The sequence below is a fragment of the Citrobacter sp. S-77 genome, assembly GCF_963864895.1.
Classification (GTDB): Bacteria; Pseudomonadota; Gammaproteobacteria; order Enterobacterales; family Enterobacteriaceae; genus Citrobacter; species Citrobacter murliniae.
In genome coordinates, this window is record NZ_CAWLWU010000002.1 from 370,605 (window position 1) to 428,275 (window position 57,671).

General features: G+C 50.3%; 51 protein-coding genes and 2 pseudogenes (1 of these 53 only partly in view). 25 read left to right on the forward strand and 28 right to left on the reverse strand.

From position 1 onward, the window contains the following. Positions 1-250, reverse strand: partial view of a hypothetical protein gene (locus AACS05_RS02445; RefSeq protein ID WP_024196156.1) — the 5' portion only. Its footprint begins 824 nt before the window's first position; the window shows 250 of its 1,074 coding nt (coding positions 1-250); it begins with the start codon at positions 248-250; its stop codon lies beyond the left edge, outside the window. Continuing rightward, on the reverse strand, positions 186-1,325 hold the full coding sequence (locus tag AACS05_RS02450; protein WP_045439309.1) for a DNA cytosine methyltransferase: 1,140 nt from the start codon (positions 1,323-1,325) through the stop codon (positions 186-188). Before AACS05_RS02450 ends, AACS05_RS02445 begins: the two co-directional genes overlap by 65 nt. A 224-nt stretch (positions 1,326-1,549) precedes the next feature. Here AACS05_RS02450 and AACS05_RS02455 point away from each other — a divergent pair, with 224 nt between their 5' ends. Further along, complete coding sequence (locus AACS05_RS02455; protein WP_045439313.1) at positions 1,550-2,005, forward strand: very short patch repair endonuclease; 456 nt, start codon at positions 1,550-1,552, stop codon at positions 2,003-2,005. A gap of 182 nt (positions 2,006-2,187) precedes the next feature. Beyond that, positions 2,188-2,535 (forward strand): annotated as a pseudogene (locus tag AACS05_RS02460) (VOC family protein); the annotation flags it as partial. A gap of 207 nt (positions 2,536-2,742) precedes the next feature. Here the strand turns inward: AACS05_RS02460 and AACS05_RS02465 are convergent. Next, positions 2,743-3,615: a phosphorothioated DNA-binding restriction endonuclease gene (locus AACS05_RS02465; RefSeq protein ID WP_081918181.1), complete on the reverse strand. Its 873-nt coding sequence runs from the start codon at positions 3,613-3,615 to the stop codon at positions 2,743-2,745. A gap of 140 nt (positions 3,616-3,755) precedes the next feature. Here AACS05_RS02465 and AACS05_RS02470 point away from each other — a divergent pair. The 4 genes and pseudogenes from AACS05_RS02470 to pdxY all read left to right on the forward strand — a co-directional run bounded on the left by AACS05_RS02470 (position 3,756) and on the right by pdxY (position 8,996). Then, positions 3,756-4,380 (forward strand): annotated as a pseudogene (locus AACS05_RS02470) (HNH endonuclease). A 921-nt stretch (positions 4,381-5,301) separates the two neighbouring features. Further along, on the forward strand, positions 5,302-6,672 hold the full coding sequence (locus AACS05_RS02475; RefSeq protein WP_045439318.1) for a tyrosine phenol-lyase: 1,371 nt from the start codon (positions 5,302-5,304) through the stop codon (positions 6,670-6,672). Positions 6,673-6,861: 189 nt separating this feature from the next. Continuing rightward, a complete protein-coding gene (locus AACS05_RS02480; protein WP_045439321.1) occupies positions 6,862-8,127 on the forward strand; it encodes an aromatic amino acid transporter in 1,266 nt (421 codons plus the stop codon). Positions 8,128-8,138: 11 nt separating this feature from the next. Then, positions 8,139-8,996 carry a pyridoxal kinase PdxY gene (gene pdxY / locus AACS05_RS02485; protein WP_045439325.1) on the forward strand — a complete coding sequence of 286 codons (858 nt, stop codon included), beginning with the start codon at positions 8,139-8,141 and terminating at the stop codon, positions 8,994-8,996. 458 nt (positions 8,997-9,454) lie between these two features. Here pdxY and AACS05_RS02490 read toward each other — a convergent pair whose 3' ends face one another. Next, positions 9,455-11,008, reverse strand: a complete 1,554-nt coding sequence (locus tag AACS05_RS02490) for an L-lactate permease (protein WP_045439327.1) — start codon at positions 11,006-11,008, stop codon at positions 9,455-9,457. Positions 11,009-11,589: 581 nt separating this feature from the next. On the opposite strand from AACS05_RS02490, the gene AACS05_RS02495 reads away from it, so the two are divergent. From AACS05_RS02495 to AACS05_RS02505, 3 genes are read left to right on the forward strand one after another with little or no spacing between them, the layout of a single operon-like run. Beyond that, on the forward strand, positions 11,590-12,309 hold the full coding sequence (locus AACS05_RS02495; protein ID WP_045439330.1) for a (Fe-S)-binding protein: 720 nt from the start codon (positions 11,590-11,592) through the stop codon (positions 12,307-12,309). 10 nt (positions 12,310-12,319) lie between these two features. Continuing rightward, positions 12,320-13,747 carry a LutB/LldF family L-lactate oxidation iron-sulfur protein gene (locus AACS05_RS02500; RefSeq protein WP_045439333.1) on the forward strand — a complete coding sequence of 476 codons (1,428 nt, stop codon included), beginning with the start codon at positions 12,320-12,322 and terminating at the stop codon, positions 13,745-13,747. Further along, the gene (locus tag AACS05_RS02505) at positions 13,740-14,435 is read left to right on the forward strand and encodes a LutC/YkgG family protein (RefSeq protein WP_045439336.1); all 696 of its coding nucleotides are present in this window, start codon (positions 13,740-13,742) and stop codon (positions 14,433-14,435) included. The genes AACS05_RS02500 and AACS05_RS02505 overlap by 8 nt, the downstream gene beginning before the upstream one ends. A 52-nt stretch (positions 14,436-14,487) precedes the next feature. On the opposite strand, the gene gntP is transcribed toward AACS05_RS02505, so the two are convergent. Further along, on the reverse strand, positions 14,488-15,831 hold the full coding sequence (gene gntP, locus AACS05_RS02510) for a gluconate permease GntP (RefSeq protein WP_038636883.1): 1,344 nt from the start codon (positions 15,829-15,831) through the stop codon (positions 14,488-14,490). A 261-nt stretch (positions 15,832-16,092) separates the two neighbouring features. Here gntP and uxuA point away from each other — a divergent pair, with 261 nt between their 5' ends. The 5 genes from uxuA to AACS05_RS02535 all read left to right on the forward strand — a co-directional run bounded on the left by uxuA (position 16,093) and on the right by AACS05_RS02535 (position 21,792). Next, complete coding sequence (gene uxuA, locus AACS05_RS02515; protein ID WP_045439339.1) at positions 16,093-17,277, forward strand: mannonate dehydratase; 1,185 nt, start codon at positions 16,093-16,095, stop codon at positions 17,275-17,277. Positions 17,278-17,360: 83 nt separating this feature from the next. Continuing rightward, complete coding sequence (locus tag AACS05_RS02520) at positions 17,361-18,836, forward strand: fructuronate reductase (protein WP_045439343.1); 1,476 nt, start codon at positions 17,361-17,363, stop codon at positions 18,834-18,836. Positions 18,837-18,967: 131 nt separating this feature from the next. Beyond that, on the forward strand, positions 18,968-19,741 hold the full coding sequence (uxuR, locus tag AACS05_RS02525; protein WP_045439346.1) for a Uxu operon transcriptional regulator: 774 nt from the start codon (positions 18,968-18,970) through the stop codon (positions 19,739-19,741). 651 nt (positions 19,742-20,392) lie between these two features. Next, positions 20,393-20,596, forward strand: coding sequence for a hypothetical protein (locus AACS05_RS02530; protein ID WP_045439348.1), 204 nt, complete (start codon positions 20,393-20,395; stop codon positions 20,594-20,596). A 188-nt stretch (positions 20,597-20,784) separates the two neighbouring features. Next, positions 20,785-21,792: a porin gene (locus AACS05_RS02535; protein ID WP_045439351.1), complete on the forward strand. Its 1,008-nt coding sequence runs from the start codon at positions 20,785-20,787 to the stop codon at positions 21,790-21,792. A gap of 700 nt (positions 21,793-22,492) precedes the next feature. On the opposite strand, the gene AACS05_RS02540 is transcribed toward AACS05_RS02535, so the two are convergent. From AACS05_RS02540 to AACS05_RS02565, 6 genes are all read right to left on the reverse strand, one after another. Beyond that, positions 22,493-22,744 (reverse strand): DUF3343 domain-containing protein, encoded by a 252-nt coding sequence (locus tag AACS05_RS02540; protein WP_045439354.1) that lies wholly within the window; start codon positions 22,742-22,744, stop codon positions 22,493-22,495. After that, positions 22,741-23,508, reverse strand: coding sequence for a putative 2-hydroxyacyl-CoA dehydratase activator YjiL (gene yjiL, locus AACS05_RS02545; RefSeq protein WP_045439357.1), 768 nt, complete (start codon positions 23,506-23,508; stop codon positions 22,741-22,743). Before yjiL ends, AACS05_RS02540 begins: the two co-directional genes overlap by 4 nt. A gap of 9 nt (positions 23,509-23,517) precedes the next feature. Further along, positions 23,518-24,669 carry a double-cubane-cluster-containing anaerobic reductase gene (locus AACS05_RS02550; protein ID WP_045439359.1) on the reverse strand — a complete coding sequence of 384 codons (1,152 nt, stop codon included), beginning with the start codon at positions 24,667-24,669 and terminating at the stop codon, positions 23,518-23,520. A 119-nt stretch (positions 24,670-24,788) separates the two neighbouring features. Further along, complete coding sequence (locus AACS05_RS02555) at positions 24,789-25,028, reverse strand: DUF2164 domain-containing protein (RefSeq protein WP_045439361.1); 240 nt, start codon at positions 25,026-25,028, stop codon at positions 24,789-24,791. A 9-nt stretch (positions 25,029-25,037) separates the two neighbouring features. Continuing rightward, a complete protein-coding gene (locus AACS05_RS02560) occupies positions 25,038-26,318 on the reverse strand; it encodes a DUF445 domain-containing protein (protein ID WP_045439364.1) in 1,281 nt (426 codons plus the stop codon). 73 nt (positions 26,319-26,391) lie between these two features. Then, entirely contained in the window at positions 26,392-27,318 is a 927-nt protein-coding gene (locus tag AACS05_RS02565) for a LysR family transcriptional regulator (RefSeq protein ID WP_045439367.1), read from the reverse strand. Between the two features lie 223 nt (positions 27,319-27,541). Here AACS05_RS02565 and AACS05_RS02570 point away from each other — a divergent pair, with 223 nt between their 5' ends. From AACS05_RS02570 to AACS05_RS02580, 3 genes are all read left to right on the forward strand, one after another. Beyond that, a complete protein-coding gene (locus tag AACS05_RS02570) occupies positions 27,542-28,774 on the forward strand; it encodes a dicarboxylate/amino acid:cation symporter (RefSeq protein ID WP_045439370.1) in 1,233 nt (410 codons plus the stop codon). Positions 28,775-28,805: 31 nt separating this feature from the next. Continuing rightward, positions 28,806-29,996 carry a cystathionine beta-lyase gene (gene metC, locus AACS05_RS02575; protein ID WP_045439378.1) on the forward strand — a complete coding sequence of 397 codons (1,191 nt, stop codon included), beginning with the start codon at positions 28,806-28,808 and terminating at the stop codon, positions 29,994-29,996. A 242-nt stretch (positions 29,997-30,238) separates the two neighbouring features. Further along, positions 30,239-30,799, forward strand: coding sequence for a YagU family protein (locus AACS05_RS02580; RefSeq protein ID WP_045449427.1), 561 nt, complete (start codon positions 30,239-30,241; stop codon positions 30,797-30,799). A 97-nt stretch (positions 30,800-30,896) separates the two neighbouring features. Here the strand turns inward: AACS05_RS02580 and mdtM are convergent, their stop codons facing one another. The 3 genes from mdtM to AACS05_RS02595 form a co-directional block, all read right to left on the reverse strand. Further along, complete coding sequence (mdtM, locus tag AACS05_RS02585) at positions 30,897-32,138, reverse strand: multidrug efflux MFS transporter MdtM (RefSeq protein WP_045439381.1); 1,242 nt, start codon at positions 32,136-32,138, stop codon at positions 30,897-30,899. A 325-nt stretch (positions 32,139-32,463) separates the two neighbouring features. Further along, positions 32,464-33,117: a LysE family translocator gene (locus AACS05_RS02590; protein WP_045439384.1), complete on the reverse strand. Its 654-nt coding sequence runs from the start codon at positions 33,115-33,117 to the stop codon at positions 32,464-32,466. 48 nt (positions 33,118-33,165) lie between these two features. Next, positions 33,166-33,981 (reverse strand): helix-turn-helix transcriptional regulator, encoded by an 816-nt coding sequence (locus AACS05_RS02595; protein WP_045439387.1) that lies wholly within the window; start codon positions 33,979-33,981, stop codon positions 33,166-33,168. Between the two features lie 230 nt (positions 33,982-34,211). On the opposite strand from AACS05_RS02595, the gene AACS05_RS02600 reads away from it, so the two are divergent. After that, positions 34,212-35,150 (forward strand): Rpn family recombination-promoting nuclease/putative transposase, encoded by a 939-nt coding sequence (locus AACS05_RS02600; protein WP_045439390.1) that lies wholly within the window; start codon positions 34,212-34,214, stop codon positions 35,148-35,150. Between the two features lie 58 nt (positions 35,151-35,208). Here AACS05_RS02600 and AACS05_RS02605 read toward each other — a convergent pair whose 3' ends face one another. Beyond that, the gene (locus AACS05_RS02605) at positions 35,209-36,621 is read right to left on the reverse strand and encodes an aminotransferase-like domain-containing protein (RefSeq protein WP_045439393.1); all 1,413 of its coding nucleotides are present in this window, start codon (positions 36,619-36,621) and stop codon (positions 35,209-35,211) included. Between the two features lie 176 nt (positions 36,622-36,797). On the opposite strand from AACS05_RS02605, the gene AACS05_RS02610 reads away from it, so the two are divergent. The 4 genes from AACS05_RS02610 to AACS05_RS02625 all read left to right on the forward strand — a co-directional run bounded on the left by AACS05_RS02610 (position 36,798) and on the right by AACS05_RS02625 (position 39,703). After that, positions 36,798-36,962, forward strand: a complete 165-nt coding sequence (locus AACS05_RS02610) for a DUF1127 domain-containing protein (RefSeq protein ID WP_071828888.1) — start codon at positions 36,798-36,800, stop codon at positions 36,960-36,962. Positions 36,963-37,110: 148 nt separating this feature from the next. Then, on the forward strand, positions 37,111-37,575 hold the full coding sequence (locus AACS05_RS02615) for a MarR family winged helix-turn-helix transcriptional regulator (protein WP_045439395.1): 465 nt from the start codon (positions 37,111-37,113) through the stop codon (positions 37,573-37,575). Positions 37,576-37,581: 6 nt separating this feature from the next. Beyond that, a complete protein-coding gene (locus tag AACS05_RS02620) occupies positions 37,582-38,649 on the forward strand; it encodes an HlyD family secretion protein (RefSeq protein WP_045439397.1) in 1,068 nt (355 codons plus the stop codon). Continuing rightward, positions 38,639-39,703 carry a DUF2955 domain-containing protein gene (locus tag AACS05_RS02625; protein ID WP_045439399.1) on the forward strand — a complete coding sequence of 355 codons (1,065 nt, stop codon included), beginning with the start codon at positions 38,639-38,641 and terminating at the stop codon, positions 39,701-39,703. Before AACS05_RS02620 ends, AACS05_RS02625 begins: the two co-directional genes overlap by 11 nt. A gap of 104 nt (positions 39,704-39,807) precedes the next feature. On the opposite strand, the gene yjiA is transcribed toward AACS05_RS02625, so the two are convergent. The 4 genes from yjiA to AACS05_RS02645 form a co-directional block, all read right to left on the reverse strand. Further along, complete coding sequence (yjiA, locus tag AACS05_RS02630) at positions 39,808-40,764, reverse strand: GTPase (protein ID WP_045439401.1); 957 nt, start codon at positions 40,762-40,764, stop codon at positions 39,808-39,810. Positions 40,765-40,776: 12 nt separating this feature from the next. Beyond that, positions 40,777-40,971 (reverse strand): YbdD/YjiX family protein, encoded by a 195-nt coding sequence (locus AACS05_RS02635; RefSeq protein ID WP_003830038.1) that lies wholly within the window; start codon positions 40,969-40,971, stop codon positions 40,777-40,779. A 50-nt stretch (positions 40,972-41,021) separates the two neighbouring features. Further along, the gene (gene btsT / locus AACS05_RS02640) at positions 41,022-43,172 is read right to left on the reverse strand and encodes a pyruvate/proton symporter BtsT (protein WP_045439404.1); all 2,151 of its coding nucleotides are present in this window, start codon (positions 43,170-43,172) and stop codon (positions 41,022-41,024) included. A gap of 261 nt (positions 43,173-43,433) precedes the next feature. Continuing rightward, positions 43,434-43,961 carry a hypothetical protein gene (locus tag AACS05_RS02645; protein WP_045439407.1) on the reverse strand — a complete coding sequence of 176 codons (528 nt, stop codon included), beginning with the start codon at positions 43,959-43,961 and terminating at the stop codon, positions 43,434-43,436. Positions 43,962-44,213: 252 nt separating this feature from the next. Between AACS05_RS02645 and tsr the strand changes: the two genes are divergently transcribed. Beyond that, positions 44,214-45,878 (forward strand): methyl-accepting chemotaxis protein, encoded by a 1,665-nt coding sequence (gene tsr, locus AACS05_RS02650; protein WP_045449429.1) that lies wholly within the window; start codon positions 44,214-44,216, stop codon positions 45,876-45,878. Positions 45,879-45,918: 40 nt separating this feature from the next. On the opposite strand, the gene AACS05_RS02655 is transcribed toward tsr, so the two are convergent. The 3 genes from AACS05_RS02655 to AACS05_RS02665 all read right to left on the reverse strand — a co-directional run bounded on the left by AACS05_RS02655 (position 45,919) and on the right by AACS05_RS02665 (position 48,990). Next, on the reverse strand, positions 45,919-46,434 hold the full coding sequence (locus AACS05_RS02655) for a GNAT family N-acetyltransferase (protein WP_045439410.1): 516 nt from the start codon (positions 46,432-46,434) through the stop codon (positions 45,919-45,921). 65 nt (positions 46,435-46,499) lie between these two features. After that, complete coding sequence (locus AACS05_RS02660; RefSeq protein WP_045439413.1) at positions 46,500-47,861, reverse strand: MFS transporter; 1,362 nt, start codon at positions 47,859-47,861, stop codon at positions 46,500-46,502. A gap of 214 nt (positions 47,862-48,075) precedes the next feature. Next, positions 48,076-48,990, reverse strand: coding sequence for a GntR family transcriptional regulator (locus AACS05_RS02665; RefSeq protein WP_045439416.1), 915 nt, complete (start codon positions 48,988-48,990; stop codon positions 48,076-48,078). 137 nt (positions 48,991-49,127) lie between these two features. Between AACS05_RS02665 and AACS05_RS02670 the strand changes: the two genes are divergently transcribed. After that, positions 49,128-50,150, forward strand: coding sequence for a zinc-binding alcohol dehydrogenase family protein (locus tag AACS05_RS02670; protein ID WP_045439419.1), 1,023 nt, complete (start codon positions 49,128-49,130; stop codon positions 50,148-50,150). Between the two features lie 13 nt (positions 50,151-50,163). Further along, positions 50,164-51,609 (forward strand): tagaturonate reductase, encoded by a 1,446-nt coding sequence (locus tag AACS05_RS02675; protein ID WP_045439422.1) that lies wholly within the window; start codon positions 50,164-50,166, stop codon positions 51,607-51,609. Between the two features lie 43 nt (positions 51,610-51,652). Here AACS05_RS02675 and opgB read toward each other — a convergent pair whose 3' ends face one another. From opgB to AACS05_RS02705, 6 genes are all read right to left on the reverse strand, one after another. Continuing rightward, positions 51,653-53,944 (reverse strand): phosphatidylglycerol--membrane-oligosaccharide glycerophosphotransferase, encoded by a 2,292-nt coding sequence (gene opgB, locus AACS05_RS02680; RefSeq protein ID WP_045439424.1) that lies wholly within the window; start codon positions 53,942-53,944, stop codon positions 51,653-51,655. A 243-nt stretch (positions 53,945-54,187) separates the two neighbouring features. Further along, entirely contained in the window at positions 54,188-54,676 is a 489-nt protein-coding gene (locus AACS05_RS02685) for a DUF2501 domain-containing protein (protein ID WP_045439427.1), read from the reverse strand. 70 nt (positions 54,677-54,746) lie between these two features. Beyond that, entirely contained in the window at positions 54,747-55,484 is a 738-nt protein-coding gene (gene dnaC, locus AACS05_RS02690; RefSeq protein WP_045439430.1) for a DNA replication protein DnaC, read from the reverse strand. A 2-nt stretch (positions 55,485-55,486) separates the two neighbouring features. Further along, positions 55,487-56,026 carry a primosomal protein DnaT gene (dnaT, locus tag AACS05_RS02695; protein ID WP_045439433.1) on the reverse strand — a complete coding sequence of 180 codons (540 nt, stop codon included), beginning with the start codon at positions 56,024-56,026 and terminating at the stop codon, positions 55,487-55,489. A gap of 125 nt (positions 56,027-56,151) precedes the next feature. Then, positions 56,152-56,625: a threonine/serine exporter gene (locus AACS05_RS02700; protein ID WP_045439436.1), complete on the reverse strand. Its 474-nt coding sequence runs from the start codon at positions 56,623-56,625 to the stop codon at positions 56,152-56,154. Further along, a complete protein-coding gene (locus tag AACS05_RS02705; RefSeq protein ID WP_045439439.1) occupies positions 56,616-57,392 on the reverse strand; it encodes a threonine/serine exporter family protein in 777 nt (258 codons plus the stop codon). The genes AACS05_RS02700 and AACS05_RS02705 overlap by 10 nt, the downstream gene beginning before the upstream one ends. Positions 57,393-57,671: the final 279 nt, after the last annotated feature.

Below are 57,671 nucleotides of genomic sequence, written 5' to 3' on the forward strand. Positions count from 1 at the left end.
TGACAGGTCTGTTTTCTTCGAGCGCATTTGCAAGTCGCCAAAGCATTTGAGTCGAAATACTCTCTGTTTTGGCTGTTGCTTGAGTTTGACCTTTCTTAGGATCAAATCTCTTTATTTCGATAGGACCTTCGGGATGTTGGATACGTACAATCTCAATCTTCCCGCTATTCCTATCGTTTATATAGTTAAACAGCGTATTTTTGGGTAAGCTCGAAATCGCCTGAACCAGATTCGATGCTGTTATCCTCATTACTGTATCCTAAATGTTGCAAAATTGATTGGGCAATACCGAATGCGGCGATATAGGGAACGCCGTTACCGACTGTTTTAAACATATTCGACAAAGTCATATCCCCTGGTAGCTCAAAATCTTTCGGCAAAGACTGGATTGCCAACGCTTCAGCGACCGTAATACGACGAGGTTTGTATGGGTGAAGATGAACTTCATTATTACCATATGCTGCTGTCGGAGAGTATCTCCAGCGATGAAGCCTTTTATATGATTTTTTACTATCATCGCCTTCTTCTACTGACTGGAATCTTGCTAAACCAGCTCGGGCTGTAAATACATGTTTAGCGTTTGGATGATTGCTAACATCGTTTTTCTCGAACCAGTATTCTATAGTAAGTTCTTCTGGAATACCTTGTGGGCATTCAATACTTGAGTCTTCTTCGTATGCGTTTGTTGTTGGCCAAGGGAACTGGAAAGCTTCCTTATTGGGGTATATTTGGCCGCTCCATTCGAAGTTTTTGGCTAAAGACTTATCAAGAAAACCAACTAAAATAATCCTTTCTCGATCTTGAGGCGCACCGTATTCAATTGAATTAATCAATCTTTCATGCAGGATATATCCTACAGAAGCTAGTTCACTCTTAATTTGTTCGAAAAACTCTCTATGCTTCAGAGTTCGGTATAAGCCTTTTACGTTTTCAAAAAGGAAGAAATCAGGCATCATTTCAATTATCAGGTCAATGTAACTTTGTGATAATTTGCCATTTTCACCATCTTTGCCTTTGTTTTTGCCAGCAACAGAAAAGTCAGGGCATGGTGGTCCACCAATGAAGCCAACGAGTCGATTTTCACCTTTAAGCGTTTTCATGCTATGCTTAATCACCGAATGCTCAATAGTTTCAATGCTTTCTGGGGCATAACCAAAGCGCGGTGGTTGTTTGCCAAGTTTTTTTCTTGAGTGTTTATACGCGTCCATGAATGGAGGATGGAATTCATTGACGAAAACCACCTCATACCCGGCATTTTCGAAGCCTAGGTCAAGAAAACCTGATCCTGAAAAGAATGAAAATATAGCGGGTTTCATTGTGGACATTTTATACCTATCAAGTTAGCTTAAATTTTACTAAATATCTCGCTGTACGATCCTACTATTCTACATGATAACTTATTAATTATCAATTTACTTTTTAATATCTTAGCAAATAAGACCTAACACTACTTCAGATTAGATAGTATTCATTGCTATAAAGTTAGGTGTTAATATATTGATTAATAATATAAGCTACTATTATAGATTTGGAAACCGAAGGAGGTTATATGCCTGATATGAGGTTATTTAAATCAAAAAACACCAAGCTTGAGTTAAGAATCAGGAGGCCGTTGTTTGCCAGAGGGTTTCGTTATCGATTGCATAATAGTGGTTTGCCTGGTAGGCCAGATATGTATTTCCCTAAATACAATGCAGTCATTTTTATCCATGGCTGTTTTTGGCATGGGCATGATAACGGCTGCCCTATATCTCACATTCCTAAAAATAATGAATCGTACTGGCAAAATAAAATCAATAAAAATCAAGAAAGAGATGTCAGAAATCAATATGTTCTTGCATCTAAAAAAATCCGCGTTCTGATTATATGGGAGTGTGCAATAAAACTTAAAAGTATTGATTTTGTCGATTTTACTGATTACATCGATGAATGGCTTAGAGGTGGGGCAAATTCAACACAGATGAGCGCAAAGGAACCAATGCCGACTTTTGAGTTTCCGAAATGAATTATTATGACAAGACACCTTGAGTGAGAATATCTAAAATCATTATTTATTAAATATATATAAAATAAAGTCATTGCCAAAAAAATTATTACAACACAAGGCCCACAAAAATTCTCTTTCCATGCGTTATTTTATTAGCTATTAATGTTCGGTTAAATTATTAACCATCAATAGGTATCCCTATGCTTCAATCTCTGAACCACTTAACGCTTGCCGTCAGTAATTTGCAAAGCAGCCTGACCTTCTGGCGCGATTTGCTGGGGTTGAAGCTACATGCTGAGTGGGATACTGGCGCTTACCTTACCTGTGGCGATCTTTGGATTTGCCTTTCTTACGACGTATCACGTAATTACGTGGCACCGCAGGAAAGTGACTATACCCACTATGCATTCAACATCGCGTCAGAGGATTTTGAGCCGTTCTCGTATAAGCTGAAACAGGCGGGAGTGACGATCTGGAAAGATAATAAAAGCGAAGGGCAATCTTTCTATTTTCTTGACCCGGATGGCCACAAACTGGAGCTACATGTGTGAGATTTATCATCTCGACTGGCGCAATGCCGTAAGAAGCCTTACTCTGGAATGCGTTTCAGTCCTGGAAAATAATCACGCAACTTTGTGATCTCCCACGCAGTATTCAGTTTTTTGTCCCATTCTGGGGGCAAATCCCCAATTTAAAACCTCGCAAACCATTAATTTTCAATAAATTAAAAGAAAAGGCGAGTCCGGCCTTCGCACTCACCCCCGAAACACCTCCTTCCTGTGCCACTCCAAAAAACCTTCTTTTGGGTAGTTTTCGCGCACCATCGGTAGTGCTATCGGCTTAGCGTCGAAATCCCAGAACAGTCTGCCCACCATGCCGCTGCCATTCACTGCGGGTGACACCTGAACCCGCATACTTTCATCCAGCCCAATCGAACCTTTATCAAAGGCTTTATGATGAATTGCGCACAGCGCCAGGCCGTTTGAAATCTCGCACGGGCCGCCGTGCTGTTTCCATTTGATATGGGCGGCTTCAAGCGCAACTGAAGTGCTGTCGTGGCGCATATTGAAGCCACAAATGGCGCATTCATAGTTATAAGCACGCAGAACTTGCTGGCGGAACAACGGGTCCCGCTGTTTGCGGATTTGCAGGATATTAAATCGCAGTTCATCTGCGATCTCTTCCTGAATGCTTTCGGTGAAGTGTGCCTCAAGAATTTGTTGCGCCAGGGTGTTGATGAGGTTTTTGCTCTTTTTCAGCAGGGAAAAATGTTGTTCATCAAAGCCTCCGGCAACGTTGTGTGCCACCAATTCTCCGGCAGGGGGCTGTTTGTTGCTACCGGATGTTGAGCATTGCTCGGCATTTTGTAGCTCCCAGAATCCATCTCCCTGTAAGCGCCAGAAGGGCATATCCGGGCGGTACTGCGCGCGCTGTGGTCCAAATCGCTCCAGTAGGCTATGCAACGGGTCGCGAACTTCCGAACCGTAGTCAAACAGGCGGCCGTGGCCCTGCTGATAACCCGCCAGCACATGAAGCAGCAGCAGAGGCTTGTGCGGCGCACGCTGCTCGCCTTTACGCCAGATGGTGATGTCGGCAACTGCCTGTTGCAGGGTTTTACTGGAAATCATTGATTTCATTATCAGGTAAATAATTGCGATGATGCTCGCAAAATATCACCTGATCAAGAGGAGTGAGGCCGATACACTATCGACGTCACTTTATCGCTTGCCGTTATTTCAGAAAGCCTTTGGTTAAAGGAACCTGACCCATGAATGAACTCCCTGACACGCTGCCGCGCGAGTACATTATCAAGGCCATTCACGCCTATGACGCGGGCTTTTCGCACCATTTCAAATTACGAGCTGGAATTTCAGGGGCGTCGCTATCCATCAAAAACCATTGCCGGAATTGCAGCGACGCTTTTGACGGGCAAAGCGTTTACCCCTCAGGATTTCTCCGGCGGTATTAGTTCGAAATGCGTCAGATTATTGACTGAGCAAGGTTTTTATATTGTTCAGGATAAAAATCGTGCTGCGGCGGTGAGTGACACGATCTTCCCTGAAGAACTCGAGGCGCAAACTGAATATATAGAGGGGGCAGCGACTCAGGTGACCGTGAATCGCTATGAGCCCGACCGCAATGCCCGACAGGTGGCGCTTCGCCATCACGGCTGTCAGTGCAAAGTGTGTAGCATCGATATGTCAAAGGTCTACGGCAAGATTGCCGAAGGGTTTATCCATGTTCATCACCTGGTACCCTTATCGGCAATTAAAGAAAACTACCGCTTTGACCCCATCAATGACCTGATCCCCGAGTGTCCAAACTGTCATGCCATGCTGCACCGTCGCATGCCGCCGTATACCCCAGAAGAACTGAAAAATATGCTGTGCTAAAGGCTCAATAAAGGCGCCCGCAGGCGCTTTTACCAGCTCATCCCCTTTTAACGCTTCCCCGCAATCACTCCTATAAACCCCGCACTTGCTTTTTTTATGCACCGACAACTTTTCCACTGCGCGCATTCAGACGTTTCGGGTTTGAGTCCGCAGATGGTCAACACGATGCAACCTTCTATTATCCGCATCTTCGCATCGCCCTAATAAAAACACCTGTAAATTACTTCAGTGAAAAGGATAAAATCCAGGTGAAAATAAGATCTAATAAGAGTCATTAACTCGTTATTAAGAATAAGAGAAAACCCTTCCCATCCCAATAAATATGCGGATATACGGTATTGTTCATCCGATAACTCCATCTCCATTTGCCTGCCCAAGCAGAATCACGTTCCAGAAAACAACACCTGTCTGCATCAGGTATAAAATGAGATCTAAATCACTGAAGTAAATAGCAAACTATGAAACTACAGTGTTTTGTACACTTTGCTTTACACTTTTAGTGATGTGAATCACAATTATAATCCCGTGAAGTGATCCGACTCTCACAAAATGGGGTGTACTCATTCGCCAATACATTATGAGAACAGCCTGGAAAGTTAAGTTTTCAGTATTTCCCCTCTTCGACGACATCTGATGGCAAACTGCAAATCAAAAGGCAAAAAAAAACTTGTTGAATATGAATGGGTAAAAAAAATATATGTGATTTTCATCACTCATATTTACAGCTTTTTAAATTATTGCCAGTGATTAATGTTGACCTGACTATTTCCATAATCAATCAAATCTTGCATAGTGCCTCCACATTATTTCTCCCCCTGAATCAGGAGGCGAATAGTTATATTTCATCAGATTCTGTTGATGAGCCAGGTATGCTTTACTTCACATTAATACGTACATGACCACTGTTACTGGAGAAACAAAATGAATTATCCGGCAGAACCCTTCCGTATTAAAAGCGTTGAAACTGTATCTATGATCCCGCGTGATGAGCGCCTTAAAAAAATGCAGGAAGCGGGTTACAATACATTCCTGTTAAATTCAAAAGATATTTATATTGACCTGCTGACTGACAGTGGCACCAACGCAATGAGCGACAAGCAGTGGGCCGGAATGATGATGGGTGATGAAGCATACGCGGGCAGCGAAAACTTCTATCATCTGGAAAGAACGGTGCAGGAACTTTTTGGCTTTAAACATATTGTTCCTACTCACCAGGGCCGCGGCGCGGAAAACCTGTTATCGCAACTGGCAATTAAGCCGGGGCAGTATGTTGCCGGTAATATGTATTTCACCACCACTCGTTATCACCAGGAAAAAAATGGAGCGGTGTTTGTTGATATCGTTCGTGACGAAGCGCACGATGCCGGTCTTAATATTGCTTTTAAAGGTGATATCGATCTTAAAAAATTACAAAAACTGATTGACGAAAAAGGCGCAGAGAATATTGCCTATATCTGTCTGGCGGTAACGGTTAACCTCGCGGGCGGGCAGCCGGTCTCAATGGCCAATATGCGTGCGGTGCGTGAACTGACTCAGACACATGGCATTAAAGTGTTCTACGACGCAACCCGCTGCGTAGAAAATGCCTACTTTATCAAAGAGCAAGAGCAGGGCTTTGAGAACAAGAGCATCGCAGAAATCGTGCATGAGATGTTCAGCTATGCCGACGGTTGTACCATGAGTGGTAAAAAAGACTGTCTGGTGAACATCGGCGGCTTCCTGTGCATGAACGATGACGAAATGTTCTCTTCTGCCAAAGAGTTAGTCGTGGTTTATGAAGGAATGCCATCCTACGGTGGTCTGGCCGGACGCGACATGGAAGCGATGGCGATTGGCCTGCGTGAAGCCATGCAGTATGAGTATATTGAGCATCGCGTGAAGCAGGTTCGCTACCTGGGTGACAAACTGAAAGCAGCCGGTGTACCGATTGTTGAACCAGTGGGCGGCCATGCGGTATTCCTTGATGCGCGTCGCTTCTGTGAGCATCTGACGCAGGACGAATTCCCGGCACAAAGCCTTGCCGCAAGCATCTATGTAGAGACCGGGGTGCGTAGTATGGAACGCGGTATTATCTCTGCGGGCCGTAATAATGTGACTGGTGAACACCACAGACCGAAACTGGAAACAGTACGCCTGACTATTCCGCGCCGTGTTTATACTTACGCGCATATGGATGTAGTAGCTGACGGCATCATTAAACTTTACCAGCATAAAGAAGATATTCGCGGGCTGAAGTTTATTTATGAGCCGAAGCAGCTTCGCTTCTTTACTGCACGTTTTGATTATATCTAAATCTTTTTCTGGCCCCATCTTTTGATGGGGCTTTTTTGTATTCATTTTTCCATGAACAGGAAGCCTTTGCGGTGCCCGTTACCGTGACAGACATAAAAAAAGCAAACCCTGACTCCAACATTTTTATTATCCGCATGATGTACAAATGACAGCTGTAATTATAACTAATAGTCTACAGGAACATTTATCATGGATATTAACGCCATTGAGCGACAAAGTAGTACCCCCGGACTGATTAGCGGAACCATGTTGGTTATCGCGACCGTAGTGGGTGGTGGGATGTTTTCCCTGCCGATTGCGATGGCAGGCGTATGGTTCCCCGGTGCCTCTGTTATTCTTCTTTTTATTGCCATCATGATGTTATTAACCGGGTTGATGCTGGTAGAAGTTAATCTGCATTATGGCGCTGGTGCCAGTTTCAATACATTTACTCAGGATTTATTAGGCCGCAAGTGGAATATCGTGGTGGGTATCGCTTTTGGCTTTGTACTCTATATTTTGACCTATGCCTATATCTCCGGGTCATCGGCAGTGATGGCGCAAACCGTATTTAAATATAGTGGCGTGCGATTTCCGGCGAATATATCGGTGGTGATCGTCAGTATGTTAGTTGGCGCAATCGCATGGTACAGCTCATTGCTGGTCGGGCGGATCACTACCGTGTTGATTATCGGTAAATTTGTGGCGTTCTTTGCCACTTTCTCCGGACTGGTCGGCCATATCGAAGTGGCGAAGCTCATCGATAGCGTAGCGGTGGCAATACCGGGCTCGCAGTACATTCCTTATATTTTGATGACGCTGCCATTCTGCATTATTTCGTTTGGTTTCCATGGCAACGTGCCGAGCCTGGTTAAGCTGTATGGCACAGGAGGGGTTCGCAATATTACGCGCTCCATCATCATTGGAACGCTATTTGCTCTGCTACTGTATATTTTCTGGCTGGGTGTAACGATGGGCAATATCAGCCGCGCTGAGTTCCCGCCGATTATTGCCAAAGGTGGAAATATTGATGTGTTTGTCGAGGCTATCAGCGGATTGTTTACCAGCCGCTATATGGATCTGATCCTGACATTCTTCGGCAACTTTGCCGTAGCCAGCTCCCTGCTGGCGGCGACGCTCGGCCTGTTTGATTATATCGCGGATCTGTTTCACTTCCCGGATAACGGCGTCGGTCGTCTGAAAACCGCGCTGGTGACCTATTTCCCGCCAGCGGCTGTTTGCTTCTTCTTTCCGAATGGTTTTGTACATGCGATTGGCTACGCCGGTCTGGCCTTCACCATCTGGAGCGTGATCCTGCCACCTTTCCTGGTGAAGGCTGCACGTAAACGTTTTCCGACTGCCAGCTATACCGCGCCCTGCAATAACACGGTGCTCAACCTTGTGATTGTTTGCGGGGGAATTGTTTATCTGACGGTTGTTCTGGACGTATTTGGTCTGCTGCCAACGTTTCGTTAGACGGAGTGAAAATGAAAAACGTGTTGTCTGTTCAGTCGTCAGTCGTTTACGGCTATGCCGGCAATAAAGCCGCGGTGTTGCCAATGCAGCTCTCCGGCATTGATGTCTGGCCGTTTTACACCGTGCAATTTTCTAACCATACCCAGTACGGGATGTGGCAGGGGATGGCAATGCCGCACGGTGAATTGAGTGCGATCATCAGCGGACTGGATGACCTGCAAAAGCTCGCGCAGTGCGATGCCGTGCTGTCTGGTTATCTCGGCGATAAAAGGCATTGCGAAGAGGTGAAGCACGCGGTGACGACCATCCGCCAGCGCAATCCGCAGGCGCTCTATTTTTGCGATCCGGTAATGGGTGACCCGCAAAAAGGCTGCATTGTGGCCCAGGGTGTCGAGTCCTTTTTTGTTGATGACGCCATTCAACTGGCCGACATAATGGGACCGAATCTCTATGAGCTGGGTGTGCTGACGGGCAGACAACTACGCAGCTTTGACGAGGTGGTTGCAGCGGCGCAGCAACTGGTGGCGTGGGGCGTGAAGAAGGTTCTGGTGAAGCATCTCGGTGATTGCTCGTGCGACAAACAGGCGTTTGAAATGTTGCTGGTCACACCGGAACAGACATTACATATAGCCAGACCGCTGTATACCTTTGCCAAAATGCCCGTCGGCGTTGGGGATCTGATATGCAGCGTCATGCTGGCCTCGTTGCTCAACGGTTTTGAGGATAAAGAGGCGCTGGAGCGAACCACCAGTATTGTGGATTCGGTGATGCATCTGACCAAAGAGCGTGGCTCGTATGAACTGCGGCTGATAGAAGCACGTTATCAGATAATGGATCCACAGGTTCGTTATCGGGCGACGGTGCTATAGCGCATCGCGAGCGCCGAAGGGAGGCTCTATGTTTCTGACATTGCTCAGGTTTCAGCATCCGCTGGTCTACCGTTTTGCGTGGCTGCGGATGCGGGTAGTGGTGTTAAGAAAATGCGGGCTGCGCAAGAAGAAAACAGGGAGAAAGACTCAGGCCTGTCGTTGACAGGCCTGCCTGGCTTTACACCCGGAAGTAGCGTGGTGGAATCAACGCAGAGAAGGCGTCGAACTTCTTCACCATCTTTTTCCAGAACAACATAACAACTATCCTCAATTTGAAACATCGGCGCTATTTTAGTCAGCGCCAACAAATCGTAAAGCCAGCCGCTTCGTTCTTATCGCGAAGGCGGTGTAAACCTTTTGGTTCACTGGGCGGTCAGGTTGATGAACAACAAACCGCCAGACCCTCGATGGGGTTGACAAGAGGATAGATTGTGAACAACGCCAGCCTTCAACAGAATTCAGGCCATAAACCAGTAATAAAAGAGGCCGACCTTTAATCCCAGGATCACAATGTAGGCACAGCAGTATTTCATCGTGCCGGACATTATCTGGTTAGCCTGTCCTTCCATTTTGGTCGCGGAAACCGCGATGGCGATGCTTTGCGGCGAAATCATTTTCCCGCCGGTTGCACCGGAAGTATTGGCCGCAGCCAGCCAGTTAGGATCAATATTCAGTTTACTGGCAGCAATGGTTTGCAATTTGCCAAACAGAATATTCGAGTTGGTGTCGCTGCCGGTGACAAATGTTCCCAGTGCGCCAATCACCGGTGCAATAAAGACATAAGAGCTGCCGGTCAGATCGACAATGGACTGGGCAAGTGTGGAGATAATACCGCTGAGATCCATCACCGTTGCCAGCGCGACGATCGCCATAATGGCGACGATGGAGTTCCTGAGCTGGAACACGGTTTTGCCAAAGACTTCCAGCATACCGCGAGCGGATGCCCCCTGAATAAAACCACCAATAATGGTCGCAAAGATGATCAGCATTCCGGGTGTCGTGATCCATTCGATTTTTAGCGCCAGAGATTTACCGTCAGCCAGCGTGAAATGCAGTACTGAAGCCAGTTGAGAAGCCGCCGATTTTACCGCCGGGAATAATGGAGAGCACAGCAGAATAAAGATAAAAATCAACATGTAGATTGAACCGACCCGAAACAGCACTTTTGCTGAGCGCGGAGTCGTTTCACGGGTATGGCTGACCTCAATACGCCACTCGGGATCTGTTTTCCCGTTACGCAATCGACCCGCGATGGCGACGGCGAAAAGACTGACCAGACTGCCGGCAAAAGCGGGTAATTCTGCGCCAAGATGTATCGCGACAAAATATTGTGGGATAAGCGTAGTGATGCCGCATATCAGAGTGATAAGGAATACGCCGCGGAGGGCTTTCAAGCCACCGCCAATAATGCAGACAATGACAAACGGCAGCAGAATATTAAACAGGGCTAACTGCAGAATAATCGTCCCGCCTAAAGTATAAACCGACAGGTTAACCTGTTCAGCGAGGATAGAGACCGGAATACCGACCGCACCGAAAGCCGTCGGTACGGTATTCGCCACGAGAGAGGCAATGGCTGCTTTCAGCGGATTGAATCCCAGTGCGATGAGAATGCCGATAGGGATTGCGACCGCCGTGCCGTAACCTGCCGCAGCTTCAAGAAATCCCCCAAAGCACCACGAAATAAGCAGTACCTGAATTCGCTTATCTTCGCTGATGCTGGCGAGAATATCGCGGAGAATATCCAGCGCTTTTGTCGCCTGCATCACGTTATAACTGAATATGGCCCCGAGGATCACAATCACTATCGGCCATAATCCCTTCAGTGCGCCATAGCCTATCGCGGCTTTCAGATTCTGTACTGGCATCGCCCAGAATATCGCTGATAGCGCGGCGGTGAATACCAGAGAGATCAACACAGAATAATGGATGGGCATTTTCAATTTCAGTATTAAAAATACCATTAGCAGTAAAGGAGATAGTGCCAGGGCAAACATAAAATATTCGTTCATTATTATTCCTGCTTGGTTCATTAAACCTGATTTATATTTATGGCGGAAAGGCTACATTGGCGTATAAATAAAGTATGCAAACTGAATCGCTTCAGTGAATAAAGTAATTATGATTAATAGTTTTGTAACTATTGTAATCTTTTAATTAAAGGCTGCTGCCAGATAAATACACTTAAGAGTAAGGCAAATACCTATAAGTAGTTATTTAATAACCTTTTTAATAATGATAATGACGAGATTAGTCATCACCTGAAACTGTTTTTAAGGTTTTAATAACGCTATGGTTTCCAATATAAAAATGTGAGCAAGGCCGAAAGAAATAAACATGGGTATTGCATATGCTTGTTGATTAGAGGATTATTTGGTTTTGTCATACAAATGAAAATACAGACGTTTGCGATTGTCCTGATATAAGAAGCGGAGAGTCGCCACCAACGGAAAACGATCCGGGCATCACTATGAACTCAGTCATTAGTAAAACCAAAAAAACCGAAAAACTGGGCGTGATACACGGCTGAACCTTTGCTTGATATAGCGATATCAAGCGCAATAAATAGAAATGAAGCAATGGAGTAGTTATTGTGAATGTAAATTTCTTTGTCACCTGTATTGGTGACGCGCTGAAGTCCCGGATGGCACGTGATTCCGTATTGCTGCTGGAAAAACTGGGCTGCCGCGTTAATTTCCCTGAGAAACAAGGGTGCTGCGGCCAGCCAGCCATCAACAGTGGTTATATCAAAGAAGCGATTCCGGGGATGAAAAACCTGATCGCCGCGATGGAAGATAATGATGACCCGATAATCTCTCCGGCAGGCTCTTGTACTTACGCGGTGAAAAGCTATCCGGCGTATCTGGTCGATGAGCCTGAATGGGCGCTGCGTGCGGAAAAGGTTGCTGCGCGCATGCAGGATCTCACCTCCTTTATCGTTAACAAGTTGGGGGTAGTTGATGTGGGGGCCAGTTTGCAAGGGAAGGCGGTTTATCATCCGTCCTGCAGCCTGACTCGCAAGCTGGGCGTGAAGGAAGAACCGCTTACGCTACTGAAAAATGTGCGTGGTCTGGAGCTGTTGACGTTTGCCGATCAGGATACCTGCTGCGGCTTTGGCGGTACCTTCTCGGTCAAAATGGCCGAAATATCGGGCGAGATGGTGAAAGAGAAAGTCGTCCACATGATGGATGCCCGTCCGGAATATTTGATTGGTGCTGATGTCAGTTGTCTGCTGAACATCGGTGGCCGTCTGCAGCGAGAAGGCCAGCCGGTCAAAGTGATGCATATTGCTGAAGTGCTGATGAGCCGCTGAGGAGAAAAGTATGTCGATAAAAACCAGCGATGTAGAGTTCAAGATGCGCATTCGTCAGCAAATCGAAGATCCGATTATGCGCAAAGCGGTGGCCAATGCGCAGGAGCGTATCGGTGCGAATCGCCAAAAAATGGTCGACGAATTAGGGCACTGGGAAGCGTGGCGCGACCGGGCCAGCCAGATCCGTGACCATGTTCTGAGTAATCTCGATGCTTATCTGTATCAACTCTCCGAGAAAGTGACCGAAAATGGCGGCCACGTCTATTTCGCGAAGACCAAAGAAGAGGCCACCCGCTACATTTTGCAGGTCGCGCAGAGTAAAAATGCGCGCAAAGTGGTGAAGTCAAAGTCGATGGTGACTGAAGAAATCGGTATCAACCATGTGTTGCAGGATGCCGGAATCCAGGTGATCGAAACCGATCTGGGTGAATATATTCTCCAGTTGGATCAGGATCCTCCTTCGCATGTGGTGGTTCCGGCTATCCATAAAGATCGGTATCAGATCCGCCGCGTGCTAAACGAACGCCTGGGCTACGACGGCCCGGAAACGCCCGAAGCAATGACTTTATTTATCCGTCAGAAGATCCGCGAAGATTTTCTCAGTGCCGAAATCGGGATCACCGGGTGTAATTTCGCCGTGGCGGAGACCGGCTCTGTTTGCCTTGTCACCAACGAAGGTAATGCGCGGATGTGTACCACATTGCCGAAAACGCACATTGCGGTGATGGGAATGGAGCGTATTGCACCGACGTTTGCTGATATTGATGTGCTCATCACCATGCTGGCGCGTAGTGCTGTTGGCGCACGTCTGACAGGCTACAATACCTGGCTTACCGGTCCGCGTGAGGCGGATAACGTTGACGGGCCGGAAGAGTTTCACCTGGTCATTGTGGATAACGGGCGCTCGCAGGTGCTTGGTTCTGAGTTTCGTGACGTGCTGCGCTGTATACGCTGCGGGGCCTGTATGAACACCTGTCCGGCATATCGCCATATTGGTGGGCACGGGTATGGCTCTATCTATCCAGGTCCTATTGGTGCGGTGATTTCTCCGTTGCTCGGCGGTTATAAGGATTTTAAAGATCTGCCTTACGCCTGTTCATTATGCACGGCTTGCGACAGCGTATGTCCGGTGCATATCCCTCTTTCTAAACTGATTCTGCGTCATCGCAGAGTAATGGCGGAGCAGGGCATTACCCCGAAAGCGGAGCGGCGGGCGATCAAAATGTTTGCGTATGCTAATAGCCATCCAGGGTTGTGGAAAGTCGGGATGATGGCGGGAGCCCATGCGGCGAGCTGGTTTATTAATGGCGGAAAAACACCGCTTAAGGTGGGAGCCATTAACGACTGGATGGAGTCACGCGATCTTCCTGGTGCTGACGGAGAGAGTTTCCGTAGCTGGTTTAGAAAACATCAGGCGGAGGATAAAAAGAATGGATAACCGTACCGCGTTTTTAAACACTATCGCCGGAGCGTTGGGTCGCCAGGTGCGATTTGTACCGGAACCAGATGCGGCACCGGTTAACAACTATGCGAACGAGCGACTGACTGAACTCAACCAGCAGCAGCGTTGTGATGCCTTTATCCAGTTCGCTACTGATGTCATGCTGGCACGCTGCGAACTGACCAGTGAAGCGCAGGCGGCAGACGCGGCATTACGTCTGTGTGAAGAACTTGGTCAGCAATCGGTGGTGCTTAGCGGCGACAGTCGGCTGGCAGTTCTGGGGATCAGCGAGCGCCTGCAACAGGAATGTAACGCCGTGGTCTGGGACCCGGCCCGTGGCGAGGAGAATATTACCCAGGCCGAGCAGGCGAAAGTCGGGGTGGTGTATGCCGAGTATGGCTTAACGGAGTCGGGCGGTGTGGTCCTCTTTTCTGCACCCGAGCGCGGACGCTCATTAAGCCTGCTGCCGGAGTCTTCTATTTTTGTCCTGCGCAAAAGCACCATCCTGCCGCGCGTGGCGCAGCTGGCAGAAATTCTGCATCAGAAAGCGCTGGCCGGTGAGCGTATGCCGTCGTGCATTAACATCATCAGTGGGCCGAGTTCAACGGCGGATATTGAGCTGATTAAGGTGGTTGGGGTGCATGGTCCGGTGAAGGCGGTGTATCTGATTATTGAGGATTGTTGAGATTTTTGTTGATGAACGCTCTGGCACTGAAGGCCAGAGCGGAATGACAATATTATGCAATCATACTGATGATCAATACGATAATCAGGCCGACCACTGAGTTAACCAGCTCCAGTAAACCCCAGGTCTTCAGCGTGTCCTTCACTGACAGGTCAAAGTAACCTTTGAACAGCCAGAATGAGGCATCGTTGATATGGGTCAGGGTGTTGGAGCCCGCCGCCGTTGCCAGTACCAGTAATGCCGGATCGACGCCCACTAACTGACCCGTTGCGGGATCGAGGATCGCTGCGCTGATAATCCCCGCGGCGGTCATTGCTGACACGACGCCCTGGCCGGTTGCCAGACGGATAAGTACGGTGATGAGCCACGCCATGATGTACGGTGAAATGTTGCCGTGTGACATCAGCATGCCAATCGTATCACCGATACCGGTATCGATAATGGTCTGCTTCAGTACGCCGCCCGCACCGATAATCAGGATCACCATCGCGATGCTTTTCACCGCATTTTCAAAGGCGTTCATTACCCACTGCATGTCATGGCCACGCGCGGTACCGAACAGCACAAAGGCGACAATCATAGCGATGAACATCGCAATCGGAGAAGAACCTAAGAAGTTCACCACTTCCCAGGCCTGAGTCCCTTTAACCAGCCAGATATTGGCGATGGTAGTGGAGATCATAATGATCGCCGGGATCAGCGGCACCAGAATCGACACGCCGAATGACGGCAAATTATTCTGGTCAACCGGCACATCAGCTTTCATAAATGAAGGCGTCGGGCGATCAAGATTACCGAGGAACTTCGGCAGGATCAGCCCCGCACAGATCACGCTTGGGATCGTCACCAGAATACCGTAGATATAAACCATGCCCATATCGGCGCCATAGGCGTTGACCAGCGCTACCGGTCCCGGCTGAGGTGGAAACAGCGAGTGCGCGGTGGTCGCGGCGGCAACGGCAGGGATAGCCAGTTTCAGGAACGGGATCTTCGCTTCGGCGGCAATGACGATCACCAGCGGAGCCAGCATAATAAAGGCCACTTCATAGAACATTGCCAGGCCGAAGATCAGGCCAATAATGATCACCGATAGCTGTACATAGCGCAGACCAAGGCGCGCCAGCAGCGTATGAGCAATCTGATGTGCCGCCCCGGAGTCGACCATCAACTTGCCGATAACCGCACCAAACACCACGATAATCGCCAGTTCCCCCAGCGTACTGCCAAAGCCGGACTTCATGGTGTGCAGCAGTTCCATTAAATCCATGCCCGCCAGCATACCGACGGAGAGCGCCGCCAATAGCAAGGCGACCATTGAGTTTATTTTGAATCTTAAATTGAGAACCAGCATCAGACCGATGCCGAATACTACCCACAGAATATTGAGAACGTGCATAAAACGTCTGCCTTCTTTGGTTGAACCATTATGATTTTGGTTGAGATGTTATATAAATTGGTTAACCATTGATGCGATGAATGTCACATTGCGTTACAGATTTGCACTGCTGATGTGGTTTTGGGTTTTGTCATCACTGGCAAACATCGCCATTATTGTGATTTGGTTAACCAATACACCCATTCAGGTTGACATGTCATACCAAAAGGAGGAATTTATGTGCCATATTGTCGAGCCCATTAGGTAAATGAGGAATAGAGCATGGAACAGACATGGCGCTGGTATGGTCCGAACGATCCGGTCACTTTAGCTGATGTACGTCAGGCGGGGGCGACGGGCGTTGTTACTGCTTTGCACCATATCCCGAACGGGGAAGTATGGTCAGTTGATGAGATCCAGAAGCGTAAAGCCATTGTTGAACAGGCGGGTCTGGTGTGGTCAGTCGTGGAGAGCGTGCCAATCCACGAAGATATCAAAACCCGTTCCGGTAACTATCTTCAGTGGATTGCCAATTACCAGCAGTCACTGCGCAATCTGGCACAGTGTGGCATTCGTACTGTGTGCTACAACTTTATGCCTGTTCTCGACTGGACACGTACCGATCTGGAATATGTTCTGCCGGACGGTTCCAAAGCGTTGCGTTTTGATCAGATTGAATTTGCCGCATTTGAGCTGCATATCCTCAAACGTCCAGGCGCAGAAGCCGACTACAGCGCTGAAGAAATCGCCCAGGCGAATCAACGTTTCACGACCATGAGTGATGAAGATAAGGCCCGTCTGACCCGCAATATCATCGCCGGTCTGCCGGGCGCGGAAGAAGGGTATACCCTCGATCAGTTCCGCCAGCACCTTGAGCGTTATAAAGATATTGATAAAGCCGCGCTACGTGAGAATTTCGCCGTCTTCCTGAAGGCGATTATCCCGGTCGCGGAAGAAGTGGGCGTACGCATGGCGGTACATCCGGACGATCCGCCGCGCCCAATCCTCGGCCTGCCGCGTATTGTTTCCACCGTGGAAGATATGCAATGGATGGTCGATACGGTCAGCAGCATGGCCAACGGTTTCACCATGTGTACCGGCTCTTACGGTGTTCGCGCAGACAACGATCTGGTCGATATGATCAAGCAGTTTGGTCCGCGTATTTACTTCACCCATCTTCGGTCGACACTGCGTGAAGACAACCCGAAAACCTTCCATGAAGCGGCGCATCTCAATGGTGATGTCGACATGTACGAAGTAGTGAAGGCAATCGTGGAAGAAGAGCATCGCCGTAAGGCTCAGGGCCAGGAGGATTTGATCCCGATGCGCCCGGATCATGGTCACCAGATGCTCGACGATCTGAAAAAGAAAACCAACCCTGGCTATTCCGCGATTGGGCGCCTGAAAGGGCTGGCGGAAGTCCGTGGCGTTGAAATGGCTATTCAGCGCGCTTTTTTTAGCCGCTAAACCAGACCGGCAGGGCGACGTGCCGTGCCGGCTTTGTTCTTTTCTCTTCCCGTCGGCATTTCCGATGGGTTATGGAGTTCGCGATGACTACGACAATTGCTAACAGCAACCTGCCGGTTGCACGCCCGGCGTGGGATCATTCTCGTCTGCAATCCCGTATTGTTCACCTGGGATGCGGTGCTTTTCACCGTGCGCATCAGGCGTTGTATACGCACCATTTACTGGAACAAACAGACAGCGACTGGGGCATCTGTGAAGTGAACCTGATGCCGGGTAATGACCGTGTGCTGATCGAAAATCTGAAAAAGCAGCAGCTTCTGTATACCGTGGCGGAGAAAGGGGCTGACGACACCGTGCTGAAAGTCATCGGCTCGATGAAAGAAGCGTTACACCCGGATCTTGATGGTTGTGACGGTATTCTGCAGGCTATGGCGCGACCGCAGACGGCGATTGTCTCTCTGACGGTAACCGAAAAAGGCTACTGCACGGATGCTGCCAGCGGTCAGTTAGATCTCAATAATCCACTGATCCAACATGATCTGGCAAACCCGGCGGCACCGAAATCAGCTATTGGCTACATTGTGCAGGCGCTGCATCTGCGCCGTGAGCAGGGACTGGCGGCCTTTACCGTGATGTCCTGCGACAACGTTCGTGAAAACGGTCATGTGGCAAAAGTCGCGGTGCTGGGGCTGGCACAAGCGCGCGATCCGGAGCTGGCGAAATGGATTGAAACTCACGCTACCTTCCCGTGCACTATGGTGGATCGTATCGTTCCGGCGGCGACCCCTGAGATGTTACAGGAAGTCGCTGATCAACTGGGCGTGTATGATCCGTGTGCTATCGCCTGTGAGCCGTTCCGCCAGTGGGTGATTGAAGATAATTTTGTTAATGGTCGTCCTGACTGGGATAAAGTCGGTGCGCAGTTTGTTGCCGACGTGGTGCCATTTGAAATGATGAAGCTGCGCATGCTTAACGGCAGCCACTCTTTCCTTGCCTATCTGGGCTACCTCGGTGGGTATGAAACCATCGCGGATACCATGACTAATCCGGCATACCGCAAAGCAGCCTTTGCACTGATGATGCAGGAGCAGGCTCCGACGCTCTCTATGCCGGAAGGCACCGATCTTAAAGCCTATGCGACGCTGCTGATTGAGCGCTTCAGTAATCCTTCCCTGCGCCACCGTACATGGCAGATTGCGATGGACGGCAGCCAGAAACTGCCGCAGCGCTTGCTGGATCCAGTACGTCTGCATCTGCAGAACGGCAGCGACTGGCGACACCTGGCGCTCGGTGTGGCGGGCTGGATGCGTTACACCCTGGGTGTGGATGAGCAGGGGCAGGCAATTGACGTTGTCGACCCATTACTGGCGGAATATCAGCGGATCAACCAGCAATATCAGGGAGCCGAACGTGTTACGGCTCTGCTGGGATTAAGCGGGATTTTTGGTCACGATTTAGCGGAAAAGGCCGACTTTGTCGATGCGATTATCGCGAGCTATCAACAGCTGTGTGAGCAGGGCGCGCGTGAGTGCGTTGCGGCGTTAAGCGCTGACGCATAACTTCCCCACGATGACGGGTCAATCAAAAGTCTATTTGGTTGACCCGTTTCCTGTTTTTGGCTCTCCACAAATGCTATAGTTCGATACCGAATCACCGGATCTGAATAAACGTATCTGACGGGCATAACATTATGAAATCGAACACTTCTCAGCAAAGGCCCTACCAGGAAGTGGGCGCAATGATCCGCGATCTTATTGTACAGACGCCGTACAACCCTGGTGAGCGCCTGCCGCCGGAGCGTGAAATTGCCGAGATGCTCAATGTCACCCGAACGGTGGTACGCGAAGCGTTAATCATGCTGGAAATTAAAGGGCTGGTGGACGTGCGGCGTGGAGCCGGGATCTATGTGCTTGATAACGCAGACGCTCATGCAATGGATAACACCGATGTGAACCATTGTAACGATGCCGGTCCTTTTGAGCTGTTACAGGCTCGTCAGCTACTTGAAAGCAATATTGCTGAATTTGCTGCTCTGCAGGCTACCCGCGAAGATATCGTCAAAATGCGCCAGGCGTTGCAACTGGAAGAGCGAGAACTGGCTTCCAGCGAACCGAACGGTACAGAAAGCGGTGATATGCAGTTCCATCTCGCCATTGCTGAGGCGACGCATAACAGTATGTTGGTGGAACTGTTTCGCCAGTCCTGGCAGTGGCGTGAGAACAACCCAATGTGGATCCAGCTACACAGCCATCTCGACGATACGCATTACCGCAAAGAATGGCTGGGTGACCATAAGCAGATCCTGGCGGCGTTGATCAAAAAGGACGCCCGTGCGGCCAAGCTGGCGATGTGGCAGCATCTGGAAAACGTCAAACAGCGTCTGCTGGAGTTTTCTAATGTCGATGATATCGACTTTGATGGCTATCTGTTTGAATCCTGGCCACTGGATAAAGTTAACGCCTGATTTCTCCCGCTGAGTACAACGCGGACTGTTTCAGTTCGCGCTTCACTTTGTTCTGTTGTATTACGATACATTCCCCCATCTTCGCACGTTAAATTCGGCGTAATAAATTGTTTCCATCCTGCCGGATGGTGATTTTCTTGCGCCGTGAGAGCAGAGTAAAAATTGATTTGTATCAATCAAAAATGACTTATTTTTAAAGGCGAAAGAATGCCTTCGTTACCTTAAATTTACCTTTCCGTGCTTATTTTTAGACAAAGCTGACCAATGTTAAGTGAGAATTAAAGTGATTTGCGCAGAAGTTTGAGCCGGTTAATCTTGCCTAACATCGCATAAAAAAAGGCGTTTTATGCGAATGTAGACATTAATAACGCTATGTAACCTATTGGCCGGAATGATGTTTTGATTACGTATCGTGATTATCATTTCCAGTACCCAATTTTTTAGTCAGGTGAATAAGAAACAATATACGTAAAGCAATCATTACATATTATTCTATAATAAAGTTATCTTTCATTTGAAATGATGTTCCATTTTTTGGCTCTTTATTAACAGTTTTATTACTATTGTGAGGATATTTTTGCCATTGACATGTTTTTACACTGGCTGCATATTTCATCGCCATAAGCGTGTTATTGCGTTCAGGAGTTGACTATGCCCTCTCGAGATTATCCCGATATTCGAAAAGCAAGGGGTACCCGATCTAAAGATATGGTTCTTTTAAGTGCTCGTGTCGATACCTCTCTGTGGGAATATGTTCGAACGCTGGCATTTGAAACACGAAAAAGTAAACAGGATATTATTGCTGAGGCATTAATGTTACATCGTTCTATTAATCAGAGTGAACCACAGGAATAAAAATAGCCATTCTCTGTCTGGATTTTATTTAAAATCCTGAAAATGAATTATGTCTTGCCACTTCATTATTACCTTTATTGGTATGTTATTGATTTTTCCCCTTACTTGATAGGGGACTTTTTTATGTGGGCACGCTGCCCTCATAACAAAGTTGATAGCAAAATTCACAATTAAAAGTGAGTAAAAATATGAAAAAGACAGCAGTGGCATTAACAGTGATGGCATTAGGGGTAACTTCCGTTCATGCAGCGGAAATTTATAACAAAGATGGCAACAAACTGGATCTGTACGGCAAAGTAAAAGCGGTTCATTCCTGGACTGATGGTACTGATACTGACGGTACCTATGCACGTCTGGGTTTCCGCGGCGAGACACAAATCAACGATCAACTGACCGGTTATGGCCAGTTTGAAAGTCAGTTTGATGCCTCTAAAGCAGAAGGGTCGCAGAATGGCGTTAATACACGTCTGGCGTTTGCTGGCCTGGATTATGGTCACAACATTAGCTTTGACTATGGCCGTAACTACGGTATCGCTTACGATGTGGGAGTTTACACTGACACTTTGTCAGAGTTCGGTGGTGACTCCTATGAAGATACTGACCGTTTCCTTACTACACGCACTTCTGGTGTTGCAACACTCCGTACCAAAAATCTGTTTGGCGCCGTTGATGGCATAAACGTGGCTGCGCAATACCAGGGTCAGGATGATTCCGACGCTAACCCTGCTAAGCAGCATGGTAACGGCTACGGCTTCTCTCTGGGCTATGACAACATCGCGGATTCTGGTGTGTCTGCTGTTGCAGCCTATTCAACCAGTGCGGTGACTACCGATCAGAAACAACACGGCTGGAATGGGGAAAACGCAGAGTTCTGGGGGGCTGGCCTGAAGTATGACGCTAACGCTATCTACGTTGCGACCATGTATGGCGAATCCCATAACCTGATTCAGGACGCGGACAAAGCGCAGCACTTTGAAGCGATGGCTGCCTATGTGTTTGATTTCGGTCTGCGTCCGAACGTGGCTTATGTGCATGCGCGTGATGACAACAATACTGACCTGACCGAATATATCGCGCTGGGTACAGACTACTACTTCAATAAAAACATCGTTGCTGATGTTGGTTACAAGATTAACCTCCTCAATGGCACTAACGGTGACAACGAAGTCGTTGCAGGCCTGACCTATCAGTTCTAACTTTTTGTTATGATATGAAAAAGGTATCTTCAGTAAGATACCTTTTTATATTGAGTCTTTCTTCCCGCTATTTTCATATTGATAAAAAAACACAAGCAATGGAGCAGGCTTGTAAAACAAACGCTATCTCCTGCCAAAGAAATACCGTTGTGGATGTCAATATAATAAACGAATCCACGCTGCCAACAATTTCTATAACCCTTTACTATATCAACTAAGCTGAAAAGAACAATTAGACCAATAATGGGGTTTTTAGTCATGGTATAAGCTATTTCCGCGAGCGTTGTTGATGTTGAATTGATATGTCCATTTTTACACATTTTCCGCCAGTTCTTTGTAAAAAGAACTAGAAAATGTCTGGCTGTTATTTGTGTGCTATTAAATTTTGATATTGAATTGCGGAGTCATCTGAACACTATATATATCTGGTGACTTTCTGGCTTAGCGCTTATCCCATTAGGCTATTTTACTTGCCAGTTTGAGCACTGCCCGTGTCCAAACTGACACCAACAATATACGCTTACTGGGATCCTGTTACTCTTTATGAATATACCCGTCATACTTCAAGTTGCCTGTGCGTTGGCAGCACTCGCTAACCCCAGTCACGTACTTGTGTTCGCTCCTTGGTATTCACTCGTTTGCCGCCTTCATGCAACTCGAATTATTTTGGTATGTATTATAAACAGACGGGCTTGAGCGGTCAGGAGGCGGCAAACGTGGCAATGCAGCGCCACTCTCCGTCCTCAAAGCGGTAAATAGATTCGGTATGTCCCGGGATCACCCACTGCGCTTCCTCATCCGCAGCACAGTTCACATAGATACACAATCCGCAGCCACCGCGCAGCTGGCGGGGGATATCCGCCACCCGAAAGTTGATCGCTGCAGCCTGTAACGCCTTGCGCATTTTGATGACGCCGACGGTGGAATGAAATAAGAACAGCGTTTCCGTCACTGGCGTTTCCTCTGACGATGGCCAATCAGTGCTGCACCCACGGCACCGGCAAATTGTGCGTCGGGATGGGTATGAACGGGGATGCCGAGATGCCCTTCGAGCATACGCGCGAAGGCGTTGCAGTGGCTGACGCCGCCGGTAAACAACAATGGCCCTTGTGCTGAAAGCCGCCCGATAAAGTTCGCGCTGCGTCTGGCCATCGCATTGATCACGCCTGCCAGAATCGCTTCCGGCGCAATGCCTGCTGAGCGCAGGCTGATAACTTCTGACTCGGCAAACACTGTACACATGCTGCTGATAGCATGTGGTTCTACGCCTGCGGTAATGGTATCGAGTTGCTCCACACTGGCGCCAAGTGTGCGTGAGATGACTTCCAGAAACCGTCCGGTCCCGGCCGCACATTTGTCGTTCATTAAAAAATCGCTGAGGTTGCCATCATCGTCCAGCTGTATGACTTTACTGTCCTGACCGCCGATATCAATCACCATACGGGTGTCGGGCGCCAGCAAGCGCGCCCCCAGTCCATGACAGGAAATTTCAGTGACCTGCTTATCGGCATAATCCACGAGCTGACGTCCGTAACCCGTGAGGGTTAAAAACGGTCGTACATCCAGCCCGGCTTGCAGTGTTTCCCATGCCTGCGCGATCGCTTCTGCGGGGCGAAAAGGCGTAGGGCAGAGGAAGCGGCGTTTGATAATACCTCCTTCCAGCAGAATGCCTTTGGTCGCCGTGGAGCCGGAATCGATCCCTATTGAGTATGTCATCCGTGCTCCTCACAGCATTTCAATAAACGCGGCGACGCGGGTGCTCAGCTGGCCGATATCTGCGCTGGAGTAGTCAGTTTCAATGGCGATATAAGGAATATTGTGTTGCTGGCGAACGTGGCGTTTAATCGCAAGTGATTCAACGGCATAGGTATGACAGGCTTGTAGGATAACATCGACAACGCCGTCGGCTTGATACTCTTCGACCATCTGGCTGAGCATTTTCAGACGCTGATCGTTAGGTGAGATACAGGAGCAACCAATAGCGAGATATTTATCGGTCAGCGCATCATAGACGTCGCCGGTTTCTTCCACGCACTGTTCTGTGGCTTTAGCACCGGTGCAGTTTTCATAGCCCACCACCCAGCCGCCGTTATCTTCAATGGCGCGGACCACTTTTTCTGCCGCACCGCCAATAGGACAACCGGTGATCAGAATGCGGGGCCGTGATTCCAGGCGTTTGCCGTCCTGCCATTCCTGACGTACGCGCTCGGCCATGCTGTTCAGCTCGTCGATAAGCGCCTCTTTATCAAAACGGAAGGTCGCGCCGTACACCACTTTCAGGATGTCACTGCCGCTGAGCGCAGGCGGGTTGAGTTGGCCAACGCGGTAGAAATTCGCCAGCGCGCGACGTTCTCTGTTTTTGAGCATAATGGCTTCACGTAGCGCAGCTTCGGTAATAGGGGTACCAAAACGGGCTTCGATACCTTGTTGCAGACGCAGGATCTCAGCTTTCCATAGCGCACGAGAGGCCGCATCGTTGGCGCTGTTGGGCAGTTGCATCACATGTACCGCTTTAAATTCGGCCATGTACTCGTACATCTTCTTCTTGCCGTCGCAGGTGGTTTCGCCCACCACCAGGTCAGAAAAGTAGAAGTAGGGGCATTTGTCGGTTTTACCAAAGCCGTAGCTGCTTTTGATCAACGGACAGAGGTTACGCGGGAGGTCCTTTTCAGCTTCTTCAATGGTTTCGTCAGAGGTGGAACACAGCGAAACGACAACAGCGCCAGCAGCCATCGCGATCTCTTGCGGCATAAAGGTGCAATAGGTCCCAACGAGCGGAATTCCCTGCTCTTTAAGATCCATTACGGTAAGGAAGCCTTTCTGACGAGCGTCGGAGAATTGGTTGAAAATGGCGGGTAAATCAGTGATAAGCGACATGGTTTTCCTTCCCCGTAACACGGGAGACAGTGAAAAGACGCCGCATTATAACCTTATAGTTATTGTGTATTTATTGATCTCCCTCGCGATGTATACATTTGTCCATCTACAGTATGCGGTCATAGAATTTTCTTCAGATCCATTTCTTCCTGGATCCGTTCGCTCCAGGCAATATGGGTGCGGATCGCCTCTTCAATTCCCGCGTTGTAGAAAGCAGATCCCAGTTTTTCGATAATAAAATCAATAAAGAACTCGGCGTCGAATTGTTCAAGCTCAAGATCAAAGTGGTCGCTACAGTACGTTTCAAGCTCGCTACGCAGACGATCACGATCCGCCGGGGCCAGAGTGATTTCAGCCATTTTTTCTCCTTAAAAATTCGGCAGTGTCAGCAGGGAAGGAATTTGCGACAACAGATATAACACCAGTCCTATAGAACCGCCAACCAGCGTGCCGTTGACGCGAATAAACTGCAAATCTTTGCCGATGTTCAGCTCGATTTGCTGTGACATATCACGCGCATCCCAGCTTTTTACCGTGTCGCTGATATGGCGTGTCAGGAAGGTAGCGAACTCCGGTGCGATCTTACGCGCGGCTTGCTCAAGATGCCCATTCAGCGAAGCGCGCAAGGCGCTGTCGGCAACCAGCGTTTCACCGAACCACTGCCCGGCACTGGCGATACGTTGTTTCACGCGGGAATCGTCGGCGTTAATGTCGGTTTTCACCCACTGGCGCAGATCCGCCCACAACTCGCCGAGATAACGGTTAAAGGCTTCATCCTCTTTCAGATAGCTTTTGAGACTTTCCGCCCGGACAGCCATCTCCGGATCGTGTTTGAGCTTATCAATCAGTTTAAACGTGGCGCGATCGAAGGCATGGCGGATCTGATGCGTCCGATCGTGGCTGATGTCATCCAGCAGGGAGTTGACCGCATCAGACACCAGCTCGGCGCTGTGCTCGCCCAGCCATTCGGTCGGCAGGAGTTTCGCTTTTAGCGGGTGTTCTGTCTCCAGCCAGCGCACGATCTGCTGCGCAATAAACGCCCGTGAGCTGTCGCGCTGTAGCAGGGTGATCAACTGCGTAATCAGCGTGTCGAGCAGCTCCTGGTGGCGATTGTTTTTGGTCATGCTTTCCAGCATTAGCGCACTGGTACCGGAAAGATCAACCTTGTCGATAGCCTTGTGCACCGCGCGCTTGATCAGCCGCTGGATGCGGGAGTCGTCGGTCAGTTCGAGAAAACCACTCATAATTTGCAGCAGGTGCTGACCAATGCGCTGGGCGTTTTCCGGCTGGCTGAACCAGTTACCAATCAGCAAGGCCGGCTCATGGCGGCGGATCAACGCCACCAGCGACTGGGTATCGAGGAATTTTTCCTGCACGAACTGACCGAGGTTCTCGCCGATTCTGTCTTTGTTACGCGGGATGATCGCCGTGTGTTGCGAGATAAATGGAATCGGTACCCGACGAAAAAGTGCCACCACGGCGAACCAGTCCGCCAGTGCGCCAACCATCGCCGCTTCGGCTATCGCCTTGATTCCGAGTACCCAGAAGTTTGGCGGCAGAAACAGGGTGATGACGAACGTCGCAGCAGCGATCAGCAGCAGAGAGAGCGCCAGTCGCTTGGCGCGTTTGAGTTCAGTAATTTTATTCATAGGCTTAAGGATAGAGCCAGACGCTGGGATCGCGCAAAAAATGTGGCGTACCTCCCATTTTTAGGTGGAGATTTTACCCAGGGATCCAGTTGTCCCATGCGGGTAATGGACCGAGTTCCGTTACCAGAAAGTCGATAAACGATCGCACCTTCGGATTACTGTACTTGCTGGGAAAATAGAGCGCGTAAAGGGCGTGGGTTTCGCAGGTGATGGTGCCATCGAGCATCAGCGGCGTTATCTCTTCTTTTTGAATATGATCGCCAATCAGATAGGTGGGTAAATACGCCACCCCTTGATCTTCTAATACCGATTTCAGCAATACCAGGCTGCTGTTGGCCTGGATTGGCATGTGCAGCTTCAACTGATGCAGACGATCCTGTTCATCTGCCACTTTTAGCACCGGCGTGAGGCCGGGGTAAACCAGACAATCATGATTCACCAGATCGCTACGGTGCTGGGGCATACCTTTTTTGGCAAGGTAGCCGGGTGATGCGCAGTACGCCCAGCGGATAGGCACCAGCTTGCGCATCGCATAGTTTTGTGGCGGTGCTGTGGAGATGCGCAGGGCGATGTCGAAATCTGTTTCGTTCAGATTGACGAAGTTATCGTTGAGATCGATATACAGATTCACATCCGGGAACTGGGAGCGATATTTATCCACCAGGTTTACCAGTCGTGAATAACCAAAAGCGATCGAACAGGTTATACGTAATTCACCCTGCGGACTGTGGTAATAGCCGGAGGTCGTGTTCAGCGTTTCATCAAACTCTTTCAATAACTTATTCGCGCGGTTAAATAAATATTGCCCTGCATCGGTCAGAGTAATACTGCGGGTGGTACGTTTAATTAATGTCGTACCCAGCGTGTCCTCCATGGCAGTCAGGCTTTTACTTACCGCTGAAGGCGATACGTTGAGTTGCGCGGCGGCTTCAGATAATCCTCCGCAGTCGACGATTTTGACAAAAAACTCCAGATGCTTGAGTGAAATCGGCGTACTCATTATTTCCTTAAATTCACAAGTGATTTGCATAAACGGTACGAATAGGCCGTTACATTCGCGTTTTAAACATGCAACTATTGAATCACAGGAAACAACTTGCTGGCAAAATGAAAAAATAACAACTTAAGTGAGTTGCATCACAAATATAAGGAGGCGGAGCGAAAACTCATCAAAATGTGAATTTAATCTCATTTAATATTTTATAATTTTAAAGGTACCCATTATGTGGTCACGACTCGAACCCTACAAATCGTCGATTATTTTATTAATTGCTCTGGTTATTGGTGGCTTATTAGGTATTTATGCCCCGACGTTTGCAAGTAAACTCCAACCAATAGGTCAGATATTTTTAAACCTGTTATTTATGATTATTGTGCCGCTGGTGGGTATCAGCGTCATGTCCTCCATCGCCAGTATGACCGACCTGAAAAGGCTGGGACGTATTATGGCGATTATCTTTATTGTCTCGATCGCAATGGCCTTTATTCCGGCTGCTGGAATTGTGGCGCTGGCGCTATGGTATAACCCGGCGCAGGGCGTCACTATCGATCTTTCGCAGTCTGTACAGGCGGGCAGCGGCAAGATGGATTTTGTCAGTATGATCACCACCAGTGACTTTATCGGGCTGTTCTCTAAGTCCAATATTCTGGCGCTGATCGTGATGGCGATTATCGCCGGAGTGGCGATAGGACAATCTGAACAGGCGGGTAAGCGTATTGCGTCGCTGCTGGAAGATGCCAACACCGTCATCATGAAGATCGTTTCCATCATTATGAAAGTGGCGCCGATTGGTCTTGGCTGCTATTTCGCCGCCACGATGGCCAGCCAGGACTCTGGTCTACTGTTAACCTTTGCCCGCGCCATTGGTCTGTTTATGGTTGCCACGCTGGTCTACTTCGTTTTGGGTTCTATTCTCTATTCGTATATTGGCGGCGGTATTCCGGCGGTTAAAGCCTTCTGGCGTAATGCGATTGAACCGTCAGCCACGGCGTTAGGGACGTGTTCTTCACTGGGCACTCTCCCTGTGACGCTGCGTGCGGGTAAGGCGATGGGAATTAACCCGGAAATCGTTGATGTCTCTATTCCGCTACTGGTCAACCTGAATAAAGGCGGCGTGGCGATGATTGCCGCACTGAAAATCGTCTTTATCTATTCGGTGCTGGGCATGGAGTTCACCACTGAGACATTCTTCCTGACGATGCTGATTGCCGTTCTCTCCGCCATTATTGTCGGCGGTGTACCAGGTGGGGCGTTTTTAGGCGAGATTTTTATCGTGACGACGCTGGGCTTGCCGATGGAAGCCATCCCGATGCTGGTGGTGCTGGGCACGATTACCGATGCTCCGGCCACGCTGATTAACGTGATCCATGATTTGAATGCGGCACAGATTGTTGAGCGGTTCGCTGGAAAAAAGCAGACCAATACTGAAATTAACTCTACTGCTGCGGTGGTATAGGTTTTCACACGGATTTAGAACAGGAGAAGTTATGAAAGACGCAATCAAGCTTGAAACGCAACTGGTCGTTGCTGGTCGCGACAAACGTTACACCCAGGGAGCGGTGAATCCGGTGATCCAGCGCGCCTCTTCGCTGGTGTTCGATACCGTGAAGGACAAAAAATTTGCCACCGCCAATCGTGCGAATGGCGAACTGTTCTACGGTCGTCGCGGAACTTACACACACTTCGCATTCCAGAAGGCGATGAGCGACCTGGAAGGCGGTGCGGGTTGTGCGCTGTACCCGTGCGGTGCGGCGGCGGTCACCAATGCGATCCTGGCGTTTGTCCAAAGCGGCGATCATATCCTGATGACCGGAGCGGCCTATGAACCCACTCAGGATTTCTGTAATAAGATCCTGAGTAAATTCAATGTGGAAACCACTTATTACGATCCGCTAATTGGCGCTGGCATTGTCGATCTTCTGCGTCCGGAAACGAAGGTGGTGTTCCTGGAATCCCCCAGCTCGATCACCATGGAAGTGCAGGACGTGCCGGGGATGGTGAAGGCGATCCGCGCGGTGAACCCAGAGATCGTCATCATGATCGACAACACCTGGGCGGCGGGAGTGCTGTTTAAAGCGCTGGACTTCGGCGTGGATATTTCCATTCAGGCTGGCACGAAGTACACCATTGGCCATTCGGACGGCATGCTGGGGACGGCGGTGTCGAACGCCCGCTGTTGGGATCGTCTGCGTGAGAACTCCTATCTGATGGGGCAAACGCTGGATGCCGATACGGCTTACAACGGTAGCCGCGGATTACGTACGCTGGCTGTACGTCTTAAACAGCACCAGGAGAGCAGCATCCATATTGCGCGTTGGCTGTCGGCGAGACCTGAAGTGGCGCGGGTGAATCATCCGGCGTTACCGGAATGCCCCGGTCATGAGTATTTTCAGCGTGATTTTGCCGGTAGCTCAGGCCTGTTCTCGTTTGTCCTGAAAAAGAGACTGACCGACGAACAGATGGCTAATTTTCTCGATAATTTTTCTTTGTTCCATATGGCCTATTCGTGGGGAGGATTCGAATCACTCATTCTGGCCAACCAGCCGGAAGAGCTGAACAGCATTCGCCCAGCCGGGGATGTCGATTTCAGCGGAACGCTGGTCAGAGTGCATATCGGCCTGGAAGATGTTGGCGATCTGATTGCTGATCTGGAAGCGGGGTTTGCACGAATCGCGTAACGTAAAGTGATAAATGCAGACGCTTATCCGGCCTGCTGTGGCTACACAGGCCGGATAAAGTGCTTGTTTTGCGGGGTTGCATAGAAGTTGTGGTCGACAATACCAATCAAAATACATCATTTAAAATCAAATTAGATCATTTTTTGTCAAAATTAATCTTTGTCACAATTTTCATCATCTCATACGGGTAGCATTGATCAGGATCCTCAATGTTATTATTTTACGTAAGGGATGGTTATATTATGAATCTTAATGATTTTTTTATAAGAACAGCGCCGGAACGTCGTCATTATGGTGTCGCGTTACTGGTTGGTATCGTTTCCGGGATTCTCTCTGCATTTGTTAAGTGGGGGGCTGAAGTCCCACTTCCTCCCAGAACGTTTTCTTTGGGACGTAATGAATTTAATCCGCCGTATCTTTTCCTGAGAGACTATCTGGGGATTGATCCGACGCAGACGGTTTACACTTTTTCAGAACACGTGATTAATCCGGTGATGGTAACGCACATCATTTTTTCCTTAGTCTTTGCCGTGGGTTACTGTGTCGCTGCTGAAATTTTTCCGAAAGTAAAACTTTGGCAAGGTGTATTAGCGGGGTTGATCGTGACAGTGGCTGTTCATGGTATCTTCATCCCGGCATTTCATCTTTCACCACCGTTGTCCCAACTACCATTCGATGAATATGTTTCTGAAATAGTGGGGCACATTTTTTGGTTTTGGGTGATTGAAATGATTCGCCGTGACCTGAGAAATCGGATCACGCATGAACCGGATGCTGAAGTCCCGTTACATTTAGCCAGATGATCAAAAGTAGATGCACTATTTATGGCTTGTTATGGCTTGCCCCCGACCTGCAAACACGAATATTAGTGTTCAGGTACCGGGGGCAGCTTATAGAAGTTTAGTTTTCGGTGACTAACGCTGTTGCCTCATGCTGACGCACTCGCTTCAATAATCCGGCCAGCGTGAACACCACGGCAATACCCGCCACGACCGCCAACAGGTGAAACGAAAGCCTGCCGCCGTTAAACCACAGCCAGCGTCCGACTTCGACCGAAACTGCCATCACTGTCAGGATCACCATGTTTAGCGACGCGGAGACCGTACCCTTCGGCAAGTTGTTAGAAAACAACGTAAAACGGAATAGCGTTGGGAAGATCATCCCGATGCCAAATGCATACAGGCTGGTCCCCAGCACCGACCACAGCCACACATGCGGCCACAGCAAATTACCGCCAATCAGTACCGCCAGTCCGCTCAGTTGAATGGGCGCAGCACGCCAGATAAAGCGCGGCTTCGTTGGATCCTTCACAAAACGCACGACCACCATATTGGCGACGATCACGGCACCAAATACCGGAGCCTGCGCCCAGGCAAACTGCGATGTGGTCATGCCGCCGGCATCAATCAGGATCACTGGCGAAACCGCTACCCAGCTCATCATCGGGATATAACTCAGCGAAAGTGTGGCTGCGCCAAAGAGGAACACCCGGTTGCGAAAAACGTCGCGGAAATCACGCAGTACGCTGCGCGCACTGAACGGCACCGAGCCGCGCTGGACAGTTTCCGGCATCGCTAACGCTAACCCAATCAGGGCGATAAGCCCCATAGCGGCGATAATGGCAAACAGGATCTTCCAGTGTACAAAGTGCATCAGCGCCGCCCCGGAGAGTGGGCCGATAACCGGCGCAACCAGCACAATGGAGGTGATTATCGCCATCAGTTTAATGGCCTTAGTTTGACCAAATGCCTCCTGCACCGTGACATAACCTACCGTGGCGATAAAGCAGATGCTGGTGCCCTGAATAAAACGCGCGATCAGAAATTGCGTCATTGAGGTGGTGAACAACGTGGCCGCACAGGCAAGAGTAAAGATTAATGCTCCTGCAATCAGTACCGGTCGGCGGCCAATTCGGTCGGAAAGCGGACCTAACAGCCACTGCAGCGCCATACCTCCCGCCAGATACAGACTGACCGCAGCCGGTGCCAGGCTGACATCGGCGTTAAAATCCCGTACTACATTAATGATGCCGGGCTGGATCAGGTCCGTCGACAAATAGGCGGCGAAGTCATATAAAATCAGCGCGATGGGGAAGAATAGCGTTGTGGCGCGTTGGGCGAAAAACGCGAAAATCCGTTGCATAAAAACAGCTCCTTGTCGGGAGAATACCCTCAACGGGAATAGCGAAATTCAATACCGTCTTTTGAGACGTCAGGCTGGTGACAGAAAAAACAGACTGCAGATGTACTGAATTTCATGTAATCAAAAACGCTGTCTGCGCGAAGCACAAACAGGACATACGCATCTCTGATGAGGTCAGAAAGCGTAACGATTACAGGTAACAATCAGCACATCACACCTCGGGAAGAGAATTAAGTTGAACGGAAAATAGTCAAACCGCAGTGTAATGCGAATTGGATGATAATTAAACGAGTTTATAGGGTTAATCTGAAGAAAATCACCATGCTTAACTGAGCGTGAGGCTGTGTAAAAACCGCAGTGCGATCGCGCTGCCGAAGATGATCAACACGCCTCCAGCGATGCGCTCGATCCACAGGATCCCTCTGGTTAACCGTTTCTGGATCTGCGGCAAACCGATGAACATCACGATCAATAGATCCCAGACCAGCACTACGCTCGTCATCCAGATACCGCTAACGGTTTGTTGTAGCAACGTCACCGACGGGCCGAGCAGGGCGGTCATCAGCGCCAGATAGAACAGCGCATTTTTGGGGTTGAGCAGTGATGAACCCAGTCCCAGCAGCAGTTGTTTGCCAAATCCAGGGCGATTGAGGCGGGCATCTGCTCCAGCCACGATTTGCGGACGACTGCGGATTAGCAGGCTACCAATCCACAATAAATAGAGCGCACCCAGTAATTCAATGGCTGTAAACAGCAGAGGGATCTGTCGCAGGATCCCCCAGCCGATAATTGCCAGCAGGATATACAACCCATTGCCGATGGCGATGCCCACGCACAGCCCGGCGCTACCACGCAGCCGATAACGTACAGCGTAGGCGATCAGTAAAAAGAAATCCGGCCCGGGACTGAGCAACGCCATAAAATGCGCCAGCGCCAGTGCGGGAAAAGCGGAGGGGAAGAGTGCAGAAAGCCGTTCCATAGTGACCTCAGAATGTGAATCTGCGATCACCCTACGCCTGACATAACGTTAATTATTGTCTGATATTGATCGTCCCAACGCGTACTGACGCGGCGTGGCTGCGGTGTAACGAACAAAGGTGCGATGGAAATGGCTCTGGTCGGCAAACCCGCTCTGGTAGCTGACATCGGCAATATCATCCCCGGCGCGCAACCGCCCGCGGGCATAGTTAATCCGCACAATATTCAGGTAACTTCCCGGCGTCAGCCCGGTATCTTGTTTGAAAGTACGGATCAGCGTTTCTTTACGCATGCTGCATTCATTGGCCAGCTCATCCAGCGAGGGCGGCGCCAACAGGCTGGACTGCAACCGCTCACGCAGATACTGACTGGTGACGCTTAGGTTAGTTGGTTTTCTCGACAGCAACGGCAGTGAACGCAGCAGCACAACTGCTGCATCGGTTATTTGCGCCGTCCGCTGTTGGCGCATTAACGCCACAAGATGCACATAGCACTGAAATAACGGTGGGTCATGGATCACGGGTGTGGGCGAGTAAAATTGCGGGTTACAGTTCAATGCTGAAAGATGAGAGCGACACCACTGCGCATCAAGATAGAGCATATGGTAACTGCGAAACTGCCCGCTGACAGGGTTGCAGCTGTGAGGCACCAGAGGCGGGATCACGATGAGATCGCCTACGCTCAGGCGGTATTCCTTGCCATCACATATGCAGCATGTCTCTCCTTCAAGAATCGCCCCAATCGAAAGCTGGGGATGGTGGTGACGCTTATAGGCCTGCTGACTGCACCAGGTGCTGCGCAGCTCCAGCCACGGAAGCTGTTCATCACGCCAGAATGACTGTGGAATATCGCGGGTATGCGTCACATCGTGTCCTCCATGAAACTGATGGTTTGTTATAGCACAGGCCGCATGGTGAAAAAGTGGTGTTGTGTATCGACATGGTGCTTTTACGTAATGCATTCCAGAGAAATGCGAACGTTGCAGAGAGACGAATTTATCTCTGAAAATGCCTCGCAAAGGTAAAAAGTAGGAGGTGAGGGCGTGGTTTACCGGCGCTACAGTCACGACATCTTACTTTCAGGTGACGGATTGCTATGAATAAAGCGCCAGCCTCCACACCGCATGATGCAGTTTTTAAGACGTTTTTACGTCACCCTGAGACCGCGCGGGATTTTCTGCAGATTCATCTTCCTGCTTCGCTTCGTGAAATTTGCGATCTTCAGACGCTGAATCTCGAGTCTGACAGTTTTATTGAAGAGGATTTACGTGCGTATTATTCCGATGTGTTGTGGTCCGTGAAAACGACGGAAGGGGATGGATATATTTATGTGGTGATTGAACACCAGAGCGCACCGGATGCGCATATGGCGTTCAGGTTGATGCGCTATGCGATAGCAGCCATGCAGAAACATTTAGATGCCGGACATAAGCAACTGCCTTTGGTGGTGCCGATGCTGTTTTATCACGGTGCCAAAAGCCCGTATCCCTGGTCGCTGTGCTGGCTGGATGAGTTTGCTAACCCAGGGCTGGCACGCCAGCTGTATGCTGCAGCGTTTCCGCTGGTAGATATTACGGTTATCCCTGACGATGAAATTGTGCAGCATCGACGTATGGCATTGCTTGAGCTAATCCAGAAACATATCCGTCAGCGCGATCTTATGGGATTGGTTGAACAAATTGTTTCTCTGCTCGTTACCGGGTCCACTAATGACAGCCAGATTAAGACACTGTTTAATTATATTTTGTGCACCGGCGATGCACCTCGCTTCAATGAGTTTATCCGTGAGATTGCCGAACGTTCACCGCAACATAAGGAGAATTTGATGACGATCGCAGAAAGGCTGCATGAAGCAGGATTACAAAAAGGCAGGCTGGAAGGTCGAGAGGAAGGGCTACAAGAAGGGCTTATCGAACGTCAACGCGCTGAAGCACGGCGTATTGCTCGCACCATGCTGGCAGACGGTATTGAGATCAGTACGGTACAAAAAATTACCCGGCTTCCCACTGATGAACTTTATAACCTGAGCCATTAGGTATTACGGGAATGGCGTACTCTCCAGCCTGGTGAACTTACGCTACCGGGCATTCAATTTATTCTATCGCCACCTTTACCGCTTCGCCGAGCTTCTGCATCACTTCCCGATGCTTCTCGTTTGGCGGTAACGCGCAGTTAATGCGTACACAGTTGCGATACTTCCCTGAGGCAGAGAACAGCGATCCCGGTGCGACCTGTATTTTCAGCCGACAGAGTTGTTTGGCGACACAGACCATATCGACCTGCAGCGGTAACTCGACCCACAGCATAAAGCCGCCTTTGGGGCGGGTGACGCAGATCCCACAGGGGAAATATTCCCGTACCCAGCAGGTGTAGATCTCCATATTACGCTGATAGATCTGGCGCATACGCCGGACATGGCGATGATAGTGGCCGTCGCGCACAAAGGTTGCCGCTGCCAACTGCGTGGCAGGAACGTTGGTGCCGATAACGGCGTATTTTTTATGCAGAAGTTTGTCATGGTATCGGCCAGGAACAACCCAACCCACGCGCAGGCCCGGCGCTACGGATTTGGTAAACGAACTGCACAACAGTACCCGACCGTCGATATCCCAGGAGTGGATGGTGCGCGGGCGCGGGTATTCTGTTGCCAGCTCGCCATACACATCGTCTTCAAAAATAACAATATCGTGGCGTTGAGCGAGGGCGAGGACCGCCCGCTTACGCGCATCCGGCATAATAAACCCGAGCGGATTATTGCAATTAGGGACCAGAATCACCCCTTTAATGGGCCACTGATCCAGCGCCAGTTCCAACGCCTCAACACTGATGCCGGTATCCGGATCGGTCGGGATTTCAATAACCTTAATCCCTAAACCGCGCAGTAGTTGCATCGTACCGTAGTAGGCGGGCGATTCTACAGCGACGATATCTCCTGGCTGGCAGACCGTCAGTAGCGCCAGCGACATTCCGCTCTGGCTACCGTTGGTGATGATAATGTCATCTGCATTGACGACCGAGCCGCCGTCCAGCATCAGACGGGCAATCTGATTACGCAGTTCGCGGCATCCAGCCAGTTCGTCGTAGCCCAGCACCGCTCCTAAATTGTGCTGCACTACGCGGCTTAATTCGCGCCAGAGTGGTTTCAGGCTGGGTTGATTGATATCGGGGACGCCGCTACTGAAAGGAATTATCGATTTGTCTGCATGACCTGCCAACATGTCCAGCACCTGATCCCACTGGGTTATCTCCACCGGACGCTGGACCGGGCGCGACATCAGTGGTACGGGCGGCTGCGCTTTTTGCGTCGCGACAAAGTAACCGGAACGCGGCTGCGGGGTGATCAACTGCCGCTGTTCCAGCATCTGATACGCCTGCTGGACGGTACTGATACTCACCCCGTGTTCCTGGCTCAGGCTGCGCACCGACGGCAGTTTTTCACCATGGCGATACAGCCCCTGCTCAATGCGTTCGGCCAGTAGTGTGGCCAGATGTTGGTAACGGGTCATGCTGTATCCCTCATTGTTGCCATACAGATGGATAAACCAATACAGAACGATGGAAAAAACCGTATGCAGATACTGTTTTAATCAATCTGTATGTTAAATAAAAGTACTTTTTGAATCTGTATTGTCTGGCGGTAAATCCGCGAAGATAAGCCTCTGGCAAGGCGGGGAGGCAAAGTATGGAATTTCACGAGAATAAAGCAAAACAGCCGTTTATTGGTTTGGTGCAGATCTGGCAGGCGATAAAACGCTGGCATCTGCGGGCGCAAACGCGGCGTATATTGCAGCAGATGAGCGACGAGCGGCTGCGGGATGTCGGGCTGCGACGCGATCAGGTGGAATGATTTTTCTTCCGATGACAAAGGCCGGTGGTTATCGCCCTGGCCTTTTTTATATTCACGATATTTATCAATTCATGCTTCTGGTTGGTCCGTTTCTTGATACTTACCCTGATAAGTATTATTTTCTTATCAGCGATGAGAGGAAAGTAAGATGACTGAAGATGAACTGTTTGCCTGCCGACCGATGGGGATGCGCATGGCAATGGTGGTGCGCCAGTGGCGGGCCATTATTGATGCTGCCATCACCGATACTGGCCTGACGCAATCAAGCTGGACGGTGCTGATGCAACTGCATCAGTTGGGTGACAATGTTTCAGTCAGCGAACTGGCGGAGGTGCAGGGCATTGAACTGCCGCCGCTGATGCGCACCCTCTCGCAGCTGGAAAAGCAGGGGTATCTGCTGCGTTCCACATCGCCTTATGACAAACGCATCCGCCTGCTAACGCTGACCGAGCAAGGCCGCTTAAGGCTTGAAGAACTTAACCGGGTGATTGAGACATACCAACATCGCGTCACCTGCACCATTCCTGAAGCGGAGCTTGCCTCTTTCAGCACGACCTTAAATCAACTCGCCTGCAATTTGCGGACAATCCGCGAAGAAGACAATCAACACTAAAAAACTATGATGACCCCAGAACAAAAATTTGCCCGTTGGGTAAGGGTGAGTATTGCCGCTTTCCTGGTAGTATTCGCCTGGTTTATCGTTGCCGATATCTGGATCCCGTTGACGCCGGACTCCACGGTGATGCGCGTGGTAACGCCCATTTCCTCACGCGTATCCGGATACGTCTCGCAGGTGCATGTACACAATAATAGCCAGGTGAAGAAGGGCGATTTGCTGTACGAACTGGATCCGACGCCGTTTTTCAATAAGGTCGAGGCCGCGCAAATCGCCCTTGAGCAGGCGAAGCTGAGCAACCAACAGCTGGATGCGCAGATCTCCTCTGCCCGTGCCAACCTGCGCACCGCGCAATTCAACGCCCGCAACGATAAGACCACCTTTGACCGCTATCAGCGCCTGAGTGCCATGCAGAACGTGTCGCAATCCGATCTCGACAAGGTGCGCACCGCCTGGCAAACCAGCGAGCAGTCGGTGGCGGCACTTAATGCCAGTATTCAGAACCTGCTGATTCAGCGCGGTGAGCGCGATGATAAGCGTAACGTGACGTTGCAAAAATACAGTAACGCGCTGGAAGAGGCGCAACTGAACCTCGGCTGGAGCAAAGTGTATGCACAGACCAACGGCACGGTGAGCAATCTTCAGCTTAGCCCCGGACTTTACGCGACCGCCGCCACGCCGCTGCTGGCGCTGGTCAGCCATCAGACTGATATCGTGGCTGATTTTCGCGAGAAAAGCCTGCGCCACACTCGGGTAGATACCGATGCCGCCGTGGTGTTCGACGCTATGCCGGGCAAGGTTTTCTCTGCCCGTGTCACCAGCAATGATGCCGGTATTCTGGCGGGTCAGGAGCAGGTTAACGGCCAGTTGTCGCAACCGGAACAGTCTACCCGTTGGGTGCGCGATGCCCAGCGTATGCGCATTCACGTAGCGCTGAACGAACCGCTCGACACGCCGTTACCGACCGGGGCGCGCGCCACGGTACAGCTGTATAACAGCGAGGGGATGTTCGCCCGCACCTTTGCCGGGGCGCAGATCCACCTCGTTAGCTGGCTGCATTATGTCTATTAACACTCTGGCCCACGTCTTTACACCGCACGGGAATATTGTCTACACCGCCAATGATTTTCGCCAGACCCTGCGTATTTCCGTTGCCGGGACGATAGCGCTGAGTATATCGACCTTCTACAACGTGCAGTACGGCGTGTTTTTTGTGGTTTATCCGCTGATGCTGTTGTCGCTGGTGCCGGTGTTCAACCGCCATGTGGCAAAACAGTTCGTGTTCAGCGCAGCGGTGAACTGTGTTGAAATGGTGCTAATCGTCGGCTATCTCTCACAGTGGCCGCTGATTATGACGCTAGTGGTGTTCGGCTTGTACGTGATGCGTTTTCGCTTTATGAGCAAAGGGCCGCTGTTTCTGCTCGGCTCGATGGGCGTGGTGTGTCAGAGCACGATGCTCAACTTTATGAGCTATCCCACCACCAACTGGCATACGCTGATGTTCTCCAATATGGAGGCCTGCGTAATGGCGGTGGCGCTGAGCGCGCTGCTGAATTATCTGATCCCGGATGTGGAGGCGCGCCAGCCACCGCCGCGCATTGAGAAAGATGCTGCCCGGGTCCGCCATGAGTCGCTGCTTTCCGGTACGGTGGCGACGATGATTTTTGTCATCTTCCAGATCTGTGATTTGAGTGATTCGCTGTCGGCACTGATGGCGGGCATTTTGATCCTGTTTCCGATGCACTACCGCGGCGCGGTGATCAGTTCTCTCTGGCGCGTGGTCGGTGTAGTGCTGGCCTGCCTGTATATTCTGCTGGTGCAGCTGCTTATCTATGATTTCAGCAACCATATGGTGTTGATGATGCCGCTGATTGGCCTCGGGCTGGCGTTCAGCGCCCGCCTGCACGTAATGGAAAAAGTCGGCGCAGGCGTGGGTTTTGCCAGTATCACCACCATCGGCATTATGTTTGGCCAGAATCTGCACCCGGATCAGGACCTGGTATTCAGCGATCTGTACCGCATCACCTCCGTCACCGTCGCGCTGGTGGCAACGCTGACGATGGTATTTCTGGTTCACAGGATCCTGAACTGCTTTGCCGCGACACGGTTTGTGATTACCGAGTGAGTGGGGAGTGAGTGCCGGATGGCGGCTGCGCCTTATCCGGCCTACGGGAAAGTGCTATTTGTAGGCCCGGCAAGCGTAGCGCCACCGGGCAAATCAGCAGGGAGTTACTTCTTCAACCCCGCAAACGCTGCTCTGATCTCGTCTTCCGGCAGGTTAATGCCAATAAACACCAGTGTGCTGTGTGGTTGTTCGTCGCCCCATGGGCGGTCCCAGTCGGCGCTGTACAGGCGTTGTACACCCTGGAACAGCAGGCGGTTGGGTTCGCCGTCAATCCATAACATCCCTTTGTAGCGCAACAGCTTCTCGGCGGATTCCAGCAGCAGGTTTTCCATCACCCGGGAAACGTCGCTGATGTTCACCGGGTAATCCAGCTCGACGACGATCGAGGATATATCGTTTTGCTTGTCGGCGATAAAGTGGAAGCGCGGTTTGGCACTGACGATGTTCTCTTCCAGCATAAAACCATTGGTGTCGAACAGTTGCGCGAGGTCTATATCGCCGTGAGTCACGGTATATACCGGTGCGCGTGCATTGATGCGCGCCAGGCGCTCGCGCAATTTTTCACTGTTGCCAGCGACGTCAGTTTTAGTCAGCAGAATGCGATCTGCATAACCTACTTGCGACTGGGCGATGGTGAACTGATTCATTTGTTCGTCGGCATGTACCGCATCAACCAACGCAATCACGCCGTCCAGCAGGTAGCGTTCGCAAATCACTTCATGGGAGAAAAAGGTCTGAATAATCGGGCCGGGATCGGCCATGCCGGTGCACTCAATCACCAGACGGTCAAAATTGATGGCGCCTTTGTCGAGATTATCGAGCAGGTCTAACAATGCGTCTTCCAGCTCGCTCGAACGGGTGCAGCAGATACAGCCGTTGGTCAGGGTTTTGATCTGCGTGGCGCGGTCGCCAATCAGTTGATCGTCCACCGAGACTTCGCCGAATTCGTTTTCGATGACGGCAATTTTGTAACCGTGCTGCTCGTTGAGAATATGGCGAAGCAGGGTCGTTTTACCTGCGCCAAGAAAACCGGTGAGTAGGGTAACTGCAATCGGGGTCATTCATTTCTCCTTCTAACAGCAACTGCTTCCGCCGCTACCGTAGCGGGCTTCCTGGCGCTCGCGGAAGAATTCTTCGTAGGTCATGTACGGCTTATCGGGATGGTTGGTCTTCATGTGCTCGACGTAGTTGTCGTAGTCCGGAATACCAATCAACATCTTCGCCGCCTGACCGAGATATTTTTTTGCCTGACCTAAAGTACCAAACATAAACAATCCTGATAAGCGAAAAGCCCCGCCGGAGCGGGGCTGAATACATCTTAGTGGTGTGAAGAGGTCTTCACGCCGCCTTCCGGCACCGGTACATACGGCGTCTCTTTATCAGAGCGACCGTTGATGGCGCGGGCTTTCTGCCAGGTACGGAACCCGTAGAAAATGATGCTGTACACCACCACCAGGAACAGAATACTCAGGCCGGCGTTGGTGTAGTTGTTGATGACGATATGGTTCATGTTGGCAATCTGCTGTGCTGTCAGCTCACCGCCGTTGGCAATCTTCTCTTTGTACTGATTTGCCATGAAGAAGAAGCCTTCCATCTGCGGGTTGGTGCTGAACAGTTTCAGACCCAGCGCCCAGGTGGTGCAGATAAGCAGCCATACTGCCGGGATAACAGTAACCCAGATGTATTTGGTACGCTGCATTTTAACCAGAACCACGGTGCCCAGAACCAGTGCTACGGCTGCCAGCATCTGGTTAGAGATACCGAACAGCGGCCACAGGCTCTTAACGCCGCCCAGCGGATCAACCACGCCCTGATACAGCAGGTAGCCCCACAGACCTACACAGCCCGCAGTACCGACAATACCCGCAACCAGAGAGTCAGTTTTCTTCAGGAACGGTACGAAGTTACCCAGTAAATCCTGCAGCATGAAGCGGCCAGAACGGGTACCAGCATCCAGTGCGGTCAGGATGAACAGTGCTTCAAACAGAATACCGAAGTGGTACCAGAAGCCCATGTCAGCCATCGGCAGTACTTTATGGAACACGTGAGCGATACCAACAGCCAGCGTTGGTGCGCCACCTGCGCGGTTCAGAACGGACGGTTCGCCGATGTCTTTCGCGGTTTGCAGGATTTGCTCAGGCGAAATCACGAAACCCCAGGAGCTAACGGTTGCCGCGGCGTGTGCGGTAACGTCTTTCAGTTGCGCCATAATCAACGGCGCGTTCTCGCCACCCATTTCATGCAGGTTCGGCATGGTGATGCCAAGGCCCGCAGGCGGGGTGTTCATTGCAAAGTAGAGACCCGGTTCGATGATGGATGCTGCAACCAGCGCCATAATCGCAACGAAGGATTCCATCAGCATTGCGCCATAACCAATGAAACGCGCGTCGGTTTCACAGGCCAGCAGTTTCGGCGTGGTACCAGAGGCGATCAGCGCGTGGAAGCCAGATACCGCACCACAGGCGATGGTGATAAACAGGAATGGGAACAGAGCACCTTTCCACAGCGGACCCGTACCATCAACGTACTGTGTCATCGCCGGCATTTTCAGTTCCGGGTTGAGGATAACAATCCCCACAGCCAGACCGACGATAACGCCGATTTTCAGGAAGGTAGCCAGATAGTCACGCGGAGCGAGGATCAGCCATACCGGCAGCAGCGCAGAGATAAACGCGTAGCCAATAAGCGTAAAGGTAATGGTGGTGTCTTTAAAGGTCAGTGCCGGGCCCCAGTACGGGTCGTGGGCAATCACGCCGCCGAAGTAGATGGAGGCAACCAGCAGCACAATACCAATCACCGACACTTCACCCACACGTCCTGGTCGCAGGAAGCGCATGTAGATACCCATGAACAACGCGATTGGTACGGTTGAGCAGACGGTGAATACACCCCACGGGCTCTCAGCCAGTGCTTTCACCACGATCAGCGCCAGTACCGCGAGGATGATGATCATGATTAAGAAGCAGCCGAACAGCGCAATAGTTCCCGGTACCGGGCCCATCTCTTCTTTGATCATCTCACCAAGAGACGCACCGTTACGGCGGGAAGAGATAAACAGTACCATGAAGTCCTGCACAGCACCCGCCAGCACAACGCCGGCCAGCAGCCACAGCGTACCAGGCAGATAGCCCATCTGTGCGGCCAGTACCGGCCCAACCAGCGGACCTGCACCGGCGATAGCGGCAAAGTGGTGACCGAATAATACGTTACGGTTGGTCGGTACGTAGTTCAGACCGTCATTGTTGATGACCGCCGGCGTGGCACGCGTCGGGTCAAGTTTCATCACCTTCTGGGCGATGTACAGGCTGTAGTAGCGATAAGCCACCAGATAAACAGAGACAGAGGCGACCACAATCCACAGGGCGCTGATGTGTTCACCCCGACGTAAGGCCACTACCGAGAGGCAGAAAGCACCGATGATTCCGAGAATCACCCAGGGTATGTGCTTGAATATCTTTTTCGTATCCATAGTAAAACCTGGTATTAGATTAATAATTGGCCGAAGCCGCTTGGGTTTGATCTTGTGTTTGAGGAGGTAAATTGACTGCTATGCTGCAGAGGATCTTGCCAGAGAATTACGCGCGTAAAGTAAGGTAAATAAGTGAGTGGTTGTATGTCAGCTTAAGCGGTCCCAAGTGTCAGTGAGCGGTTTTCATTCGGCGTAACAGTATGAAATTATGTGATTTTCATCACATAATTTCATGAGGCGATTATGAACTGTCGACAGTAGTCAGACTGGTTTTGCAATGAGGTAGAGGTAATAGAGGGTTATGAGAATAACAACGGTATAAAATATGTACTTCTCTGCTTTATCGACTTCGTTTCTACTCAGGTGGTTAAGGAAGTCGAATACCCTCCATATCACGAGCAGCATCGCCGAAAAATAAATACCGATTCCAGCCATGCGAAATTCGCCATAGGGCAGCATTGCCAGCGTGAGACCGATCAGTGTGCCAACAGTGGCCGCCGTGATGGATTTCCCTAGTTCATTGAATTTAAATGAAAATTTTTCATAGAAAAAAGCAGCTAATTTTTTGTCCGGATCAAACCTGCCACTGAATCTCAGTAAAATGACGGTGAGTAACGCATTCAAAATTATCAGGAACATGATGCTTTTGGGCGCGACATTCTCCAGTAAAATATCTGAAATCTCCGGAATAAATAGCTTTGGCACGACCGGGGTCATCGCCCCTAAAAGGAGTCCCAATACCATGAAGGGAAACGCGTTAGAAAGTAAGTCGAGATAATTATTTTTCACAGAAGGACTTCCTTGTTATAGCCGATGATAAAACAGACCCACTATTGGTAGCCGAAGCTTACGGCAATGAAAAGCCCTCTTAAAAGGTGGGGAAAGGAGTCATGGCGCTAGTTTGCGTTATGTATACGAGTGGTATTTACTGCTTTTTTCTGCGCCAGATGTCGCCAGAACATCTGCTTTTTGAACGATATTCGTAAAGTTTTCGCTTTCCAGGCCGAAAATTCTGACATCTGTCTAGCGGAAAGAGAAAACATGTTAAAACGAATGAAGATTGTTACCAGCCTATTGCTGGTACTGGCGCTGTTTGGCCTTTTACAGCTTGCCTCAGGGGGTTTGTTCTTTAACTCATTAAAGAATGACAAAGAGAACTTTACCGTTCTGCAAACTATTCGCCAGCAGCAGTCTGCGCTGAATGCGACCTGGGTTGAATTGCTGCAAACGCGAAATACCCTTAACCGGGCAGGCATTCGCTACATGATGGATCAGAGCAATATCGGCAGCGGTGCGACCGTTGCAGAACTGATGCAGGTAGCCAGCACCGCGCTGAAACTGACGGAAAAAAACTGGGCGATTTATGAATCGCTCCCACGCGATCCGCGTCAAAGCGAAGCCGCTTTCCAGGAGATCAACCGCACGTATGATATCTACCACGGTGCGCTGGCGGAGCTGATCCAGTTGCTGGGTGATGGGAAGATCAATGCGTTCTTTGATCAACCGACTCAAAGCTATCAGGATGGTTTTGAGAAGCAGTATATGAGCTACATGCAGCAGAACGATCGCCTGTATGACATCGCGGTTGAGGACAACAACAGTTCCTACAGCCAGGCGCTGTGGGTGCTGGTATGTGTATTGATTACCGTACTGGCAGCAATTATCGCTGTCTGGTTTGGTATTAAGCTTTCGCTTATTGCCCCGATGAACCGACTGATCGATAGCATTCGTCATATTGCCAGCGGCGATTTGGTGAAACGTATTGATGTGGAAGGTTCCAACGAGATTGGTCAACTGGCAGAAAGTTTGCGTCACATGCAGGGTGAGTTGATGAGCACCGTCGGCGATGTGCGTAACGGCGCCAACGCCATTTACAGCGGTGCCAGCGAGATTGCGATGGGCAATAACGATCTCTCTTCACGTACTGAGCAGCAGGCGGCCTCTCTGGAAGAAACCGCGGCCAGCATGGAAGAGTTGACGGCGACTGTGAAGCAGAACGCGGAAAACGCGCGCCAGGCCAGCCATCTGGCGCTGAGTGCCTCAGAAACCGCGCAAAAAGGCGGGAAAGTGGTGGATAACGTGGTGCAAACCATGCGTGACATCGCTTCCAGTTCGCAGAAAATTGCCGACATTATTAGTGTTATCGATGGTATTGCCTTCCAGACTAACATCCTGGCCCTCAACGCGGCGGTAGAAGCGGCACGTGCGGGTGAACAGGGACGTGGGTTTGCGGTAGTCGCAGGTGAAGTCCGTAACCTGGCACAGCGTAGTGCTCAGGCCGCGCGCGAGATCAAGAGCCTGATTGAAGACTCGGTCAGCCGTGTGGATGTCGGCTCAACGCTGGTTGAAAGCGCCGGTGAAACCATGGATGAGATCGTGAATGCGGTAACCCGTGTGACCGATATTATGGGTGAGATCGCCTCTGCATCTGACGAGCAGAGCCGTGGTATCGACCAGGTTGGTCTGGCCGTTGCTGAAATGGATCGCGTGACGCAACAGAACGCCTCGCTGGTGGAAGAATCCGCTGCTGCCGCTGCCGCACTGGAAGAACAGGCCAGCCGTCTGACTCAGGCTGTTGCTGTATTCCGTATCCAGCACGATCAACAGCGTGCGCGTGATGTTGCTGCAGCAAAACCGGTATCAACCACCGCTCAACCGCGTAAAGCTGCGGTAACAGATGCCGGTGAGAACTGGGAAACGTTTTAACTAAAAGTAGCTGGATGTCACTTTTCCGGTTACCGGGCAGCTAACTCAGCTTCAGGCGCATGGCGCAGCGTGATTCATACACCTGACCATGCGCCACTTCCTCTTCTCTTTTCTGGCGTAGCATCGCCGGAAGGGCATTGTCGGCCAGCATCTCAAACCCCAGTCGGGCATAGAATGGTGCATTCCATGGAACATCGCGGAAGGTAGTCAGCGTTAGCGATGTATAACCTTTCTCACGCGCCTGGTTCGCGACATAGTGAATCAATCCGCTGCCAATACCCTTTCCCTGCCATTCCAGATGCAGAGAGACTTCGGCAATGAAAAGTGAGGACTCTTGCGCTTCTGTCAGTAAAAATCCAACGGGGTGATTATCCGCAAGCGCCAGCCAGCTCATCTGTTGTAAGACGTATTGCCGATGTTGCTCGAGCGAAATGATGTGATCGCCTGCGATCCACGCAAGCGAGGGTATGTGTAGAAAACGCTGACCTGCTGAGCGTTCAATGCCGGGCAGAGTTGCGATATCAGCGAGGGTGGTATCACGGAAAAGTATATTCATGCGGGAAAGTATAACAGGGGGGGATTACGATCCGGTAACGCGCTGTTACCGGATCATTGGGGTAATTACTCCTGACGTGGATCGCTAATTGGCTGGCGGACCAGGAAGATGTAAGCGAGCGCGCCTACCATGGTAACGCAACCGCAGATAATCAGCGCCAGACGGAAAGAGTTCGTTGTATCAACAATAAATCCGGTGACGATCGGCGCGAACGATGCACAAATAAAGCTGGCAAAGTTCTGGATGCTGCCCACTGAGGCGGTCATGCGTGAAGCCACCGCAACGTGGATTAGTCCCCAGCAGGATGTTCCGGCGAAGTGGATGCAGAACAGCGCCATCCCGATCAGTAAAACTGCAGCCATGGACGTTGTTGCCTGCGGCACTACGAAGGTGAATGCAGCCGAGCAGAACATTCCGGCAATGATACAAATCTTACGGCTCTTAATGGGAGCCATACCCCCTTTTACCAGCCAGTCGGTGACAAAGCCATTAATCAGCATCCCGGCTGCACCAAACAGGAATGGGATTGCCGCCATTAATCCGGTGCTTTTTAAATCAAGGTTATAAGAAGTTTGCAGGTAACCCGGCAGCCAGGCCAGATACAACCATGCCGTATAGTTAATACCGCTAAAGCCCAGCATCATGCCCCACATAGTGCGGTTACGGAACAGGCTGCGCCATTCGGCAAAACTCAGTGGATCGCGACGAGCATTGACGCTCCCCGCATTCAGATACGCTTGTTCAGTGGCGCTCAGTTCAATTTGTTCGCGGTTGCGGTAAAGCATATACCAGCCAATGGCGAGGAAAATGCCCAGCACACCGATGGTAATGAACATCCAGCGCCAGCCCATGACCAGCATCATCGCAGCCAAGATCGGCGGACTAATGGCGACACCGATCGTGGAGGCAGCGTTGAACAATCCCATCGGGCGGCCACGCTCTTTGATGTTAAACCAGTCGTTGATTACCTTCACACCGCATGGGTTCATTGGCGCTTCGCCAATCCCCATCCCGATACGTACCAGTACAAACTGGGTGAAGGTGTGTACCATGCCGGACATCGCCTGAAACAGCGACCAGAAGAACATACCCAGTCCCAACATAATGCGTGGACCTTTACGATCCAGCAGCGGGCCGCAGGGAAGTTGCGCAATACCATAAGCGAGAGAGAACACGGACAACAGGATGCCGATTTGCGTTGCACTGAGTCCCAGTTCTTCACGAATAGTTAAGTTCGCTACCGACAACGAACTGCGGTCGAGATAATTAATAACCGCAGCAAAAAATAATAAAATCATTGCTGTGGTCTGAATACGTTTTATTCGACTACTGCGTTGAACCATGCCCTCAGGCGGAACATTAATATCCGCAGATGAGGGCGTGTCAAACGAAGAACTTGGGTCGAGTGTAATATTATTTTTTTCCACGCCGGACTCCTGAACCTCAATAAATTATTTGTTACACAACGTGCAGTTGCGCAGTATTGAAAAAATACCAGTGACAAATCAATTTGTTCATCACCGCTCACAAAAGTTTTTAATGCAGTCGACTTAGCGTGAGCATAGGCAAGAGGTATTTTCTGGCGTTTTTATTTTTATAGAATCGTGCTCCCGGTAATGATTTCCTGTTTTTTATCTGTTCTTAATGAGCGTTGTGGCTACTTTGGTTGATGGAGCGAATCATCGATTGTTTGGCTGAATTCAAATGGTTGCAGAGTGCCAGGGTAGCATCCAGGTCGCTGCGGCAAATCAGCGCGCTGAGGATGGTCATATGCTCATCAATGGCAATGATGTTGCGTTGCTTGAGGTCGCTTTCATCCCACTGATAGTGGAAATGGAAAATCACAGAGATAATTTCAAGTGATTGATTAAAAAATATATTATCAGCGGCGGATAGCAGCAAAGCATGGAACTCACGATCTAACTGCGAGAACATACGAAAGCTACTGCCGATGCTGTCGCGCAGTATGCGATGGCGCTCAAGCAGTGTTTTTGCCTGTAACCAACGCGGGTCATCGTCGGGCAGATTCAGGAAATGTTGCAGGGAATGTGTTTCCAGCATTTCTCGCAATTCGAACAGTTGTTCGGCGTAGGCCTGATCGAACTGCTTCATGCTCCACTGACCGCGCTTCTCATTCTTTATCAGATTGTAACGTTCGAATTTTAAAAGATATTCCCGTACAACTACCGGGCTGACGCCGGCGGCTCTGGCAAGCTGCAACTCGGAAAAACTTTCACCTGCGCGCAATTGGCGCTGGTTGATCATGGTGAAAAATGCCTGCTCAAAAATTCGATTTTGCTCGGTCATGGAGGCTGTGGTACACGAAAAACCATCCTCATGGTTGGGTTTGCGTACGATAACGTAGTGGCTTCCTACCTGCGTTAATACGCCGCATTCGCCTAAATGGCTCAGCATGTGGCGTACGGTGGTACGACTAATGTTGTACATTTCCGCCAGTGCGCTTTGCGAAGGCAGCGGGGAAGGGATATGACCGCGTGCCATATCATCGATTATCTGGTTAATCACATTGTGGCGTAAGTTCTGTGAACGGCTCATGGCATCTCCTTTTTGCCTATTAAAACCCGATTTAAAACATTTTTATGCGCTGGGATTCACAGATTATGTTTCTGGTTTCTCCTGCATTTTTAATTTCGTTGATATCTGAGGCAACAAAAAAACAGGAGAGCCGAATCATGTCTACGATGAATACTTTGATTTGCCAGGAACCCAAAAAATTAGTCTGGAAAGAGCGTGAAATACCTATTCCAGGTGAAAGTGAAGCATTAATAAAAATTAAGTCTGTCGGGATCTGTGGGACTGATATTCATGCCTGGGGAGGCAACCAACCATTTTTTAGTTATCCACGCGTATTAGGTCATGAAATATGCGGGGAGATTGTTGGGCTGGGTAAGAATATACAAAACCTGAAAACGGGCCAGCAGGTGGCAGTTATTCCTTATGTCGCGTGTCAGCAGTGTCCGGCGTGCCAGAGCGGGCGTACCAACTGCTGTGAGAAGATTTCGGTGATTGGCGTACATCAGGATGGTGGATTCAGTGAGTATTTGTCCGTTCCGGTGACGAACCTGCTGGATGCGCAGGGAATTGACCCACATGCCGCTGCACTGATTGAACCGTATGCTATCAGCGCACATGCGGTGCGCCGGGCGGCGGTGATGCCAGGTGAGCAGGTTCTTGTCGTGGGGGCCGGGCCGATAGGTCTTGGGGCGGCAGCAATTGCCAAAGCCGATGGCGCACAGGTAGTGGTGGCAGATACCAGCCCCGCGCGCAGGGAACATGTTGTCTCCCGGTTGGGACTTCCGGTTCTCGATCCCGCTGCCGAAGATTTCGATGCGCAGCTACGTGCCCAGTTTGGTGGTTCACTGGCGCAAAAAGTCATTGATGCGACGGGTAATCAGCATGCGATGAACAATACGGTGAATTTGATTCGCCACGGCGGCAGCATCGTCTTTGTTGGGCTGTTCAAAGGTGATTTGCAGTTCTCTGACCCTGAGTTCCATAAGAAAGAAACCACCATGATGGGCAGTCGTAACGCCACGCCGGAAGATTTCGCCAAAGTGGGGCGGCTGATGTCTGAAGGCAAACTGACCGCTGACATGATGCTCACACACCGTTACGCGTTTGCCACGCTTGCGGAAATCTACGAGCGGGATGTGATTAACAACCGCGAATTAATCAAAGGTGTGATCACGTTCTGAGAAGGGTTTTGTGATGAAGACATTGAATCGACAAGATTTCCCAGGGGCAAGGTATCCGACGCGGGTGATCCAGTTTGGTGAAGGTAACTTCCTGCGCGCGTTTGTCGACTGGCAACTGGATATCCTGAATGAGAAGACAGATCTCCGGGCCGGAGTGACAATTGTTCGTCCGATTAATACGGATTTTCCACCTTCGCTGAATACCCAGGACGGGTTATATACCACGCTCATTCGCGGATTGAATGAGCAGGGCGATGCGGTGAGTGAGGCACGGCTAATCCGCTCGGTGAATAACGAGATCAACCCGTATCTGGATTTTACGGCGTACCTGGCGTTGGCTCACAATCCGGACATCCGCTTTGTATTTTCAAACACGACGGAGGCGGGGATTAGTTATCACGCCGGTGATAGCGTCGATGATGCGCCGCCAGTGAGTTTTCCGGCCAAACTGACGCGTCTGCTGCTGGAGCGCTTTAACCATTTCGACGGGGCGGCAGATAAGGGCTGGGTGATTATTCCTTGTGAGCTTATCGACTATAACGGTGATGCGCTTAAAACCCTGGTTTTGCAGTACGCGCGAGACTGGCAGCTTTCTCCGGCGTTTACTGACTGGGTGGAAACCGCGAATACCTTCTGTTCTACACTGGTGGACCGGATTGTTACAGGCTATCCGCGTGAAGAAGCTGCGGCACTGGAACAAACGCTGGGTTATCACGATGCATTTCTGGATACCGCCGAGCATTTTTACCTGTTCGTCATTCAGGGGCCTTTATGGCTGGCTGAAGAGTTGAAACTGGCGGAGTGCCCGTTAAATATCCGCGTGGTGAGCGATATTAAACCGTACAAGGAACGTAAGGTTGCCATTCTTAACGGCGCTCATACCGCACTGGTACCTGTGGCCTGGCTGTGTGGGCTGGAGACCGTTGGTGAGGCGATGCAGGATGCTGATATACGCCACTTTGTTGAGCAGGCAATTGACAGGGAGGTCATCCCTGTTTTGGATCTTCCGGCCGATGAGTTGCGTGAATTTGCTGGTGCGGTTAGTGGACGTTTTCAGAACCCTTATATTCGTCATCAGCTCCTCTCCATTGCGCTTAATGGGATGACAAAATTTCGCACACGTATTTTGCCGCAGTTGCTGGCAGGGCAGCAAGATGCACGCTGGCCGGTGCGGTTGACGTTTGCACTGGCTGCGTTAATCGCGTTTTATCGCGGGGAACGGGCGGGAGAGAATTATCCATTACAGGATGATGAGCAGTGGATCCGCCGCTATGCCGATCTCTGGCCGAGGATTGGTAATGACCTGACGCTGCGTGAGCTGGTGATGGTTGTGCTCGGTGATGCGACTCACTGGGGGCAAGATCTTACATTGCTGCCAGGGCTTGTCGAACAGGTGACGGCAAACCTGGAGTTAATACTGGTGCAGGGAATGCGCCACGCAGTACAAAGTCTGGATTAAGGTTGCCATGCAGCGCCCGGAGTGGTGTTGGGCGCTGTTTTTTTTACCCTTGTAAATCCACAACTTTAATTTCAACCATCCCGATCCCCAGCTTACGCGGCGAGTGGCCCAGAATGTTCCCCTCGTTGGTGGCGACGGGGTCGGGCGGGACAATCACCAGCGTATTGGCATCTGCTGGGTTATCAAAATGCAGCGTGGTGGTGCTGATATCATGGCTTAGCACCAGCGTTTGCTCCTCGTTGCCCACGCGTACGGGAATAGGACGGTTGGCGTTGTCGCCGAAAGCTTTCGCGGTGATGATCAGATCAAATTTCTTCGGCAACGGAGCCTTGTATTCGATTTTTACCTCTTCGCTCAGTTGCGCATTGGACCAGCGTCCCCAGGATTCGGGGCGTGAAATCCCACTAAACTGTTTCACCTCTTCCGGCGCACCTGCCACGTTAAAGACAAAACTGTCGGCTTTGTAACGAATATCGTTATCGACAATTTTCAGCGTATCGACGTTACCTTTGTAACGCTCCATGTCGATAACTGTATCTTTAAACGCAGTCTTACCTTTCCATTTCGCTTTATCGACGTGCTGTACAATTTGCTGGCCGCCTAACTGGCCCTGCGATACGCACCAGTCGGTAGAGAGTGCCAGCTCTGGTGCCCATAACTGCGCCATTTTGTAGCAGCGGTCTACCCACACAAAGTTATCGCGTGGGGCGAAATCAGCAAGCTGGAAGCGCAGTGGGGCAGAGTATTCACTTTCCGGCAGCGGCTCAACGCGTTTGTCTGATACGCGCAGCAGCAGCGGCAGGCGGAAATGGCTCCCCGAGAAGGCGATCATGTTTTTGTCCTGATCGACGGTAAACTCTTTCATCTCTTTGGGAAATTTCCACAGACGAATGATATCGGGCTTCCACGCCAGCATTTTTTCTTTGATATTCAGGAACACTTCCGATACGGATTCGCTCGACAAACTGCTACGTCCGAGGCCGATAAAGTTATCGCCGCCCAGAATATCCAGCACCGTTGCGCCGTTATCCATGGTGTTACGTTTCACGGCCAGCGTCTCCTGCTGAGGCTTGTCACCACGCAGAACGAAGAACAGATTGTTGCGATCTTGCTTATTCAGATACTTCCATGCGGTGTTGTTCATCGCCAGGTGATCGGAAGAGACCACGATAACGGTATCTTTAAACCACGGTGAGGCTTTGATCTTATTGATAAATTCAGCAATATTTTCCTGGCTACAACTGACTGCGCTAAAGGATTGGTTCGCCTTACCATCGATATCATAGCGTTTGCGGTTACAGGTACGGGAGATGAAACCATCCGGATGATGGGTATCTACCGTCAGGGTGAACAGTGAAAAACGTTGGCCGGAGCGGGAAAGCTCTTCGAATTTTTTCCATGCCTCATCCAGTACGGTGTCGTCGTAAAAACCCCAGTCGTTACGGTATGCTGGGTCTGCCACCACGCTTTTTAACTCTTCCGCGCCGTACAGATAATCAAAACCATGGGATTTCAGAAAGACGTCTTTTCCGGCAAAGCGCAGATTTGCACCTTGTACAAAGTAGTTGTGATAGCCGGAGTTTTTCAGGATATCACCCAGGCAGATATTTTGTGGGAAGAAACTGGAGACTGATGCTGAAGCGTTACCTTCAAACGGGGCAAACAGCGGAATACCACACTGTGAGGCCACCATTCCGGCGATGGTGTAATCCGTACCCGGTAACTGCATGGTATTGCTGAAGTCCATTCCTTCGTTTTTTAATGCACCCAGCTCCGGAGTCAGGTCCGGGAACGCATCATTATTAAAATAGGTACGCTCCAGGCTTTCGCCGTAGATATAAACCAGGTTCAGCTTCGGGTTAGGGATCGTTTTTGATGGCTCTTTGTAATACGCCGTGAAGTCCGGATCGCCATCGCGAGACTGGGATTTGACCAGTTCGGTTATCTGGTGGAATGCCGGGCTGGCATCAACGGAAGCCAGTGCCAGTATCAGGGCCAGCAGACTGTAGCCAACGTGATGAGGATGATGGCGACGGCGGCGAAGTACCCAGCCCAGGGCGCCAAATACGACAGTCAGCGCCAGTGCAATCCCTACACCCGGAAGAACATATTTGCTGACGCCCGCGCCGGTCAGGCTGTTGGTCAGCGTATAGAGCACCGCATCGTTGATGCCATCTCCGGTGAAATAGTTGCTGGCATACAGTGTGATATTTAAGACAATAAAAATTCCCAGCACCGTTAACATGGCGGCAAACCACCAGGTGTTGCGACCCGCTTTCCAGGCGTAAATCAATACCGAAGCGAGAAACAGAGCGATGGAGAATAATTCAGACAACGGACGATCCTCAGTAAGCCGGGCAATTAATTGCCTGGCAGGCTAATCATTTCTGGACTGTACAATGTAATAGCGTTGTTATATTGCTGCAATTCTAGTGACATTTAATTACGTTGTTATTCAGAATTGGTTTAGATATGAGTGTTTTTGAGGGGGATCACTATGTGGTCAGTGGGGAGCAGATTCGAAGAGTAGATTGAAGCCGCGCAGGCCGGGAAAAGGCGGTACGCGGCGCTTATCACATCAGGAAATAAAGTTCATACCCTGTTTTAATACTAGATCGCAGGCCTTGGTTTTAACTTGCTTTGCCAGCGAGCTGTTACCAATCGTGTCCAGGTTAAGCTGTTGACCATCTTTGGCGTTCAGCAGGCCCTGAATCCCATCCAGGTAGTTGGTATCTTTTTTCTGTTCCGTCGTTCCTAACCCCAGCTTATCCAGAACCTGGTTTTTGACGTTTTCAGTATCTGTGACCGAGGCGAGCTTCTGTTTTGCACAATATTCCAGAATACCGGCCGCGTTATTCATACTGTTCGACGTGAGCGACTGATTACTGCTCAGCAGGCTGGTCAGGGAAGAGAGTGAGGTGCTGCTCTGTGAGCCAGTGCTTTGCTTACTCAGTTCACTGGCAGCGCTGGAGAGCGAATCTTGCCAGGAGGCGGCGAAAACGCCAGTAGAGATTAGTGTGCTGGCGGCAACCGCACAGCAAAGAAGACGTTTTGTTGCTTTCATCATTACAGGTCACTCGTGTTATGCCTTTTCAGCGCAGTATAGCGCTGGATCACTTAGGAGTGTTCCCAATACTTTAATACTCTTTACCAGTAACCCGGCTACGGTAACTTTCCCAGTTAAAAATGACCCACAGGCTGTTGCCGAGTCGCATACGATCCATCACGCGCTCACCCAGCAGTTTGTTCATCTCATCCATATTGCTGTTTGTCAGCATGCCGGTCGGGCGCTTGGAGGAAGAACGACGATCGACGATCTGATTGATGATCACTTTTTCATAGCGGGATTCGGTCTGCATACCGATTTCGTCGATCACCAGCAGATCCACGTTGCTGAGATCGTTGAGCAGTTGTTCTTCGCTGGTTTCACGGTTACTGAAGGTATCCTTCATCGCTGACATAATATCAGCCACAGTAATGATCAGTACTGACTTGCCGCGCAGCAGCAGTTCGTTGCAAATAGCTGCGGCCAGATGGTTTTTTCCGGTGCCGGGTTTGCCGGAGAAGATAAAGCTGGCAATGTTGCCATCAAACTCGTCAACGTACTGGCGGGCTTTGCTCAGGGCATTCATTTGACCTTCACACTCGACCCGGTAGTTATCGAACGAGCAGTTTTGGTGCAGGGGACGGATACCGGAACGGTTGAATGTGCGCTGCATCTTCATTGCCCGGTTCTCACGAGCCAGCGCCGCAGCCCGAATTTCACCTTGCTCTTTTTGCCATGCCAGCAACTCCTCGCCCGTTTTAAACGCGGGCTTTACATTGGGTGGCATCATTTTTTGCAGACGTTTCATCAGGTCGCCAACGTTTTTCATCGTTATCCTCTAAAACCTGGTGGAATATGGCTGTCAGGTTCGCTGACACTATTTACATCACGCTTTGGCATCCCGCCATTGCTGGCCCGGCCAATCTGTATGCTACGCGCCAGTTTTTGTTGCCACTGAATGTGGTGAAAGACTTTACCTTCCGCCTGCCAGTAAGCAACAAATGAAGCCAGTTCTTCGGCGGTGACTGGCTCTCTCAACGCCACGCCCCACAGGGCGGCCTGTCGCTGAAAGTCGGCGTCTGGCTGCCAGTCAGCGTACATCGCAAATTTCCCCATTGGCACGGTAACAGGAGCGGCTTGCGGCTCTTCATAAAATTGCGCGTCCAACGTTACATCGCTACCCGGACGGGACAGTTTCTCTTCAATCGCCAATAGCTCAGCTAGCCGCGCAGGGGTAACCGCGTAAAAGGCAGGTGCGTTATTGGCGAAAACGGCCACAGCCCCCCCTACTGACTTTGCCAGCACCGCGTTGTGATCGTGTAATAAGGCGTCAATGCTGATGACGTCCGGGGTCAAAATTTTGCAGGACATAATGTTTCTCAATACCGAACAACAACCGAGAAGGGGACTGCTTTTATAGTAACACAGAGAAGAGGGAGAGCAGCAGGATGAGGGAAGGTCGCCCCCATCCGTTGGATTGTAAGAAGGTTAATCAGTTATACGCGCGGGCGCTTTCTATACAGCCATAATCCCGGAACTGAAAGCCCGATAGAGAGTGCGCCCACAATAGATGAAGCTTTCAGAAAGTTGGTCAGCAGGGTGATCATCAGCGCTTCGCTGTAACCAAAATGACCGATTTTTACGGCGGATATCATGGCTGTGTAGGCCGAGATCCCGGGGAACATCGGGATCACCGCCGCGACGGTGAAGACTTTCGGGTGCGCCAGATACCAGCGAGACCACTGGATCCCAATACAACCTACGAGCAATGAAGCTAAAAAGGTTGACCATTCGATATTGAGTCCTGCGGTCATTACAGCCATTCGCGAGCCGTGCCCGAGCGCACCGAGCAAGGCGCACCACGGGAGTGCCCGATGAGGCACGTTAAACACCATGGCAAACCCCAGGGCGGGAATTGCAGACAGGACCATATCCTGCAGTAGTGCAAAAATGAAATCCATCACACCCATCCTCGCAGCCCCCATATCGTCATCGACATCACTACGCCAACGCAGGTGGCCAGTGTGAGCAGACTGGCAATAGCCCAGCGAGCAAGGCCGGTATTAATGTGTCCTTTAAACATATCTGCAACGGAGTTAATCAGTGGGAAACCCGGAACCAGCAGCAGCACGCTGGCTGCCATTGCCACGGTCGGCGTGTGATTAAAGGTGGGCAGAGTCAGCATCAGGCCAGATATCGTTGTGGCAACAAAAGCGGTGATACAAAAGTTGATTTGCGGATGTAAATGCCGGGAGGCCAGAATTTGGCGAATGTACATGGCGATCATGCTGGCAAAAAAGGTGATAACGGCACCATCCCATCCGCCCTTATTGAGCTTACAAAAGCAGGCACAGGATAACCCGACCATGAAAGCAACCAGCCATCTTGGGTAGCGCAGCGGTTTAATTTGGCTAAAGCGTTTCTCAACACCTTTGTCATCCAGTAGCTTGTGTTCTGCCAAAATAACGATGTGCTGCACTTCCGTAACGACGTGCATATTAATGCCGCGATCGTGATTTTTACGGGTCGATGTCAGGCATTGTCCGTCTTTAATCGTGGTCAGGACGATTGCGTTAGATGATATGGCGCTTTCTACGCTGTCCATTCCAAGAGCCAGCCCAAGGCGGGTGGAGAGCTCGTCAACCAGTGCGCTTTCTGCCCCATGTTGCAGTAAAAAAAGCCCGCATTGTATACATAACCGTGTAACCGTTCGTTGTGACGACTGCTCTGTTTGCATAGCTCACTCTGACTGAAAAAACGCTCTCTGAATGACGAATGTCTACTTTTATCATGAAGTATAAGCCCAATGGCTCTGGCTAAGATCAATATTTGTGTTGAAAAAAAGAGACATCGTGCTTGTCTGCTGAATGTGAAGCGACATTTAGTTTTAGCGATTGAGTGAAAATTTAAGTTGTTTGAAGCATCCTCTCACCATACTGAGCCTGCTAACTTACGATCAGAAAGCGTTATTATTTTATGGGCTGAATGCTAAATAAGTTAGAATGGCTAATGTTAT

Bases quoted from the DNA above. Each gene is read 5' to 3' on its own strand.
- AACS05_RS02450 (WP_045439309.1), bottom strand. From the start codon at position 1,325: ATGTCCACAATGAAACCCGCTATATTTTCATTCTTTTCAGGATCAGGT.
- AACS05_RS02455 (WP_045439313.1), top strand. From the start codon at position 1,550: ATGCCTGATATGAGGTTATTTAAATCAAAAAACACCAAGCTTGAGTTA.
- AACS05_RS02465 (WP_081918181.1), bottom strand. From the start codon at position 3,615: ATGATTTCCAGTAAAACCCTGCAACAGGCAGTTGCCGACATCACCATC.
- AACS05_RS02475 (WP_045439318.1), top strand. From the start codon at position 5,302: ATGAATTATCCGGCAGAACCCTTCCGTATTAAAAGCGTTGAAACTGTA.
- AACS05_RS02480 (WP_045439321.1), top strand. From the start codon at position 6,862: ATGGATATTAACGCCATTGAGCGACAAAGTAGTACCCCCGGACTGATT.
- pdxY (WP_045439325.1), top strand. From the start codon at position 8,139: ATGAAAAACGTGTTGTCTGTTCAGTCGTCAGTCGTTTACGGCTATGCC.
- AACS05_RS02490 (WP_045439327.1), bottom strand. From the start codon at position 11,008: ATGAACGAATATTTTATGTTTGCCCTGGCACTATCTCCTTTACTGCTA.
- AACS05_RS02500 (WP_045439333.1), top strand. From the start codon at position 12,320: ATGTCGATAAAAACCAGCGATGTAGAGTTCAAGATGCGCATTCGTCAG.
- AACS05_RS02505 (WP_045439336.1), top strand. From the start codon at position 13,740: ATGGATAACCGTACCGCGTTTTTAAACACTATCGCCGGAGCGTTGGGT.
- gntP (WP_038636883.1), bottom strand. From the start codon at position 15,831: ATGCACGTTCTCAATATTCTGTGGGTAGTATTCGGCATCGGTCTGATG.
- uxuA (WP_045439339.1), top strand. From the start codon at position 16,093: ATGGAACAGACATGGCGCTGGTATGGTCCGAACGATCCGGTCACTTTA.
- AACS05_RS02520 (WP_045439343.1), top strand. From the start codon at position 17,361: ATGACTACGACAATTGCTAACAGCAACCTGCCGGTTGCACGCCCGGCG.
- uxuR (WP_045439346.1), top strand. From the start codon at position 18,968: ATGAAATCGAACACTTCTCAGCAAAGGCCCTACCAGGAAGTGGGCGCA.
- AACS05_RS02530 (WP_045439348.1), top strand. From the start codon at position 20,393: ATGCCCTCTCGAGATTATCCCGATATTCGAAAAGCAAGGGGTACCCGA.
- AACS05_RS02535 (WP_045439351.1), top strand. From the start codon at position 20,785: ATGAAAAAGACAGCAGTGGCATTAACAGTGATGGCATTAGGGGTAACT.
- yjiL (WP_045439357.1), bottom strand. From the start codon at position 23,508: ATGACATACTCAATAGGGATCGATTCCGGCTCCACGGCGACCAAAGGC.
- AACS05_RS02550 (WP_045439359.1), bottom strand. From the start codon at position 24,669: ATGTCGCTTATCACTGATTTACCCGCCATTTTCAACCAATTCTCCGAC.
- AACS05_RS02555 (WP_045439361.1), bottom strand. From the start codon at position 25,028: ATGGCTGAAATCACTCTGGCCCCGGCGGATCGTGATCGTCTGCGTAGC.
- AACS05_RS02560 (WP_045439364.1), bottom strand. From the start codon at position 26,318: ATGAATAAAATTACTGAACTCAAACGCGCCAAGCGACTGGCGCTCTCT.
- AACS05_RS02565 (WP_045439367.1), bottom strand. From the start codon at position 27,318: ATGAGTACGCCGATTTCACTCAAGCATCTGGAGTTTTTTGTCAAAATC.
- AACS05_RS02570 (WP_045439370.1), top strand. From the start codon at position 27,542: ATGTGGTCACGACTCGAACCCTACAAATCGTCGATTATTTTATTAATT.
- metC (WP_045439378.1), top strand. From the start codon at position 28,806: ATGAAAGACGCAATCAAGCTTGAAACGCAACTGGTCGTTGCTGGTCGC.
- AACS05_RS02580 (WP_045449427.1), top strand. From the start codon at position 30,239: ATGAATCTTAATGATTTTTTTATAAGAACAGCGCCGGAACGTCGTCAT.
- mdtM (WP_045439381.1), bottom strand. From the start codon at position 32,138: ATGCAACGGATTTTCGCGTTTTTCGCCCAACGCGCCACAACGCTATTC.
- AACS05_RS02590 (WP_045439384.1), bottom strand. From the start codon at position 33,117: ATGGAACGGCTTTCTGCACTCTTCCCCTCCGCTTTTCCCGCACTGGCG.
- AACS05_RS02600 (WP_045439390.1), top strand. From the start codon at position 34,212: ATGAATAAAGCGCCAGCCTCCACACCGCATGATGCAGTTTTTAAGACG.
- AACS05_RS02605 (WP_045439393.1), bottom strand. From the start codon at position 36,621: ATGACCCGTTACCAACATCTGGCCACACTACTGGCCGAACGCATTGAG.
- AACS05_RS02610 (WP_071828888.1), top strand. From the start codon at position 36,798: ATGGAATTTCACGAGAATAAAGCAAAACAGCCGTTTATTGGTTTGGTG.
- AACS05_RS02615 (WP_045439395.1), top strand. From the start codon at position 37,111: ATGACTGAAGATGAACTGTTTGCCTGCCGACCGATGGGGATGCGCATG.
- AACS05_RS02620 (WP_045439397.1), top strand. From the start codon at position 37,582: ATGATGACCCCAGAACAAAAATTTGCCCGTTGGGTAAGGGTGAGTATT.
- AACS05_RS02625 (WP_045439399.1), top strand. From the start codon at position 38,639: ATGTCTATTAACACTCTGGCCCACGTCTTTACACCGCACGGGAATATT.
- yjiA (WP_045439401.1), bottom strand. From the start codon at position 40,764: ATGACCCCGATTGCAGTTACCCTACTCACCGGTTTTCTTGGCGCAGGT.
- AACS05_RS02635 (WP_003830038.1), bottom strand. From the start codon at position 40,971: ATGTTTGGTACTTTAGGTCAGGCAAAAAAATATCTCGGTCAGGCGGCG.
- btsT (WP_045439404.1), bottom strand. From the start codon at position 43,172: ATGGATACGAAAAAGATATTCAAGCACATACCCTGGGTGATTCTCGGA.
- tsr (WP_045449429.1), top strand. From the start codon at position 44,214: ATGTTAAAACGAATGAAGATTGTTACCAGCCTATTGCTGGTACTGGCG.
- AACS05_RS02655 (WP_045439410.1), bottom strand. From the start codon at position 46,434: ATGAATATACTTTTCCGTGATACCACCCTCGCTGATATCGCAACTCTG.
- AACS05_RS02665 (WP_045439416.1), bottom strand. From the start codon at position 48,990: ATGAGCCGTTCACAGAACTTACGCCACAATGTGATTAACCAGATAATC.
- AACS05_RS02670 (WP_045439419.1), top strand. From the start codon at position 49,128: ATGTCTACGATGAATACTTTGATTTGCCAGGAACCCAAAAAATTAGTC.
- AACS05_RS02675 (WP_045439422.1), top strand. From the start codon at position 50,164: ATGAAGACATTGAATCGACAAGATTTCCCAGGGGCAAGGTATCCGACG.
- AACS05_RS02685 (WP_045439427.1), bottom strand. From the start codon at position 54,676: ATGATGAAAGCAACAAAACGTCTTCTTTGCTGTGCGGTTGCCGCCAGC.
- dnaC (WP_045439430.1), bottom strand. From the start codon at position 55,484: ATGAAAAACGTTGGCGACCTGATGAAACGTCTGCAAAAAATGATGCCA.
- dnaT (WP_045439433.1), bottom strand. From the start codon at position 56,026: ATGTCCTGCAAAATTTTGACCCCGGACGTCATCAGCATTGACGCCTTA.
- AACS05_RS02700 (WP_045439436.1), bottom strand. From the start codon at position 56,625: ATGGGTGTGATGGATTTCATTTTTGCACTACTGCAGGATATGGTCCTG.
- AACS05_RS02705 (WP_045439439.1), bottom strand. From the start codon at position 57,392: ATGCAAACAGAGCAGTCGTCACAACGAACGGTTACACGGTTATGTATA.